A 56,506-nucleotide genomic window follows, 5' to 3' on the forward strand; every position below is an offset into this window, starting at 1 on the left:
CCACGTGCCGCCGGCTCGTGCCGCTGTCGGTGATCGTGATGTCGGCGTCCGAGCCGCGCCCGATGACGGTGCGGCCGCGCTTCAGCGGATAGCGGGTGCCGGCGACCTCGATCACCGGCGTCCAGGACACGTCGCCCTTCGTGGTCGCCGAGTCGACCTGCACCAGGCCGGGCGCGAGGCTGTCGTCCCGGTCGAGCCCGATGCTCACCCCGCCGGCGAACTGATAGCCCTGCGACTGCGCGTGCTGCTGCACGAGCCTGGTCAGCTCGTCGGTGAGGCTCGGTCCCATCGCGCTCATCCTCTCGAAGTCCTCGCCCGACAGGCGGACGGCGAACCGGTTCGGCGCGAGGACGCGGTCGCGGGAGACGACGGCGGCACGGGTGTCGAGCTCTTTCCGCAGGGCGGCCGTGATCTCGATGGGCTGCAGATTGGACTTGAAGGTGCGAGCGAAAGCCCCGTTCACCGCGCGCTCGAGACCTCTCTCGAAGTTGTCGAGTATGCCCACGGGTTCGCGGCCTTCCGGTCGAGCGCGCGCGGAAGCCCGCGCCTTGGCTTATTGAATGGTAGCCCGACGCCCCCGTGGGCCCTGCGAAGGCGCCCCTCGACCCGCGGTGGAGCCGGGAGCACCAGGTGCGCCCTGTGGTAATGTCGACGCTCGGCGCGCGAGCGCCGTGGTGAGCGCGAGTGGCGGAATAGGCAGACGCGCACGGTTCAGGTCCGTGTGCCCGTGAGGGCGTGGGGGTTCAACTCCCCCCTCGCGCACCAGACATGTCGAACGGCCGGGCCCGAGGGTCCGGCCGTTTCGCGTTTCGGCCAGTTCAGCACCAGCTGGGAAGGAATCCGTTGGTCCCGCCCGTGGTGTTCCCGGTCGCGAGATCGAGGAACACGATCGACATCCCGCTGTAGCCGGGGAGGTTCGGGTAGCCGTCCGGCTGCCCCTTGCCGTCGAGCAGCTCGATCGCCAGATGCCGGCCGTTGGGCGAGACGCACATGTCGCGGATGCTCGTGTCGTCGGAGGCGGGGCGGAAGACGGCGCGCGCGCCCGACGGCTCGACGAGCATGAGCCGCGGGTTCATCTGCGTGGGCCGCTTGGTGTAGTCGGGGGAGAAGAGCACCTCCGCGTAGCGCTCCGGCCCGAGGATGACCACCGGCCCGGGCTCGTCCGTCGGAGCCGCCTCGTCCGACGGGAGCTCGAGGGGGGCCTTCTCGGCCGAGCTGACGTCGATGCTCGTCACTCCCGCGGCGTCCGCGACGACGAGCGACGTCGTGCCCGGGATGAACCCGAGGATCACCTGGTGCTCGCCGAGCGGCACCGCCTCTCCGTCGCCCAGCACGTCGACGAGGTACAGCATCAGATCCTGGCTCTGCACGACCACCGACGTGCTGTTGGGCACGAAGGCCCAGTCCTGCACCGTCAGCGGCGTCCCGCCGATGCCCACGATCTCCCTGGCTTCGCTCGACCCGCTGCCGAAGTCGTAGACGAACAGCGTCCGGCTGCTCCGGTCCGCTGCGGTGACGACGAAGCCGACGAGCCCCGAGGATCCGGAGGACGCGAGGTCGGTGACGATCCCGCCGGGCTCTGTCGGGATCGTCGCTTCCGGGCCGCCGTCGAGCGCGGCCGCCACGAGCTCCGTGCTGCCGTCGTCGGTGAGTGTCACGGCGGCGATCGCCGTCCCCGCGACCGCGTACTCCTGGATTCGCGGCGCGCGGAAGACGGCCTCGGCGGATCCCGGGTCGAGGAGCTCACGGCGGAAGACCTCGTCCGAGGTCCCCTGGGCCGAGCCGCGGACGAGCGAGTACACGGTGGCATCGGGCGTCTCGAACCGGTAGGAGAGGGTCGACGCCGCTCCGGTCGCGGCCGTGACGGTGTCCACCTGGACCTCGTACTCGGTTCGGTAGTCGAGCATCTCGTCGAACCGGATCACCACCGCCGAGGGGTCGCTCTCGACGGTGAAGGAGGCGGCCGGCTCGACCCGCACGTCCTCCGTCTCGACGGGTTCCACCGGCTGGCTGGTCCTGAGCGTCAGGGGCTCGGCCGGCCGGGCCACGAGCGCGTGCGGGTTCAGCTCGGCCCCCGACACCCGTGCTCCCTGCACCGCGTTGGCGACGGTGAGGACGGCGACCGTCGCGCCGAGCAGCAGCACGGTCAGGCCGACCAGCCGCCGGTACTGCCGGTGCCGCCGCCGCTCGGCCCGGCTCCCGTCAGTAGACATACGGGTCCTCCGGCTGGTTCACCGGCCGGGACTCGGAGGGCATCAGCACGACCGGGGCGTCCTCCGACGCCAGCGGATTGGACCGGAATCCGCCGACGACGGCGAGCCATTCGTCGGTCTGCAGCTCCTGCCGCCACCCCGGCCAGTGCACCGGGATCCCGACCGGCTGGGCATCGAGGGCGCAGTGCGTGATGTGGAAGCGCGCGAGGTAGAAGACGTCGTCCGCACCGGTGTCCAGGACGAAGCCGGTCACGTCCGCCGTCTTGCCCTGGAAGTAGTCGGCGGGCAGGCCCTGCCGCAGCAGGCCCGCCCAGTCCTTCACGCTGAACGTGGAGCCGTCCGTCTCCGCGAGGTCCGGCGACGTGGCCGAGGTCTCGGTCGCGGCCGCGGAGTTCAGCTCCCGATCGGCGGCGAGGGCCGAGGTGAGCGTCGTCGGGGGCAGGGCGAGGAGCACCACCGCGGCGATCGCCACGAGCAGGACCCGGCCCACGACGGAGAGGACCCGGCGGTGCGCGGGGACCGGGATGTCGTCGACGGCGTGATCGTGCTCGTCCCGCTCACTGCTCGGCAGGAGGAGGAGGGCGGCCAGGGACGTGAGGCCGCCGATCACACCCATCGCGATCGTGAAGGCGTAGTAGCGGGGGTGCACGTAGAGGTCCAGGTTCCCGGTGAGCGCGAGCCAGAGCGTCCCGAGGACCGTGAGGAGCGAGAGCGCGATGCCGGTCCACCGCCCGGTGAGCCGATCAAGCAACGAGGTTCACCCCCAGCCCCACGGCCGCGGAGGCGAGGGCGACCAGTGTCGTCAGGACCGCGAGGGTCCGGGCGGTGAAGGTCGTCCGCAGCAGCGCCAGCATCTTCACGTCGATCATCGGCCCAAAGAGGAGGAACGAGACGATCGATCCGGGGAGGAACGCGGGGCCCAGTGCGAGCACGAAGAACGCGTCGACGTTCGAGCACAGCGACACGACGAAGGCCAGCGCCATGAGCGCGACCACCGACCAGATCGGATCGCTGCCGAGCGCCACCAGGAGGTCACGGGAGACCCCGACCTGGATCAGCCCCGCGATCGAGCAGCCCACGAAGAGGGCCGGCATCATCGCGGCGGTCTCGGAGCGGAACAGGGAGAGGCTCCTCAGGGCACGACCGGAAGCGCTCGAGCCGTGTCCATGCTCCGTCTCGCATGCAGCGGCGAAGCTCGGCGTCAGCATGCTCGAGGGCTGCGGGTGCCGGCTGAAGAGCCACCCGACGAGGTTCGCGATCACGAGCGCGCCGAGGATGCGGGCGACCAGGATGCCGTCGTCCCAGCCGAAGACCTGGTAGGTCGTGATGATGGTCACGGGGTTCAGGATCGGCGCCGCGAGGAGGAAGGTCAGCGCATCCGGGACGCTGAATCCTCGGGCGATCAGTCCCCGGGACAGCGGGACGTTGCCGCACTCGCAGACCGGGAGCAGGATGCCCAGCACCGAGATCGCGAGCCGGCGGAGGGCCGGAGTGCGGGGCAGGACCCGGTGGAGCAGCCGCTGCGGAACCCAGACCTGCACCGCGATCGACAGGAGGATCCCGAGGAACACGAACGGGAGCGACTCGATCAGCACGCTCAGGGTCAGCGTGACGAAGTCGCGGACGGCGTCCGGCAGTGCGTCGCCGCCCTCGGACGGCGCGAGCACCCGGACCGCGACGGCTCCCACCAGGAGTCCGGTCACGACGAGGGTGCTCGCCCGAGTCCGGCTCGGCGCCTGAGTCCCCGCGGTCACCGATCCAGGGTATGCGCGCAGCACCGGGAAGGTGCGGTGAGCGCGCTAGGGAAGGGCAGGCCACGTCGGGTGGAAGATGCGCGTACACGCGGTGGCCGCCGAGGCGCCCCTGTCCCTGGTCCGGGAGGGCCGGTGCTCCAACGGGGTCGCGCTCGTGCCGGCCGCTACACGAGGCCGGCGACCGGGCTGCGGCGCTCGAGCAGCACCGTGTCGCGCCAGCGGCCGGCGAGCGGGCCGTAGGTCATCTTCGCGATCCTCTCGCGCACACCGATTCGGCGGAAGCCGAGCCCCTCGTGCAGGAGCAGACTGGGCTCGTTCTCGGGGAAGACCGAGGCCTGCAGCGTCCAGACGCCGGCCCGCTCGGTCGACTCGATGAGCGACGCGAGCAGCACCCGCCCGACCCCGCGGCCTCGGGCCTCGGCAGCCACGTAGACGGACTCCTCGAGGACGCCCGCGTAGGCGACCCGGGGTGACACCCGCGTCGCGGCGACCCAGCCGACCAGGTGCGCGCTCTCCATCGCGACGAAGCGGTGCTCCGGCAGCCGCGTGGCGAAGAAGTCCTCGGGGCTCGGCGGAGAAGGGTCGAAGGTTGCGTGGCCCGTTGCGATCCCCTCCTGGTAGATGCGCTCGACGGCCCGCCAGTGCTCCCTCGCCAGGGGCTCGACGACCACTCCTGCTCCTCCGGCCACACGACGAGGCTAGGGGAGGGGCGCGCGCGGGACATCGGCGGCGTGCCGTGCTTGGCGGCACGCCGATCGGGGAGAAGGATGCCGCCATGTCGCTCCGCCGATCGCTGACGATGCTGCCCCTCGCGTCCGCCCTCCTGCTCGCAGGCTGCGCGACCCCTACCGGCGGCGGGACGCCGTCGCCCACCGAACCGCCGTCTCCGACCCCTGCTCCGACCGTGACCGTGACCGCACCGCCCGTCGAGCGCGGCCCGGACACCCCCTACGACCTGCTCGACGCCTGGCTCTCCTGCCGCGACCTCACCACCGGCTACTACGACGATCCCGGTCGGGTGGAGTTCGCGACGTTCGAGGAGTCGGACGTCGTGCGGCGCGACGACGACCTCATCTACGTCTACATCGAGACGGTCGACGACTCGGCGGGCGACGCCCGGGAGGTCGCGAGCGAGTGCATCCTGGGCGGCACGCTCGGCGACCCGAACCAGGCGCAGTTCGGCATCCGGACCCGCTCGGACGACCGCGATCCGAACGTGCCGCTGCCGACGGTGTGATCGCGGTCAGGCCGCGCTCTCGGATCCTCTCGCCCGGATGCGTGCGGACGGCTCGTCCTCGCGCTGCTTCTCGCCTGCTGCGGCCTCCTTCTCGGCGCCCGCCGCACCCTTCTCCGCTCCTGCCGCACCCTTCTTCGCGTCCAGCGCGGTGATGCTGACCGCCACGAGCGTGAGCGCGATGCCGACGAACGTGGAGGGCGACAGCGCCGAGGTGCCGGTCGGGACGATGAGCTCGAGCAGGAGCGCGCCGAGCAGCTGGCCGGCCACCATGCCGAGGCCGAGGAGGAGCACGCCGAGCCTCTGGACGAGGATCGCGCCGGCCGCGACACCGACCACGCCGATCGCGCCGCCGACGTAGAGCCACGGCTCGGCGGGGAACTGGAACCCCGAGAAGTCGCCGGGGGCTGTGGCCAGCAGGATCACGACGACGATCGTGAGGCCCAGCATGTGGTTGATCATGCCCGCGGTCATCGCGCTGCCCGCGGCCCCGTGCAGCCGGCCGGTGGCGCCCGACGCCGCGGCGAGACCCAGGCCGGACACGAAGGCCATCGCGATCAGGAGCAGGTCGATGTTCGCGTCCTCGGCCGTGACAGCCCCGAAGGCGACCGCGGCGATGGCGAGGATCGACCCGACGACGCGCAGCAGGGACGGCTTGTGCGGCCGGCCCGCCAGCCCGATCCAGTCGAACACGAGCCCGCCGACGACCTGACCCGCGACCACGGCCATCCCGAAGATCGCGAGACCGAGGACGCCCGCTGCGGTCCCCTGCGTGACGACGAAGAAGATGCCGGCCATGCCGCCGAGCAGGGCCCACCACGGCAGCGTCCGAGCGCGGATGGCGGACGCCACCTGCCCGAAGCCGCGGCGGGCCTTGGCGGAGGCGGCGATCACGACGAGCAGGATCGCCGTGCCCGTGGCCACGGTGACCCAGGCGGCGGCGTACACGTGGGACCGCTCGGCGAGATCGGCGCTCACCCGCGCCTGCACCGAGACGAGCGCGCCGACCACGACGGCGGCCGCCACCGCGACCGGCAGCGGCACCGGTCCTCGCTCGTCGCTCTTCCGGGTCAGGCCTTTCCAGAACCGCACGGGTCCCCCTTCGCTCGAACCGGTCACGCTACCGGCGGGAGAGCGCGACATCAGGGGGGTTTACAGGTCGGGGCCGGGGTGCCAAGGGGGAGCGGCCGGGACGGGAGAGGAATTGAATGGGCGCATGGGCCTCTCCTCCCCGCTTCCGGCCGGCCGCCTCACCACCGATCCCTGGTGGAGGTCGGCCGTGGTCTACCAGGTCTACCCGCGCAGCTTCGCCGACGCCGACGGGGACGGGATCGGGGACCTGCGGGGGATCCTCGATCACCTGGACCACATCGCCGACCTCGGCGTCGACGTCGTGTGGCTGTCTCCGGTCTACCGGTCTCCGCAGGACGACAACGGGTACGACATCAGCGACTACCAGGACATCGACCCGATGTTCGGCACCCTCCGAGACCTCGACGACCTCATCGCCGCGCTGCACGAGCGGGGGATGCGGCTCGTCATGGACCTCGTCGTCAACCACACCTCGGACGAGCATCCGTGGTTCGAGGAGTCCCGGCAGGGTCGCGACACCGCCACCGCGGACTGGTACATCTGGCGGGACCCCCGCCCCGGCTTCGAGGGCGGGACGCCGGGAGCCGAGCCGAACAACTGGGGCTCCTTCTTCTCCGGCTCGGCCTGGCAGTGGGTGCCGGAACGCGGTCAGTACTACCTGCACCTGTTCTCCCGGAAGCAGCCGGACCTGAACTGGGAGAACCCGGAGGTGCGGTCAGCCGTCTTCCGGATGATGGGCTGGTGGCTCGACCGGGGCATCGACGGCTTCCGCATGGACGTCGTCAACTTCCTGTCCAAGGATCCCGAGCTGCCCGACGGTGAGGTCGGCCCGAGCGGATGGGGCGACGGCTTCCCCTACTTCTCCTACGGCCCCCGCATCCACGACCACCTCGCGGAGATGCGGCGGGAGGTCTTCGATCCCCGCCCCGGCACCTACCTCACGGTCGGCGAGATGCCCGGGGTGACACCGGAGCAGGGCCTGCGCTTCACCGACTCCGAGACCGGGCAGCTGGACATGGTGTTCCAGTTCGAGCACGTCTCCCTCGACGGCGAGGGCAGCAAGTGGGTGCACCGGCCCATCACCGTCGTCGACCTGAAGCGATCGCTCGCGCGGTGGCAGGACGCCCTCGGTACCCGGGGCTGGAACAGTCTCTACTGGAACAACCACGACCAGCCGCGCGTGGTGTCCCGGTGGGGAGACGACGGGCGCTTCTGGTACGAGTCGGCGACCGCGCTCGCGACGGTCCTCCACCTCCATCGCGGGACGCCGTACGTCTACCAGGGCGAGGAGCTCGGGATGACGAACGTCGACTTCCAGGACATCCGCGAGTTCCGCGACATCGAGTCGCTCAACTACTACGACGCGGCCGTCAATCAGCTCGGGCTCGACCCCGACACCGTGCTCGCCGCGATGCGCCGCATCAGCCGCGACAACGCGCGCGCCCCGATGCAGTGGACGGACGGGGAGCAGGCGGGCTTCACGAGCGGCAGGCCGTGGATCGACGTGAACCCCAACCACTCATGGCTCAACGCCGCCGCTCAGCGCGACGACCCCACCTCCGTGTATGCCCACTACCGCATGCTCATCGCCCTGCGGCACAGCGATCCGGTCGTCGCGCTCGGGCAATTCCGGCTCCTGCTGCCGGAGCACCCGGCCATCTGGGCGTTCGAGCGGGAGCACGAGGGCGCGCGAGCGGTGGTGGCGGCGAACTTCACGAGCGAGGACGTCGAGCTGGCTCTTCCTGAGACGGAGGGGACCAGGCTCCTCTCCACCAACTACCCGGACGAGGGGACGCCGGGGCTGCTGCGGCCGTGGGAGGCCCGCATCCACCGCACCTAGCCCCCGCGGCGCGCGCCTCGACACGGAGGAGCGTGTCGAGGGCCGGTTCTGGCGGCACGGCCCGAGCCGAGTCAGTCGGTGCCGGTCGCGGGCAGCGCCTCGCCCAGCAGGATCCAGGTGAGGTCACCGGGCTCGTCGGCCACGGCGATCGTGCCCGCCTTCTCGAGGTCCGAGCCGTAGCCCCAGTCCACGAACACGGTGGGCAGACCGTTCGCGGCCGCTCCCTCGACGTCGTGGATGCGGTCGCCGACCATCACCGGGCGGGTCAGGTCCACCCCCATCCGGCGGAGGTTGTGCAGCACGTAGGCGATGACGTCGGCCTTCTCGCTGCGGCTCTCGTCGTCCGAGGCCCCGCCGACGAAGGCGAAGAGGTCGACGAGCCCGTAGTGCTCGAGCATCCGCCGCGCCTGCGACTCCGGCTTGGACGTCGCGAGCGCGATCGGGAGATCCGCCTCCCGGATCGCCCGGAGGGTGTCCTCCATGCCGGGGAAGACTGAGCTGTCGAAGGCGCCCCGCTCGGTGTAGCGCCGGCGGTACAGCGCGAGCGCCGTCTGGCTCTCCTCCTCGTCCAGCCCGAGAGCCGCGAAGCCGTCGAGGATCGGCGGCCCCACGAACTCGAGCAGCTGGGCGGGGGTCGGCACCGGCTTGCCCATCGCCTGAAGGGTGTCCGAGAGGGTCCCGGTGATGCCCGCGGCGGAGTCCGCGATGGTGCCGTCCAGGTCGAACAGCACGCAGCTCCACGAGGGGTACATGCGATCCACCCTAGGTCGGCCGGTCGACCTCCTGCCCTTCCCCGAGCGGGGGACAAGGGGGCGCGGCCCAGTGCGGCCGCGCCCCCTGTCCCGGTTCTCAGCGGGCATCAGATGCCGCCGGAGCCGCCCCGCGCCGGGTTGCCGGGAAGGAATCCGTTGCCCTCGCCGCGGTCGTCGGCGTCGTTGTCCCCGGCGAGGAGGCTGTCGTCGTCGCCTCCACGATCGGCACTGCTCTGCAGCTGGCCGTCCACCGTCCCGTCGGACTCGCCGAGCTGGTCGCCGGCCAGGGAGTTGGTCTGATCGAACCCCTCGCGGACGGCGTCGTCGGAGGGATTGATGCGCTCGTTGTTTTCCATGCCCGCACGGTACGCCCGAAGGGGCGCGGCGGCTACGGCTTGCGCTGAGCGGTTGCTCAGAACAGGCGGGCGTGCACGTCGTCCATCCCGCGCATCGCGTCGTAGTCCAGGACGAGGCACCGGATGCCGCGGTCCTGCGCGAGCGTGCGCGCCTGGGGCTTGATCTCCTGCGCGGCGAACACACCGGAGACCGGCGCGAGGTGCGGATCGCGGTTCATCAGCTCCAGATAGCGCGTGAGCTGCTCGACACCGTCGATCTCGCCCCGGCGCTTGATCTCCACCGCCACCGACCGGCCGTCGCCGTCCCGGGCGAGGATGTCGACGGGGCCGATGGCCGTCATGTACTCCCGGCGGACCAGGGTGTGACCGTCCCCGAGCAGCTCGATCTGCTCCGCCAGCAGCTTCTGCAGGTCCGCCTCGACGCCGTCCTTGACGAGCCCGGGATCGACGCCGAGCTCGTGGGACGAGTCGGAGAGAACCTCGTGCAGCGAGACGACGAGCAGGTCGTTCGTCTTGGCGTGCGTCACGGTCCACAGCTCGGTGACGCCGGCCGCGCGCTGCTCGTCGTCCGGCTCGGCGACCACGAGCGAGCAGGGCGGGCTCATCCAGTTGAGGGGCTTGTAGGAGCCGCCGTCCGAGTGGACGAGCACCGAGCCGTCGGCCTTCACCATGAGCACGCGTGTCGCGAGCGGGAGGTGGGCGCTCAACCGGCCGGCGTAGTCGACGGAGCAGCGGGCGACGACCAGGCGCATCCGTCGATGCTAACCGCGCTCGGCGCCGGGCTTGGCTCCGACAGGCGCCGAACGGCGCTCCCGCGCGGAGCCCGCCACCAGACCCGAGACCGCGACGAGGACGAGCACGGTCGAGAGGGCGAGCAGCAGGCCGACCTGGTCGGCGAGGACACCGATGACGGGCGGTCCGGCGAGGAACGCCAGGTAGGCGATGGTCGCCACCGCGCTGACCCGGGCGGCCGCCTGCCGGGGGTCGTCGCCGGCCGCCGACATGCCGACGGGGAAACCGAGCGCCGCGCCAAGACCCCAGAGGACCGAGCCCGCGACGGCGAGCCAGGGCACCGGGACGAAGACGATGAGCGCGAGACCGGCGACCGCGAGCAGCGCGGACGCGCGCAGGACCGGGACCCGGCCGAAGCGGTCGAGGAGGACGGTGCCGCCCAGCCGCCCGACGGTCATCGACACGAGGAAGACGCCGAGCACGACAGCGCCCGCGGCGTTGTCGAAGCCGTGGCCGTCCACCATGGCGAGCGGCAGCCAGTCGTTCGCCGACCCCTCCGCGAACGCCATGCCGAGGACGAGCACCCCGACCACGAGCGTCCGCGGCTCCAGCCAGACGGCGAGCCGACTCCGCCAGGTCTCGGCGGGTGCGTCGTGAGCGGGCTCCGGCTCGTCGTGGCGCTCCGACTGGTAGAACCGGACCGTGACGGCGATCGCGACCGCGATCAGGATCGCGACGACCGACATGTGCAGGAGGACCGGGACCGCGGCGGCCTCCGCGAGCGCGCCGATCCCGACGCCGAGGACCGTGCCGCCGCTGAACATCGCGTGGAACAGCGGCATGACGGTGCGGCCGAGCGCGCGCTCGTTCGCGGTCCCGGCGACGTTCATGGCGACGTCGCACACGCCGTTCCCCAGCCCGAACACCACGAGCCCGGCGAAGCACAGGAGCGGACTGCCGAGGGCGGCTCCGATGCCGGCCAGCGGGAGGCCGAGCGCGCCGACGGCGAGACTCGCGAGGACCGACCGGGCGGTGCCGATGGCGGCGATGATGTGGCTCGAGGCGGTGAGTCCGGCGATCGACCCCGCCGCGATCCCGAACAGGACGAAGCCGAGCGTCCCGGTGGACACCTGCAACTCGTCGCGGACGGCGGGCACCCGCGACAGCCACGTCGCGACCGCGAGGCCCGAGAGGGCGAACGTGACGAACACGGCGTTGCGCCACGCCGTCACCTGGCCCCGGGTCAGGGGAGAGCTCACCCCTTCACGCTAGTCAGCACCGGGGGATGGCGGAGGCGCCGAATAGGCTGGTGAGCCATGACCGACAACGCTCCCGCCCTGTCCTCCGGCATCGCCCTCGAGGAGCTCGACCCGGCCATCCGACCGCAGGACGACCTGTTCCGGCACGTGAACGGCCGCTGGATCGAGCGCACCGAGATCCCGTCGGACCGGGCGCGGTACGGCTCGTTCTACGTCCTCGCCGAGGAGGCCGAGAAGGCGGTCCGCGAGATCGTCACCGAGGCGCAGCAGGCGGAGCCGGGGACGGAGGAGCGCAAGCTGGGCGACCTCTTCGCGAGCTTCCTCGACGAGGAGCGCGTCGAGCAGCTCGGGACGGCGCCTCTCGAGGACGTCCTCGCCGCGGCACGCGCCGTCGACTCGATCCCGGCGCTGCTCGAGACCGTCGGTCGTCTGGAGCGCCGCGGCGCGCCGGGCTTCGTGCAGCTCTTCGTGGACAACGACCCGGGCAGTCCGGAACGGTACCTCGTCTTCATGGAGCAGGGCGGCCTCGGCCTGCCGGACGAGAGCTACTACCGCGAGGAGAAGTTCGCGGAGATCCGCGAGGCCTATCTGGGGCACGTCGAGCGTCTCCTCGCACTGGCCGGGTTCGACGACGCCGCGGAGCGCGCGCGCTCGGTGCTCGAGCTGGAGACCGCGATCGCCGCCGCGCACTGGGACAACGTCCGGACTCGCGACAGCCAGGCCACCTACAACCTGCGCACCTGGGCGGACGCCGCGGGGCTCGTCTCGACCGGCGGCGGCGCCGACCTCTCGATCTGGCTGACGGGTCTCGGCGCACCCGCGGGGGCCCTCGACGAGGTGGTCGTGCGGGAGCCGAGCTTCCTCGAGGGCCTCGGCGCCCTCCTCGTGGAGGAGCGGCTCGAGGCGTGGCGCAACTGGCTCGCCTGGCAGCTCGTGCACCAGGCCGCTCCCTACCTCCCGTCCGTCTTCGTCGAGGAGAACTTCGACTTCTACGGCCGCACCCTCACCGGCACCCCCGAGCTGCGGGCGCGCTGGAAGCGGGGCGTCTCGCTCGTCGAGGGCTCGATGGGCGAGGCCGTGGGCAAGGTGTACGTGGAGCGGCACTTCCCGCCTGCGGCGAAGGAGGCGATGGACGCCCTCGTCGCGAACCTGGTGGAGGCGTACCGCCGCTCGATCGAGTCCCTCGACTGGATGGGCGAGGACACGCGACGGCGTGCCCTCGACAAGCTCGAGAAGTTCACCCCCAAGATCGGCTACCCCGTGAAGTGGCGGGACTACTCGCCGCTGCAGATCGACGCCGCCGACCTCCTCGGCAACGTGCGCCGCGCCTCCGAGTACGAGTTCGACCGGGAGCTCGGGAAGATCGGCAGGCCGCTCGACCGTGACGAGTGGTTCATGACGCCGCAGACGGTCAACGCGTACTACAACCCCGGGTTCAACGAGATCGTCTTCCCGGCGGCCATCCTGCAGTACCCCTTCTTCACCCCGGACCGGGATCCCGCCGCCAACTACGGCGCCATCGGCGCCGTGATCGGGCACGAGATCGGCCACGGGTTCGACGACCAGGGCTCGCGCTTCGACGGCGACGGCCGCCTCACCGACTGGTGGACACCCGAGGACCGGGCCGCGTTCGAGCAGCGTGCTGCCGTCCTCATCGAGCAGTACAGCCGGCTCGCGCCCAAGCAGGTGCCCGACCACAAGGTCAACGGAGCGCTCACCGTGGGCGAGAACATCGGCGACCTCGGCGGCCTCGGCATCGCCTGGAAGGCCTACGTGCTGTCCCTGGACGGCCAGGAGCCGCCCGTCGTGGACGGGCTCACCGGCGCGGAGCGCTTCTTCCTCTCCTGGGCTCAGGCCTGGCAGATGAAGGCACGCGACGAGGAGGTCATCCGGCTCCTCACGATCGACCCGCACTCGCCGAGCGAGTTCCGCTGCAACCAGATCGTGCGCAACCTCGCGCCGTTCTACGACGCGTTCCGGGTCACACCCGCCGACGCGCTGTGGCTGGACCCTGCGGAGCGTGTCACGATCTGGTGATCACGGACAGCACGCGACGCGGAGGACGAGGCCAGGGGTCGGGCCGGCACCGCGGCTTCGATGCGGCCGAGAACTTCGCCGCCGGCTTCAGCGCTCTGGCGGACGTCGCGCTCGCGGGCGCCAAGGTGTCCGCACGGGCGATCGACCTCCTGAGCGGGCGGGTCCTGCTCTCGGTCGACGACACCGTCGTCCTGCCCACGGCGGACGTGGGGAAGCTGCTGCTCCTGCTCGAGGTCTCGGCCCGGCTCGGCAGCGGACTCGACTCCCGCTACGAGATCCTCGACCGGGAGCCGGAGGACGATTCCGCGACCGCGGGCATCTGGCAGCACCTGTCGGCTCCGTCGTTCCCGCTCGCCGACCTCGCCGCGCTCGTCGGATCGACGAGGGACAGCATGGCGACGAACGCCCTCCTGCGGCGAGTGGGACTCGAGGCCGTGTGGCGGCGGGCGGAGTCGCTCGGCATCCGCAAGACGGCCCTCCTCGACCGGGTGCGCGACCGTCGCGGTCCCGACGACGCCCCGCAGCTCTCGGTGGGGGCGGCCGACGAGCTCACCTGGCTGATGTCCGGGATCGCGCGCGGCGAGATCGTCGACGCCGCCACCAGCTACCGGGTGGCCGACTGGCTCGCCCTCGGCATGGACCTCTCGATGGTCGCCAGCGCCTTCGGGCTGGACCCGCTCGCCCACACCCGGTCGGATCACGGCCTCGCCCTGTTCAACATCACCGGATCGGAGCCGGGCGTGCGGGCGGAGGCGGGCGTGCTCCGCGGGCCGCGCGCGGGAGTGTCGTACGCCGTGACGCTGGTGTTCCCGGATCGTCGTCTCCCGGACCGCCTCGGCGCCCTGGGCGCGATGCGGACCCTCGGCATCGACCTGCTCGAGTACGTCCACTAGCACTCAACAGGCGGAATCGCCGCCAACAGCAGGACACGCCGCCCGCCGGCCTGTTGGAGTCAGAAGTGCCTGTTGAGCGCGAGGGAGAGCGGGGTCAGCCGGCCTCGGAGGCCCGGCCGCGCTCCTCCTCGTCGAGCCCCGTCCCGAGGTCGAACAGCGTGTTGAGGGCGTCGACGACGCGCTCGCCCTGACCGGCGCGCGCCAGATCCTTCGCCCGCTGGGTCGGCTGGTGCACCAGCACGCTCACCAGATGGCGCAGCGCACGCTCGGTCGTCTGGTCCCGCAGCCCGCGCTCGCCGAGGCGCGCGAGCTCGGCCTCGAGGATCCCGAAGACGTGGGTCCGGAACGCGACGACCGCGGACGTGACCTGGTGCTCGCTGCTCTCCGCGGTGAACTGGGCGGCCGCGCGGCCGACCAGGTCCCGCGCCTCGTCCGGCGCGGCCAGCTCGCTCAGCGGGGCGTGCAGGCGGATCGTCTCGAGGTCGAGGAGCTCCACGCCGGGGAGCTCGCCGACGCGCGGGTCGACGTTCCGGGGCAGGCCGAGGTCGATCACGAAGAGGGGACCGGTGGCCTGACGCGCGGCGACCAGCTCCGGGGTGAGCACGTACGTGCTGGCGCCGCTGCAGGTGACCACGACGGTCGCGGTCTCGAGGGCGGACCGCAGATCGCGGATCGGCCGCACTCCCTCCCGGGTGGCGAAGCGCGAGGCGCGGCCCGACGGCGAGTAGACGGCGACCTCTCCGACGCCGCGGTCGCGCAGGGCGGCCAGGCTCGCGCCCGCGTAGGCGCCCGTCCCGACGAGGAGGACGTCCTGGTCGCGCCAGTCGGCGATGCGCGAGGAGGCGAGGTCGAGCGCCAGCCGGACGATCGACCGGCCGGCCCCGCCGAGTCCGGTCGTGTTCTGCACCTCGCGGGACGCGGTGGAGGCGCGCTGGAACAGCCGCTCGAGGTGCGTCGAGGTGGTGCCCTGGGCCCGTGCCCGCTCGAGCGCGCGCCGGACCTGGCCGGCGATCTCGCCCTCGCCGACGACGACCGACTCCAGTCCGCTCGACACGGCGAAGAGGTGCTCGGCGACCGCCGCGTCGGAGTGCACGACGACGGCCTCGCGCAGCCGGTCCCCGTCGACCCCGGTCAGCTCGGCGACGCGGCGGAGGGCCCGCTCGCTCTCGTCGGCGCGAGCGGAGCCGTCGACATCGAGGTAGGCCTCGAACCGGTTGCAGGTAGCGAGGACAACAGCTCCCTCGATGGAGGGGCTCGCCTCCACGAGCTCGGTGCCGAGGTCGGTCGCGCCGACGGACAGCCGCTCCAGGAGGTCGAAGGCCGCGGTGCGATGACTCGCGGAAAGACACAGGAGCACCCCAGAATTCTAGAGCCCCAGGCTGGGCGCCGGTTCCGAGCGGAGGCCGTGCCCCTGCGTGGAACACTGGGAGCCGTGCCTCTGCCCGCCAGCCATCCCCTCGTCGACGGGCGGACCTCCTCGTCGCCGCTCGTGTCCGCCTACCGCGGAACGCGCCAGCCGACCCCGCCGATCTGGTTCATGCGCCAGGCGGGACGCTCGCTCCCCGAGTACCGGGCGGTCCGCGAGGGGATCCCGATGCTCGAGTCCTGCCTGCGGCCGGAGCTCGCGAGCGAGATCACCCTGCAGCCCGTGCGCCGCCACGGCGTCGACGCCGCGGTGTTCTTCAGCGACATCGTGATCCCGCTGCTGCTGGCGGGAGTGAAGGTCGACATCGAGCCCGGGCGCGGACCGGTCATCGAGCAGCCGATCCGCACCGCCGGGGACGTTGCCCGTCTGCGCGACCTCGTCCTCGACCCGGAGGCGCTCGCCCCGGTCGCCGAGGCGGTCCGGCTCACGGTCGATGCGCTCGGCGGCACCCCGCTGATCGGCTTCGCCGGCGCTCCCTTCACTCTCGCGGCCTACCTCGTCGAGGGCGGCCCCTCGAAGGACCACCTGCGCGCACGGACCCTCATGCATGCCGATCCCTACGCCTGGCACGGTCTGCTCGAGTGGGCGGCCGACGCGTCGGGCGCGTTCCTCCGGGCCCAGCTGCTCGCGGGCGCGAGCGCCGGCCAGCTGTTCGACTCCTGGGCGGGCTCCCTCTCCCGCCGCGACTACGTCACCTCGGTGGCGTGGGCCTCCGCCCGTGTGCTCGACGCGGTCCGCGACCTCGGGGCGCCGCTCGTGCACTTCGGCGTCGGGACCGGTGAGATCCTCGGTGACCTGAGGTCGGCCGGCGCGGACGTGATCGGCGTGGACTGGCGCATCCCCCTCGACGAGGCGGCCCGCCGCGTCGGGCCCCTGCCGCTGCAGGGCAACATCGATCCCGCCATGCTCGCCGCGCCGTGGCCGGTCCTCGAGCGCCACGTCCTCGAGGTCGTCGAGCAGGGGAGAGCGGCTCCGGCGCACGTCCTCAACCTCGGCCACGGCGTGCCCCCCGAGGCGGACCCCGACGTGCTCACGCGCCTCGTCTCCTTCGTGCACTCGCTGCCGCCGTCATGACGTCCGTCGTCGTGATCGGGGGTGGCGCGGCCGGCCTGGTCGCGGCGCGCTCCGCGGTGCTCGCGGGCGCCGAGGTCACCCTCCTCGAGGCGACGGACCGGCTCGGCGGCGCCGTGGCGAGCGAGGAGGTCGGCGGCGTCCGGCTGGACACCGGGGCCGAGAGCATCGCGGCCCGCGGCAGGACCGCGCTCGACCTGTTCGCGGCCCTCGGGCTCGAGCCCGTGTCGCCGGCGGCGTCCGGCGCGTGGCTGCAGACCTCGGGCGGCCCGTTCCCGCTGCCCGCGGCCGGCATCCTCGGCATCCCCGGCTCGCCTCTCGCCGACGACGTGCGCGCGGTCCTCGGCGGCCGCGCGGCGCTGCGCGCCTGGCTCGACAGCGTCCTGCCCGTCCTGACCATCGGCAGGGAGACCAACCTGGGCCGGCTGGTGCGCCGGCGCATGGGCTCCGCGGTCCTCGACACGCTCGTGACCCCGGTCGTCCGGAACGTGTACGCGGTCGACCCCGGCGAGGCCGACGTGGAGGCCCTCGCGCCGGGACTCAACGGCGCCCTCACCCGCTCCGGGTCGCTCTCGTCGGCGGTCCTGCAGCTGCGCGCCTCCGCGCCGGCGGGATCGGCGGTGCGGGGCCTCGACGGCGGCATGGCCACCCTGGTGGACGCCCTCGAGCGGGATCTCGACCGCTTCGGCGTGCGGGTCCTCCGATCGACTCCCGCGACGGCCCTCACCCGGGAACCGGGCGGCTGGCGGGTGGAGACCCCGAGCGGGCCGCAGGTCGCTGACCGCGTCATCCTCGCCGGTTCCGGCGCGTCCGCCCGGCGGCTCCTGGCGCCCCTCCTGCCGGGCCTGCTGGAGGACTGGCCGGCGGCCCACCGCACGACGGTCGTGACGCTGGTGGTCGACGCCCCGGTCCTCGACGAGGCGCCGCGGGGATCGGGTGTCCTCGTCGCGGACGGGGTGCCCGGGGTGCGCGCCGGGGCGCTCACCCATGCGTCGGCGAAGTGGCCGTGGCTGGCCGCCCGCCTGCCGGCCGGACGGCACGTCCTCCGGCTGAGCTATCGAGGGGATGCCGCGGAGGGAACCGGGGCGGAGGAGGCGCTCGCGGACGCCGCGCGCCTGCTCGGCCGGGAGCCCTGGGAGCTGACCGTGGTCGGCTCCGCCGTGACGCCCTGGACTCAGGAGAGCCAGCGTGCCCTGATCGGCATGCGTTCCCGGATCGAGGACGTGCGGGCTGCGGTCGCGGAGATCCCCGGGCTCGAGGTCGCCGGAGCCTGGGTCGCGGGCACCGGTCTGGCGTCCGTTCTCGCCGACGGCGACCGCGCCGGCCGGGCCGTTTGACCCCCGGCGCCCGCCCTGTCAACCCGCCCGACGGGCCCTGAGGCGATGCCGCTACTCTGAGGGAACTCGCCTATTTCGTTCGGATCGGAGCGGTCATGAAGAACAAGCTGGTGTTCGTCACAGGAGCTGCGGTCGGGTACGTCCTCGGTGCCCGGGCGGGCCGGAAGCGCTACGAGCAGATCAAGGCCGGCGCCGACAAGTTCTGGAACAGCCCCGCGGTGCAGAAGCGGGTCGAGCAGGTCCAGGGCTTCGTCGACGACCACGCGCCCGACGTGCAGTCCAAGGTGACGGACGCCGGCAAGAAGGTCGTCGACCAGGTCACGAAGCGGACGACGCAGCGCTTCTCGCAGAAGGGCTCCTCGAGCTCGGGCTCCTCGGGCGGCACCGGCGCCACGGGTGCAGCCGGCGGCACCGGAGCCGCAGGCGACGGCGGCATCACCTCGGGCAACACCACCACCGGCACGACCGCGTCCGGCACGACCATCCCCGGCGCCTCGCAGCCGGGGGCGGGCGACCGGCCGCCCTTCGAGTGAGCAGCGGAGCCGTCCCGGTCCAGCCTCGGGGCGACGACACGAAGAGGGGAGCCGTCCCGGCGGCCTCCCGGGGCGACGACACCAAGAAGAAGTCGCTGATCCAACTTCTCGGTGACGTCCCCGGCCTGATCTCGCAGCTGATCCGCGCCGAGATCGAGCAGATCAAGAAGGAGCTCACCGACAAGCTCAAGAAGCTCGGGCTCGGCGCGGGGCTCTTCGCCGGCGCCGCGTTCTTCGGCTTCTTCGCCTTCGCGGTGTTCCTGACGACGGTGATCCTGGTCCTCGCCATCTGGCTGCCGGCCTGGCTCTCCGCCCTGATCGTCCTGGTCGTGCTCTTCGCGATCACGGCGGTGCTCGCGCTCCTCGGAGTGCGCGAGGTGAAGAAGGGCGTCCCGCCCGTGCCGCAGGACTCCCTGGAGAGCGTGAAGAACGACGTCCGAGCGATCAAGGGAATGGGGAAGTATGACCGGTGACGACTCGAACCTGAGCCACAAGGAGCGCCAGCTCGGGGAGCTGCGGTCGGACATCGAGTCGACCCGTGAGAAGCTCGCCGCGACCTTGGACGCCATCGAGGACAAGCTCAACGTGCCGCGCCAGGCCCAGCGCCTGTACGACCGCGGGCGCGAGGTGTTCGACACCACGATGAAGGAGAACCCCGTCGTCGTCTACGCCACGGCCGGAGCCGTGGCGCTCGGCGCGGCGAGCCTCGTCGTGTGGAGGATCGTCCGCCGCTGACCGCCCTCTCGTTTTTGCCCGCCTCCGCGGCGGGTGGAGAATGGAATCCATGACGTCCACCGCTTATGCGCTGTGGGCCGTGTTCCGACGCAATCCCTCGCACCCCGCTCCGGCGGGGGCTGCCGAGGAGATCGAGAACCTCGTCGCCGAGCTCTCCGCCGAGGGCATCACGGTGCGCGGCTTCTACGATGTGTCCTCGCTCCGCGCCGACGCCGACGTGATGGTCTGGATCGTCGGCTCCGCGGCCGAGGACCTGCAGATGGCGCTCCGCCAGCTGCGTCGCACGGCGCTGCTCTCGACCCTCCTGCCGACCTGGAACGCACTCGGGGTGCACCGCGAGGCCGAGTTCAGCGCCTCGCACGTGCCCGGCTTCCTGCGCGGTGAGCGCGCTCGGAACTGGCTGACGGTGTACCCGTTCGTGCGCTCCTACGACTGGTACGTGCTGCCGGAGGACGAGCGCAAGCGGATGCTCGCCGAGCACGGCCGGAAGGGCGCCGCCTACAAGTCGGTCGTCGCCAACACCGTCGCCGCCTTCGCGCTCGGCGACTACGAATGGATCCTGCCGATGGAGTCCGACATCCTCGTCGACCTCGTCGACATGATGCGCGACCTGAGGGCCACCGACGCGCGGATGCACGTCCGCGAGGAGGTGCCCTTCTTCACGGGACGCCTGATCGCGCCGTCCGAGCTCCCCGAGGTGCTCTCATGACCGAGCCGGTCCTCGCGGCGACCGAGGCGGCCGCGGGCGGTCCCGAGCACGTCGAGGTCCCGGTCGCGTACGACGCGATCCTCCTCGCGAGCTTCGGGGGACCCGAGGGTCAGGACGACGTCCTCCCGTTCCTCCGCAACGTCACCCGCGGGCGGGGCATCCCGGACGAGCGCCTGGAGGAGGTGGCTCACCACTACCGGGCGTTCGGCGGTGTCAGCCCGATCAACGACCAGAACCGGGAGCTGAAGGCCGCTCTCGAGCGCGAGCTCGCCCGTCGCGGCATCGACCTCCCGGTGCTGTGGGGGAACCGCAACTGGGCCCCGTACGTCGGTGACGCCCTCCGCGAGGCGGCCGAGGCGGGCCACCGCAAGCTCATCGCGATCGCGACCAGCGCCTACAGCTCCTACTCCAGCTGCCGCCAGTACCGCGAGGACATCGCCCGCGCCCTCGAGGAGACCGGGCTGCTCGGCACGCTGCAGGTCGACAAGGTCCGCCAGTTCTTCGACCACCCGGGCTTCGTCGAGCCGTTCGTCGAGGGTCTCCGCGACGGTCTCGCACGCATCGAGGAGGCGGTGCCCGGCATCGACATCGCCACCGAGGCGCACGTCCTCTTCGCCACGCACTCCATCCCCAGCGAGGATGCGCGGCGCTCGGGCCCGGCCGAGCGCGGCTTCGGGGAGGGCGGCGCCTACGCGGCCCAGCACCTCGCGGTGGCCGAGGTCGTCATGGCGGAGGCGGGACGCGGCGCGCCGTGGGACCTCGTCTACCAGTCGCGCAGCGGCCCGCCGAGCCAGCCCTGGCTGGAGCCGGACATCAACGACCGTCTCGAGGAGCTGGCCGGCACGGGCGTGCGGGCCGTCGTGATCGTGCCGCTCGGCTTCGTCAGCGACCACATGGAAGTGAAGTGGGACCTCGACACCGAGGCGCTCGAGACCGCGCGGGAGCAGGGGCTCGTGGCCGTCCGCGTTCCCACGCCCGGGGTGCACGAGCGGTACGTCTCGGGTCTCGTCGACCTCGTCCTCGAGCGCCGCGACGGCGTCCCGGCCGCGGAGCGTCCGGCTCGGACCGGGCTCGGCCCCTGGTACGACGTGTGCCGTCCCGGCTGCTGTGAGAACGTGCGGCTCGGCTTCAAGCCGGCCGTCGCCGGGCTGGCCCCGTGACGATCCGCGTCGGGACCCGGGGCAGCGCCCTGGCCCTCGCTCAAGCGGGCGGCGTGGCGGACGCACTGCGCCGAGCGAGCGGGTCGGAGGTCGAGCTCGTCCCCCTCGTCAGCGAGGGCGACGTCCGGACCGAGTCGCTGTCGCTCATCGGCGGCCGCGGCGTGTTCGCGGCCACGCTCCGGGTGGCGCTGCTCGAGGACCGTTGCGACGTCGTGGTGCATTCGCTCAAGGACCTGCCGACCGCTCCGGTGGAGGGGCTCGCGCTCGTCGCGGTTCCCGTCCGCGAGGACGCCCGCGACGTGCTGTGCTCGCGCGACGGCCGTGGGCTCGGCGACCTCCCGGAGGGCGCGCGCGTCGGCACCGGCTCGCCGCGGCGGATCGCCCAGCTGCGGGCGGCCCGTGCCGACCTCGACGTCGTGGACCTCCGCGGCAACGTCGACACTCGTCTGCGCCACGTCGAAAGCGGCCGTCTCGACGCGGTCGTCCTCGCCGCCGCCGGGCTCGGCCGCCTCGGGCGCGAGACGGAGATCGCCGAGGTGCTCCCGCTCGAGGAGTGGCCGACCGCTCCCGGTCAGGGCGCGCTCGCACTCGAGGTGCGGGTCGAGGACGCCCTGGGCACCGACCTCGCCCGCGCCGCTCGCGCACTGGCGGATGCGGACGCGGAGAACGGGGCGGCCGCCGAGCGCGAGGTCCTGCGCGGCCTCGGCGCGGGATGCACGGCGCCCGTCGCGGCGTCCAGCCGCATCGAGGACGGTGTCCTCTCCCTCTGGGCGGCCGTCTACCGCCCCGACGGATCCGCTGCGGTCCGCGGCGCCGTGACGCAGCCGCTCGACTCCGGCACCGCCGCCATGGATGCGGGGCTGCGGCTCGTGGAGCAGCTCTTCTCGGCGGGCGCCGCGGAGCTCGCTCCGCTCGGAGCGGGAGCATGAACGGCGGCAAGCCGCTGTCCGGCTGGCGTGTGCTGGTCCCCCGCGGCGGACCATGGGGACACGAGGTGGCCGCCGACCTCCGCGCCAAGGGCGCGTCGCCGATCGTGGCCCCGATGATCAACTTCGCGTCCACCGGGGATGCTCCCGCGCTAGAGGAGGCGCTGCGTCGGCTCTCGGCGGGCGAGTTCGACTGGATGACCGTGACCAGCGCCACGACCGTCGACGTGCTGTCCTCCCACCGAGTGGCGGTGCCGGAGCGCACCCGCATCGCCGCGGTCGGCGAGACGACGGCCGCCGCCCTCGTCGCCACCGGCTACCGCGTCGACTTCGTGCCGAGCGAGGATAACTCCGCCGCCGGGCTCCTCCGTGAGTGGTCGGAGATGCTCGACGGGCCCGGTCGGCAGCGCGTGCTCGCCCTGCGCTCCGACATCGCGAAGCCCGTGCTGACGGACGGACTCCGCGAGCTCGGTCACGACGTGGAGTCGGTGGTCGCCTACCGGACGGTCGGGGTGCCCGTGGACGAGGCCATCCGGAGAGACGTCGCGGAGGGCCGGGTGGACGCCATCCTCGTCACCTCCGGAAGCGTCGCCCACCAGGTGCAGCAGCAGCTCGGCCCGATCCCGGAGAGCACGCTTCTCGCCTGCATCGGGCCCCGCACCGCGGCCGACGCCCGGGCCGCCGGCCTCCGCGTGGACCTCGTGGCGGCGGAGCGCAGCGCCGAGTCCCTCATCCAGTCCCTCGTCGCCGCCGCCCTGGAGCGCCAGCAGTGAATCCCGTCCGTCCCCGCCGGCTCCGGGCGACGCCCGCCTTCCGCCGGCTCGTCGCCGAGACCCGCGTCGCGCCCGCGGAGCTCGTCCTGCCCATGTTCGTGCGCGAGGGCGCGGCCGAGCCGGTGCCGATCCGCTCCATGCCGGGGGTCGTCCAGCACTCGACGGACAGCTTCCGATCCGCGCTCGCCGCCGCGGCCGAGGCCGGGGTCGGCGGGGTCATGCTCTTCGGCGTCCCCGAGCGGCGCGACGCGGTCGGCAGCGGCGCGACCGACCCCGACGGGATCCTCAACGTCGCGACCCGGATCGCGGCCGAGGAGGTCGGGGACGCGCTCGTGGTCCAGACCGACCTCTGCCTGGACGAGTTCACCGACCACGGCCACTGCGGCGTGCTCGCCGACGACGGGTCCGTGGACAACGACGCGACGCTGCTCCGCTATCGCGAGATGGCGCTGGTGCAGGCCGAGAGCGGATCCCAGCTCCTGGGGCTGTCCGGGATGATGGACCACCAGGTCGCCGCGGTCCGCGAGGCGCTCGACGGCCGGGGCTACACCGGCACCGCGATCCTGGCCTACGCAGGGAAGTACGCGTCCGCCTTCTACGGGCCCTTCCGCGAGGCGGTCGACTCGCAGCTCAAGGGCGACCGCCGCACGTACCAGCTCGACCCTGCCAACCGCCGGGAGGGCGTCCGCGAGGCCGCGCTCGACGAGGCCGAGGGCGCCGACATCGTCATGGTGAAGCCGGCGTCCGTCTACCTGGACGTGCTCGCCGACGTGGCGGCCGTGTCGTCCATTCCGGTCTGGGCATATCAGGTGTCCGGTGAGTACGCGATGATCGAGGCCGCGGCCGCCAACGGCTGGATCGACCGTCGCCGGGCCGTCCTCGAGTCCCTCGTCGGGATCCGCCGGGCGGGAGCCGGGGCGGTGCTGACCTACTGGGCCGTCGAAGCGGCCCGCTGGCTCGCGGAGGAGCGATGAACGAGGAGCTCTTCGAGCGCGCTCAGCGCTCGATCCCCGGCGGTGTGAACTCCCCGGTGCGCGCCTTCGGATCGGTCGGCGGCACGCCGCGCTTCCTCGTGCGTGCCGCGGGGCCGTACGTCGTCGACAGCGAGGGCGCGGAGTACGTGGACCTCGTGGCGTCCTGGGGGCCGGCGATCCTCGGCCACGCGCACCCCGAGGTGGTCCGCGCCGTCCAGAGGGCGGCGGAGCAGGGACTGTCCTTCGGCGCGTCCACCCCTGCCGAGACGGAGCTCGCGGAGCTGATCATCGAGCGCGTCGCCGCGGCCGGCACAAGGCCCGTCGAGCGCGTGCGGCTCGTCTCGACCGGCACCGAGGCGACGATGACCGCGATCCGCCTGGCGCGCGGCGCGACCGGCCGCGACCTGCTCGTCAAGTTCTCCGGCCACTACCACGGGCACTCCGACGCCCTGCTCGCCGAGGCCGGCTCCGGTGTCGCGACGCTCGCGCTGCCGGGCTCGGCGGGGGTCCCCGCCGCGGTCGCCGCGAACACCCTGGTGCTGCCGTACAACGACGTCGCCGCTGTCGAGGCCGCGTTCGCCGAGCATGGCGACTCGATCGCCGCCGTCATCCTCGAGGCCGCCGCCGCCAACATGGGCGTGGTCCCCCCGGCCCCCGGGTTCAACGCCGAGGTCCACCGCATCGCGCGCGAGCACGGCGCTCTCGTGATCCTCGACGAGGTGCTCACCGGGTTCCGCGTCGGCGGCGCGGGCTGGTGGGGCCTCGAGAACAGCGACGGGGCGGAGTACACCCCGGACCTGTTCACCTTCGGGAAGGTCGTGGGCGGCGGGATGCCGCTCGCGGCGCTCGGAGGCCGGGCCGAGGTCATGGAGCTCCTCGCGCCCCGCGGACCCGTGTACCAGGCGGGAACGCTGTCCGGGAACCCGGTCGCCGTGGCGGCGGGCCTCACCACGCTGCGCCTCGCCGACGACGCCGTCTACTCGCACCTGGACGCGACGGCGGATCGCATCGCGGACGCCGTCTCGGCCGCCCTGTCGCTCGAGGGTGTCGCCCACGGCATCCAGCGGGCGGGCAGCCTCTTCAGCGTCGTCTTCGGCGACGCGCCCGCGCCCACCGACTACGCGGCCGTGAAGCGGCAGGAGGCGTGGCGGTACCCGCCGTTCTTCCACGCCATGCTGCGGCAGGGAGTCTCGCTGCCGCCGTCGGTGTACGAGGCCTGGTTCGTCACCGCGGCGCACGACGACGCCGCGCTCCAGCGGATCGATGCCGCGCTGCCGCATGCGGCACGTGCGGCGGCCGAGGCGGTCGCCCCCGAGTAGCCGGGAGACCTCGTTCCGCAGCGGGTGGAGCAACAGGGCAGCGTCGCCGCCGGCGTCACTCCCGGACGTCGACCACCACGCGTCCGGGGATCCGCCCGTCGAGCACCTCGCGGGCGACGGCGATGGCCTCCCGCAGACCGACGGTCCGGGACGCGATCGCCGAGATCGTTCCCGAGCGCAGGTGCTCCACGATGAGCTCCCAGGCCGCCGTCCGGGACGCCCGGGCGGCGTCCACCGAGTTGATGCCGACCAGAGTGACCGCGCGCAGGATGAACGGCAGCACCGTCGCGGGGAGGGCCGAGCTGCCGGCGAGCCCGCAGGCCGCGACGATGCCGCCGTACCGCGTCTGCGCCAGGGCGTTCGCCAGCGGGACCCCGCCGACCGAGTCCACGACCGCGGACCAGCGGGCCGACTGGAGCGGCTTGCCGCCCGGGTGGCCGAGCTCCGCGCGGTCCATGACCTCGGCGGCTCCCAGCGCCTCGAGCTCCGGCCCCCGCTCGGGCACCCGCCCGGTGGAGGCCACGACCGAGTGACCGAGCGCGGCGAGGAGCGCGACCGCGTACGAGCCGACTCCGCCGCCCGCGCCGGTGACGAGCACCTCCCCAGCGCCGGGCTCCAGGCCGTGCCGCTGCAGGGCGAGCACGGCCAGAGCCGCCGTGAAGCCGGCGGTCCCGACGGCCGCCGCGTCCCACGCGGAGAAGCTCTCCGGGATCGGGAGCACGGTGTCCGCGGTCGCCAGCACGCGCTCAGCGAGGCCGCCGTCGGTGCGCTCGCCGAGCCCGGCGCCGTTCACGAGCACCGGGGTCCCGGCCGTGAGCGCCTGCGTGTCGGCGGCGAGCACGCCGGCGGCGTCGATCCCTGGCACCATGGGAAGGTGGCGGAGGACGCCCTTGCCGCCCGTGAGCGCCAGCGCATCCTTGTAGTTGACCGAGGAGTGACTGACGTGGATCTCGACCGGATCCGCCGGCGCCGGTGTGCAGGGGCCGTCGATGGTGCGGAGGCGGGGCTCCACGGGGACGCCCTCCTGGACGACGATCGCTCGGTAGGACATGGCGCTCCCCCTCCCCGGCGGCCGTCGCCGTGCCCTCACGCTAGTGGCGGAGCCCCTCACGTACCATGACCGGGTGGGGGCAGCGGGAACGGCGACGGCGGTCTCGCTTCCCGCGGCCGTCGCCTCCACGGTGTGGTCGCCCGCGGATCCCGTCGACCTCCGGCTCGTCCTCTCGCAGCTCGGACGAGGACCGGGAGACCCCACGCTCGTGTGGGATCTCGCCGGGCGGCACGGCGTCCCCGGAGTCTGGCGCACGCTCCGCACGCCGGAGGGTCCCGCCACCCTGCACCTGGCGCAGACCGCCTCCGGTGACGTCCACGCCCGCGCCTGGGGCCCCGGCGCCGAGTGGGCGATCGACGGCGTCCCGGAGCTCCTCGGCGCCGGAGACGACCCCTCGGGCCTCGACCTCTCGGGCGCTCCCGCGCTCGCCGAGGCCGCGCGGCGACTCCCGGGGCTCCGCCTCGCGAGGGTCGGCCTCGTCGTCGAGATGCTGGTGGCGGCCATCCTCGAGCAGAAGGTCACGGTCAAGGAGGCCCACGCCTCCTGGCGCCGCCTCGTCCGGCGGTACGGCGAGCCGGCGCCGGGACCCGCTCCCGAGGGGATGCGCGTCTTCCCGGACCCGCACACGTGGCGGCGTATTCCGTCCTGGGAATGGCATCGGGCGGGGGTCGACCCCCGGCGCTCGCGCACGTGCGTGGAGGCCGCCCGCGTCGCCTCGTCGCTCGAGCGGACGCTCGACCTCGGGCGCGGAGGGCCCGAGGTGCACGCCCGGCTGCGCACCGTGGTCGGCGTCGGCATCTGGACCGCGGCCGAGACCAGCCAGCGCGCCCACGGGGACCCCGACGAGGTCAGCGTCGGCGACTACCACCTGCACGACATCGTGGGGTGGGCGCTCACCGGCGGCCCGGTCGACGACGACGGGATGCTCGAGCTCTTGGAGCCGTGGCGCGGCCACCGCCAGCGGGTCGTCCGCATCATCCTCGCGAGCGGCTTCCGCAAGCCGCGGTTCGGTCCCAAGATGACCATCCAGGACCACCGCGGCCACTGACGTCAGGGGCCGTAGGCGAACATCCGGCCGGGATCCCAGGTGCTCCGGGTTTCCGCCAGGCGGTCGTAAGCGTGACTCGGCCAGGCGCTCGCGAACTGCTGCGTCGATGCGATGTGGCCGAGGAAGTTGATGTTCGTCTCGCTCGCGATCCACGGGAGGATCCCGGCGACGATGTAGTCCGACTTCTGCGGCATCGCCACCGCGAAGAGCTCGGGCACCGGCACCCCGATCATGACGAGGGTGAACGGCGCCGAGCGGCCGCCGACGGCCGTCCCGCCGTGCTGCTCCTGGCCGGCGGCACCGCCGATGTGCCGGATCTCGATGGCGATGAACGGCACGTCGGACCGCGGACCCGCGCGGGCGAGGAACTCCGTGACGAAGTCCTGGTCGATGTCCTTCAGCTGCATCCCGCGGTCCCAGGCGGGCCCGGGGGAGTCGTCGTCGTTGTGGATGGAGCCGATCGCCGACATGGGCATCTCGCCCACGAGGTCCAGGAACGCGGGTGCGGCGCCGCGGATCGGGGCGAGCAGCCGCTCGCCCTCCGTCTCGTCGCCGACGAACGCGTAGCGCAGGTGCAGCACGAACTTGCCCCGCAGCGCCTCGGGCACCTCGTCGATCGGCGGGAAGCGCACGAGCGCCACCGAGGACGTGACGGTGTCGGGGACCGTGTGCACCCAGTCCACCCACGCCCGCATCGCGTCCTCGACGTGCGCCGTGTCGAAGAAGAGGCCGCCGCCGTAGAACGTCCGCAGCGGAACGAGCTCGAGGTCCATCTCGACCACGACGCCGAGACCGCCCTTGCCTCCGCGCAGCGCCCAGAACAGATCCTCGTGCTCCGAGGCGGTCGCACGGACGATCCGGGCGTCGGCGGTGACGACGGTGAAGGCGCGCACCCAGTCCGCTGTGAAGCCGTAGGTGCGCGACAGCGGCCCGAGCCCGCCGCCGAGCGTGTAGCCGACGGCCCCCACGGTGTCGGAGGAGCCCGTGATGGGCGCGAGCCCGTAGCGGGCGGCCGCCTCGACGACGGCCCCCCAGCGCGTGCCCGCGCTGATCGACGCGATCCTCCGCGCCGGGTCGACCGCGACCGAGTCCATCCGGGAGGTCGTGATGAGGAGGCCGTCCGTGATCGGGGCGAACGCGCCGTGACCCGTGGCCTGGACGAAGACGGGGATCGCGTGCGCGCCCGCGAACTGCACGGCGGTGACGACGTCGCCGACGGTCCGTGCCCCGACGACGACGTCCGGGTCGTGCACGATCGCGGTGTTGTAGCAGGCGACCTCGGCGGCCAGGCCCTCATCCCCGCGCGCGTACACGACCCCGGTGACGGCCTCGCGCAGGGCGGCGACCTCGTCCAGGGTGATGGGCGTCGCCATATCGGGAGACTAGCGGCTCCGCAAGGGGCGCTCCTCCGTTCCGTCTGCGTTTCCGTGCGGCTTCCGAGCGCTTCCCACCGCCGCGTCGGCGTGTGCCTATCCTTCGAGCATGACGCAGGTGTCTTCGCGGATGACGCACGTGTCGGCGCTCGAGGAGGAGGCCGTCGCGCTGGTCCGCGCCTGGCTGGAGCGCAGCGCCGGCATCCCCGTCGATCCGTCGGCCGCCCGGCTCGCGGGCGTCCTGCACGACCCCGACGGGCTCCCCTTCACCGTCGGGTTCATCGACGGCGTCGTGCGGCCCGAGGACCTCCGGGTCGCGGCCCGGAACCTTCGCAGGCTCCTGCCCCGCGTGCCCCGCTTCCTGCCTCTGCCGCAGCGGGCGGCCCTCGCCGCGGGGGCCCTCCTCGGGCCGCTGTTCCCCTGGCCCGTCGTACCCGTCGCCCGGTACGTGCTGCGCCGGATGGTCGGGCATCTCGTGCTCGACGCCCGGCCCGCGCGCCTCGGCACGGAGATCGCCCGCCTGAAGGCGACGGGCGCTCGCCTCAACATCAACCTGCTCGGCGAGGCGGTGCTGGGCGAGGACGAGGCCCGCCGGCGCTTGGCGGGCACCCGCGCGCTGCTCGAGCGCGCCGACGTCGACTACGTCTCGGTCAAGGTGTCCGCGGTCGCCGGACAGCTCACGATGTGGGGCTTCGACGAGACGGTGGAGCGCGTCGTGGAGCGTCTCCTGCCCCTCTACCGGTTCGCGGCGACCGCACCCACGCGCAAGTTCATCAACCTCGACATGGAGGAGTACCGCGACCTCGACCTGACCCTCGCGGTGTTCCGCCGGCTGCTCGACCGGCCGGAGCTCCTCCGGCTCGAGGCGGGCATCGTGCTCCAGGCCTACCTTCCCGATGCCCTGCCCGCGCTGCAGGAGCTGACGGGATGGGCGACCGAGCGGCGGGAGCGGGGCGGCGCGCCCGTCAAGGTGAGGGTGGTGAAGGGCGCGAACCTCGCGATGGAGCGGGTCGACGCGCAGATGCACGACTGGCCGCTCGCGACGCTCGGGTCCAAGCAGGCCACCGACACGAACTACAAGAGGGTCCTCGACTGGGCGATGACTCCCGCCCGGACGGACGCCGTGCGCCTCGGGATCGCGGGGCACAACCTCTTCGACATCGCGCACGCCTGGCTGCTCGCGAAGGAGCGGGGCGTCGCCGACCGCGTGGAGGTCGAGATGCTGCTCGGCATGGCCACGGCGCAGGCGGCCGTGGTGGGCGAGGACGTCGGCGGCCTGCTCCTCTACACGCCGGTCGTCCAGCCGCGCGAGTTCGACGTGGCGATCTCCTACCTCGTGCGCCGGCTCGAGGAGAACGCGAGCGAGGAGAACTTCCTCTCGGCCGCGTTCGACCTCGCCTCCGATCCCGCCGCGTTCGAGCGGGAGCGGGCCAGGTTCTCCCGGTCCCTCGCAGCGCTCGCCGACCGGGCGCCGCTCCGCCCGAACCGGACGCAGGATCGCCGGACGGAGCATCCGGTCCCCCGGGAGGGCGCCCCCTTCCGCAACGAGCCCGACACCGATCCGTCCCTGCCCGGCAACCGCGAGTGGGCGCGTGGGGTGCTGGAGCGGGCACGGCACACCTCCCTCGGGTCGGCCGCCCTGCAGGCCGCCCGGGTCGAGGAGGCCGCCGTGCTCGACGCCATCCTGGAGCGCACCGCGCGGGCCGGGGAGGCGTGGGGACGCCGGAGCGGCGCCGAGCGCGCGGTCGTCCTCGATCGGGCCGCGGCGGCGCTGGCGGCCGCGCGCGGAGAGCTGCTCGAGTTCGCGGCGGCGGAGACGGGGAAGACGCTCGGCGAGGGCGACCCCGAGGTGAGCGAAGCGGTCGACTTCGCCGCGTACTACGCGGACCGGGCCCGCGAGCTCGACGACCTGCACGGGGCCGTGTTCGTCCCCTCCCGGCTCACGGTCGTCACGCCGCCGTGGAACTTCCCCCTCTCGATCCCGGCGGGCTCGGTGCTCGCGGCACTCGCCGCCGGAAGCGGCGTCGTCCTCAAGCCGGCGCCGCAGGCACGCCGTGTGGGCGCCGTGCTCGCCGAGATCCTGTGGTCGGCCGGAGTGCCGCGCGATCTCCTCGCACTCGTCGACCTGGAGGAGGGCGCGCTCGGCCGCCGCCTCCTCGAGAACCCGCTCGTCGAGCGCGTGGTGCTCACCGGGTCCTGGGAGACCGCCGCCCTGTTCCGGTCGTGGCGGCCTGACCTGCCGCTGCTCGCGGAGACGAGCGGCAAGAACTCGATCATCGTCACCCCCAGCGCGGACCTCGACCTGGCGGCGGGGGACGTCGTCCGCTCGGCCTTCGGGCACGCGGGCCAGAAGTGCTCCGCCGCGAGCCTCGCCATCCTCGTCGGCTCCGTCGCGCGCTCGCGGCGGTTCCGGACCCAGCTCGCCGATGCCGCGCGGTCCCTCGCCGTAGGCCCGGCCGAGGACCCCGCCACTCAGATGGGGCCCGTGATCGAGCCGCCCACCGGGAAGCTGCTGGAGGCGCTCACCACGCTCGGCGACGGCGAGGAGTGGCTCGTCTCGCCGCAGCGGCTGGGCGACCGGCTCTGGACGCCGGGCATCCGCACGGGGGTCGAGCCCGGATCGCCGTTCCATCTCACCGAGTACTTCGGGCCGGTGCTGGGGCTGATGCGCGCCCGCACGCTCGAGGAGGCGATCGAGCTGCAGAACGCCGTCCCGTTCGGCCTCACGGCGGGCCTGCACTCGCTCGACCCCGCCGAGGCGGACCTGTGGCTCGAGCGTGTCGACGCGGGGAACCTGTATGTGAACCGCGGCATCACGGGCGCCATCGTGCGCCGGCAGCCGTTCGGCGGCTGGAAGCGCTCGTCGGTCGGCCCCGGGGCGAAGGCGGGCGGACCCAACTACCTGTTCGCACTCGGCTCGCTCCGGCCCGAGCCGGTGCAGCCGGGGCGGAGCCTCGGCCTCGAGGGACTCAACCGCCGCGTCGCCCTCCTGCTCGACGCGGCCACCGCCGACCTGTCGTACGAGGGGTTCGAGTTCGCCCGGCACGCCGCGTTCCTCGACCAGGCCGCGTGGGATGCCGAGTTCGGCCTGGTGCGGGACGTGACGGGCATCGCGGTGGAGCGGAACCTGTTCCGCTACCGCCCGGCGGCCGTCACGATCCGGCTTCCCGAGGAGGGCCCCGTGGCGCATCTGGTGCGGCTCCTCGCTGCCGCGCTCCGCGCGAGGTCCGCCGTCGAGGTGAGCACCGGAGTGCCCGTGTCCAAGGCCCTCCGCGACCTGCTCGAGAGCGCGAGCATCCCCCTCCTGGAGGAGAGCGACGCGGCCTTCGCCGAGCGCGTCGTCGACGGCCTCGGCACTTCGCGGCTGCGCATGGCGGCCGGGACCCCGGGGACGATCGGGCGCCTGGTCGGCGGGAACCCCGACCTGACGATCTACGACGGTCCGGTCACCGCCGCGGGCCGCGTCGAGCTGCTCGCCTTCCTGCGCGAGCAGGCCGTCTCGATCACCACCCACCGCTTCGGCGCCCCAGGGCCGCTCAGCGACCTCGTCCCGGAGCACTGAGCACCGGCCGGACGGCGCGGCTCGCGATCACCCGGAGCTCGGCGCTCGCCGCCGTCCCTGACCCGACCGGACCGCCCTCAGCACCAGCAGGCGGTCGAGCGGCAGCAGCGCGAACCAGACGATGGGCGTCCACGGTCCGAGCACGAAGGCCAGCGGGATGCTGAGCACGAAGCCCGCGGCGATGAGCAGCCCGCGCGTCACCTCGAGCCGGAGCGTGGGCTCCGCGTCCGGGGCGCGGAGCAGGCCGCGGCGGCGGACGTGCAGCTGCATCGCCGCCGTCAGCCCGCTCACCGAGCCGAGCACCAGCGCGTACAGCACGTAGGCCAGCGGCTCGTGCGGGTAGTCGCCGAGGACCTGATGCGGCAGCGGGATGAGCGCGACCAGGCCGAGGAGCACGAAGTTGCGGACGAGGAGCCCGGTGTCGATCCGCTGCACCAGGCCGAACAGGCGGCGATGGTCCACCCACGCGCTCGCGGCGATCGCGATGCTCAGGGCGAAGATGGCGATCCGCGGGACGAGGTCCCCGAGGGCGGCGGGGAACTCCCGCGAGGACAGCCCGGGCGGGACCACGATGCTGATGACCAGGAGGGTCATCGCGACGCCGAAGATGGCGTCGCTCAGGCTGAGCACCCGTGCGAACTCCAGAGGGTCGCGATCCCGGTCGATCGACGCGCTCATGTGCCGGCGGCGACTCGCTCAGCGGGCCCTGTCCGGACCGCCCACCGCCTCGAGGGCCGTTCGCGCCAGGGCCAGCGCCTCCTCGGTGCCGAGACCGAGGGCGCGGGCTCGCTCGGCGAAAGCCGCTGCCGCGAGCTGTCCCTGGTGGGAGATGGGATCCGACGAGCCGACCACCGTCGTGCCGTTCCTCGTGTTCGTCTCCACGAGCCCGTCGTGCTCGAGGTCGCGGTAGACCTTGGCGACCGTGCCGGGGGAGATCCCGAGCTGGGCCGCCAGCCCGCGCACCGTCGGCAGCTTGGCCTGTGCGGGCAGGGCCCCCGACTTGATCCGCTGGAGCAGCTGCCGGCGCAGCTGCTCGCCCGCCGGGGTCCGGTCGGCGAGGTCGATCTTGATGTCCATGTCAGTCCGATCCGCGGGAGACGAGTCGCGAGAGCACGATCGCGCTACGAGTGTGGTCCACATTGGGGGCGACGCGCACGCGCTCGAGCGCGAGCTCCAGGCTCGGGATGTCCCGGCTGCGCATGTGCACGATCGCGTCCGCGCTGCCCGTCACCGTTCCTGCGTACACCACCTCGGGCACGGCGGACAGGATCCGGCGCAGCTCGGCGGGGGCGACGGTGCCGCGGCAGAAGAGCTCGACCCACGCCTCCGTGCTCTGGCCCTCCACCTCCGGGTCGATCTGGATGGTGAAGGAGCGGATGACGCCGTCGGCCACCAGGCGGTCCACCCGGCGCTTCACGGCGGACGCGGAGAGCCCTACGACGTTCCCGATGTCGCCGTAGCCCGACCGGGCGTTGAGGCGCAGGAGATCGAGGATCCGACGGTCGATGTTGTCCACGCGGGGAGTCTAGAGAAGGAATATTGCGTCGCCGAGGATCGATACGCCATATCCGTGCGTGAGAACTCGCGAATCGGCGCGAATCGCCCGGCACACTGGGGTCCTGGCGTCCCTTCCGGGGCCTCGGCGCCCCGAGGCCGACTTCGTCCGCCCCCTGTCCAGAGGAGGAGAACGATGACCCTGATCGCACCCGACACCCGCCCGGCGCAGCGCACGGCCGTGAGGCGGACCTACCTGATGTGCCGGCCCGACCACTTCACCGTCGAGTACCGCATCAATCCGTGGATGCATCCGGAGGCGCCCACCGACACGGCGCGCGCTCTCGCCCAGTGGCAGAGCCTGCACGACCTGTACGTGAGCCTCGGCCACACGGTGCTGCTCGTGGACCCGGTGCCGGGGCTGCCCGACATGGTGTACGCGGCCAACGGCGGGTTCACCCTCGACGGTGTCGCCTACGCGCCCCGGTTCGCCCACCCCGAGCGGGCGGGTGAGGCGCCGGCCTACGCCTCGTGGCTCGCGCGCACCGGCTTCCGAGTGGTGGAGCCGCGGGAGACGAACGAGGGGGAGGGCGACTTCCTGCTCGCCGGCGACGTCATCCTCGCCGGCACCGGCTTCCGCAGCTCGGGCCGCAGTCACGAGGAGGTCGGCGAGGTGTTCGGCCGGGAGGTCGTGAGTCTCGAGCTCGTCGACCCGCGCTTCTACCACCTCGACACCGCGCTCGCGGTCCTCGATCCGGTTCCCGGCCCGGAGGGATTGCCCGTCATCGCGTACTTCCCCGGCGCCTTCGACGAGCGGAGCCGGGCGGAGCTGGAGCGCCGGTTCCCGAACGCGATCCTCGTCGGCGAGGACGACGCGGTGTGGCTCGGCCTCAACTGCGTGAGCGACGGACGGAACGTGATCATCGCCGAGCAGGCGACCGGGTTCGAGCGGATGCTGCGCGAGCGCGGCTACACGCCGATCGGGGTGGACCTGTCCGAGCTCCTGCGCGGGGGAGGAGGAGTCAAGTGCTGCACTCTCGAACTCCGTCTCTGAGCGTCGCCCGCACCTACTCGCCCCTGCCCGTGACACTGGCGTCCGGGCAGGGCGCGTGGGTGACCGACGTCGACGGCCGCCGGTACCTCGACTTCCTCGCGGCGTACTCGGCGGTGAACTTCGGGCACTCCCACCCCCGTCTCGTGGCCGCGGCCACCGCGCAGCTGCAGCGGATCACGCTCACCAGCCGCGCCTTCGACAACGACCGGCTCGGTCCCTTCGCCGAGGCGCTCGCGTCGCTCGCCCGCAAGGATCTCGTCCTGCCCATGAACACGGGCGCGGAGGCGGTGGAGTCGGCGATCAAGGTCGCCCGGGCCTGGGGCTACCGGCGCAAGGGCGTCCCGGCCGGCACCGCGACCATCGTCGTGGCGTCCGGCAACTTCCACGGCCGGACGACGACGATCGTGAGCTTCAGCGACGACCCGGGGACGCACGACGACTTCGGTCCCTACACCCCGGGCTTCCGGATCGTGCCGTACGGCGACATCCGGGCGCTGCGGACGGCGGTGGACGACAGCACCGTGGCCGTCCTCCTCGAGCCGATTCAGGGCGAGGCGGGCGTGATCGTGCCGCCGCCGGACTACCTCCCCGCGGTGCGCGCGCTCTGCGACGAGCGGCGCGTGCTCTTCGTGGCCGACGAGGTGCAGTCCGGCCTCGGCAGGACGGGCACCACCTTCGCGTGCGACCTCGTCGGCGTCGTCCCAGACCTGTACGTGCTCGGCAAGGCGCTCGGCGGCGGCATCGTGCCCGTCTCGGCGGTCGTCGGGAACGAGGACGTGCTCGGCGTGCTGCGGCCCGGCGAGCACGGCTCGACCTTCGGGGGCAACCCGCTCGCGGCCGCGGTCGGGCTCGAGGTGGTCCGGATGCTCGCGAGCGGCGAGTTCCAGGCACGGTCGCGGGAACTCGGGGAGCACCTGCACGAGCGCCTGCGGGCGCTGGTCGGGCAGGGCCTGCTGGCGGTCCGCGGCGCCGGGCTGTGGGCGGGCGTCGACGTCGATCCGTCCGTCGGCACGGGCCGCGCGGTCTGCGAGGCCCTGCTGGCCCGCGGCGTCCTCGCGAAGGACACGCACGGCTCGACGATCCGCCTCGCCCCGCCGCTCGTCGTCGAGCGCCACGAGATCGACCGCGCGGTCGACGCCCTGGAGGACGTCCTGACCCGCTGAGGTCGCCTGCGCGGTCCGCCCCCGGTGGGGTCGTGTGCGCGGATCAGGGTCGGCGGTCGTGTGCGCGGATCAGGATCGGCGCCGCTGGGCACGGTGTGTCCTCCTGAACCCCGTGCGTAACGGCCGGAAAGTCCTGATCCGCGCAGGCGAGCCACCGGAACGTCCTGATCCGCGCAGGCGGGGCGCCGGTTGAGCCCGGCCCCCTGCGCTCTGCAGAGGGGCCGGGTCAGTCGTCGAGCGGCAGGGTACGCCCGCCCTCGGCGGCGCTCTGCTCGACCGCGCCGAGCACGCGCTGCACCGCGAGGCCGTCCGCGAACGACGGGTCCGCGGGCACTCCCTCCTCGATCGCCGTGAGGAACTCCGCGAACTGGTGCGTGAACGTGTGCTCCCAGCCGAGGATGTGCCCGGTCGGCCACCAGCTGCCGGCGTAGGGATGCGACGACTCGGTCACGAGGATGCGCCGGAAGCCGTGCAGGCCCTCGGCGTCGTCGGCGTCGTAGAACCAGAGTTCGTTGAGGTTCTCGAGGTCGAACCGCAGGGCGCCCTGCTCGCCGTAGAGCTCGAGGGACATCCCGTTCTTGCGGCCGAGCGCGACGCGGCTGACGTCGAAGCGCGCCACCCCGCCGCCGCTCAGGCCGAGCGTGGCCCACGCCGCGTCGTCGACGGTGACCTTCTCCCGGCCGCTGCCCGAGGGACGCTCCGGCACGAAGGTCTGCAGCCCGCCCGCGACGCTCGTGATGGTCTCGCCGGTGAGGTGCCGGATCAGGTCGGTGACGTGCGAGCCGAGATCGCCGAGGACCCCGCTGCCGGCCTCCTCCTTCCGCAGCCGCCACGTCATGGGCGCCTCCGGGTCGCTCAGCCAGTCCTGCAGGTAGGCGGCGCGGATCTGGCGGATGGGGCCGAGCCGGCCCTCCTCGACCATCGTCCTCGCCAGGGCGAGAGCGGGCACCCGGCGGTAGTTGAAGTTCACGATCGCGGCCTGCCCGGGGCGCGTGCTTGCGAGCCGAGTCAGCCGCTCCGCGTCCTCCACCGTGTTCGCGAGTGGCTTCTCGACGAGGACGTGCTTGCCGGCCTCGAGAGCGGCCGTCGCGATCTCGGCGTGCGAGGCGCCGGGGGTGCAGATGTCGACGATGTCGATGTCCTCGCGCTCGACGACGGGCCGCCAGTCGGAGGCGCTCTCCGCCCAGCCGAGCTGCTGAGCCGCCGCACCGGTGCGCGCCACGTCCCGCCCCACGAGGACGCCGAGCTCGACCGGGGGCACGTCGAAGAACGCGGACACCGAGCGCCACGCCTGCGAGTGCGCGCGCCCCATGAACGCGTGGCCGATCATCGCGATACGGAGGGGCTTCCGCCCCGCCAGGTCTCGGGCCTCCCCGGCCGCGGTCGACGTGTCCTGTCCGATCCCGAGGGCTCCACTGCTTCGTGCGCGCATGCTCCCATCTTGGAGACTCGGCGGAGCGGCCGCGACCCCGCGCGCGTCGGACGTTCTTCGCGGAACCCCTCAGACTCGCACCGCCCGACGGGGAACCGATGCGCGGGGCGTTCCGAGGCCGGCCGCGACGAGAGCGGCGCCACGGGCGGCGAGGTCGCGGTCGGCGAGCGTCACCACCGGATGCGGCACGAGGTCCGCGATCCTGGCGGCGACCCCGGGCGCCGCGGCGCCCCTGCCCGTCAGCACCACCACGTCGGGAGGGGAGATCGCTGCCGCGCGCCGGATGGCGGTGGCGGCGCGCTCGGCGAGAGCCGGGAGTGCATCCCCAAGAAGCGGCTCGGGCGCTCGCCGAGCAGCCAGGGGCGACGGGGTCGAGACCTCGATGGCGCGGGCAGGGCCGTCCGGGAGATCGGCGCCGAGGATCTCGTAGGTGACGTCGGTGGGAAGGACGGCGGCGAGGCCGGACGCGGCGGGAGTGATCGCGACCGTGGTCGTGCCGAGGCAGGCGAGCAGGAGGTGACCGGAGGAGCCGAGCTCGCGACCAGCCGCGAGGAGCGCGCAGGGGAGGTCGCCGGGAGCGGCCACCACCTGCACGCCGGGCGGCAGGCCGAGCTGAGCCGCTGCCGCGGGCGCCAGGGCACCGAGCGGGGCACCGGACGGAGCGAGCGGGGCGAGCTTGCCGGGGTCGAAGCCGAGCCGCCGCAGCAGCCCGGACGAGACGTCACGACCGTCGGCGGTGAGCACGCCGAGGCGCAGGGCCATCGGGGTGCTGAGCCACAGCTCGCCGGTCGCCCTCCAGGCGAGTGCGTCCGGGAGGCTCGTCCACAGCGGCGCCTGATCGCCGTGCAGGAGAAGCTTCGGAAGGCCGGACAGCGGAGAGGCCGGGCATCCCGTCAGCGCTACGGCGGACGCGCCCAGCCTCTCGGCGACAGCCTCGGCGGCCGGGAGGCTCGCCTCCTCGACGTCGGGGTAGACCGCGGTGGTGCGACCGGACAGGGGGTCGACGCCGACCACGGCGCCCCGCAGCCCGGTGAATGCGAGCCTGTCCACCCGAGCGAGGAGATCCGGAGCCACGCGCTGGAACGCGAGGGCGGCGGTCGCCCAGACCTCGGCGAGGCTGCGTCTCGCGGGCGGTGGAGGAGGCGCGTACGGGCGCTCGGCGTTCGCCACGATCCTGCCCGCTTCCAGGAGGACCACGCGCACTCGGGAGGCACCGAGGTCCGCGCCGGCGGCGAGCGCGGGTCTCAGCAGCTCACGGGACACGTGCTCTCCAGGATCGGCGCCGCGTGCAGCGAGGGCGGCGGGTGCGGCGGTGCGCTCGGACATGGTGCCGGCCGGACCCCTGATGGGGCCGGACGTGGGGGCGACTCTATCCGCCGGGCAGTGCCGCTCCGGCGGCCTCGAACTCGTCAGCTGAGGATCGAAAGCCCTGGTCGCCGTACCCTTAGCGACACATGCCGGGAGCGGCACGGGTCGTGTGAAGCTCGTGTTAAATCCTGGTGACCGCCGTGTTGCATCCGCTGCCGAGCGCCCTCCCGGAGGTCTCGGCCGCGTCCGGCACACGTACCATGGCACCGCCTACTGGCATTCCCGTTTGCACCGCGCAATGACGATCCGGGCCGCCTCGCCCCGGGACAGGGAGACGGCTCGACGCCGCCTCGAAGCGGCACGGGAACGGAGCAGAGCATGCAGCAGCGGATGGACGCCGTCGTCGCGAACGCGTCGCACATCTATCTCGACCGGGGGGTCGAGCTGGCCGGCGGCTGGATCGCGGTGAGACACGGCAGGGTCGCGGCCTATGGCGACTCCGGCACCCCCGCCCCACCGGCGGATCGTGTGATCGATGCGGGCGGCAGGGTCGTCACGCCGGGTCTCATCAACACGCATCACCACATCTATCAGAACCTCACCCGCAGCTTCGGGCCCGCGGTCAACGGGACGCTGTTCGGGTGGCTCACCACGCTCTACCCGATGTGGGCGCGGCTCGACCAGGATGGCGCCTACTACTCGGCGTACGTCGGCATCGCGGAGCTCCTGCTCGGCGGCTGCACGACCTCCACCGACCACCTCTACGTGCACCCCCGCCCGGGGCTCATCGACGCCGAGATCCGGGCGGCCCAGGACATCGGCTTCCGCTTCTACCCGACCCGCGGGTCCATGAGCCGATCCGAGGAGGACGGCTACCTGCCGCCCCGCTCCGTCGTGCAGAAGAACGACGTGATCCTCGAGGACTCCGAGCGCCTCATCCGCGCCTACCACGACCCTTCCCCGGGAGCGCTGATCCGCGTCGCCCTCGCACCCTGCTCGCCGTTCAGTGTGGACGACGACCTCATGCGGGCGACGGCCGAGCTGTCCGAGAGGCACGGGGTCCGGATGCACACCCACCTCGCCGAGGACCCGGACGAGGACTCCTTCTGCCTCGGGCACTACGGTCGGACGCCGGTCGAGCACTTCGAGGACGTCGGCTGGGCGAACGACCGCTCCTGGGTGGCGCACTTCGCGTACCCGTCCGACGCGGAGTCGAAGCGGCTCGCGAAGGCGGGGGTCGGCGTCGCGCACTGCCCGAGCTCCAACATGGTGCTCTGCGGCGCGACCGCGAACGTGCCGCGGCTGCGCTCCTACGGCATGCCGGTCGGGCTCGGGTGCGACGGCTCCGCCAGCGCGGACGCCGCCTCGCTGTGGATGGAGGCGCGCGGCGCCCTGATGCTCGCACGGTTCGTGAACGGGGCGGGCGCGTTCACCGCTCGGGACGCGCTCGACGTCGGCACGCGCGGATCCGCCGCCTGCCTGGGGTGGGAGGACGAGATCGGGCACCTCACGGTGGGGGCGCTCGCCGACCTCGTCGTGTGGGACATGGCGTCGGTGTCCCTCGCGGGAGCGCTCGACGACCCGATCGAGGCCCTGCTGCGCTGCGGCCCGGCGACGGCCTGGACGACGATGGTCGGCGGTCGCGTCCTCGTCGACGGCGGGGAGCTCCAGCTCCCCGGACTGCCGGACGCCCTCCGCGAGCACCGGCGGATCGCCGCCGACCTCCAGCGCGCCCTGTAGCGTCCGCACCCGCTCTGCACGGATCCGGAGACTCTGCACGGATCCGGAGACTCCGCACGGATCCGGAGGAAACGGCGAAACGCCGTGTCCGGAGGTGCCCGGTACGGCGTTTCCGCCATCCCTCCGGATCCGTGCCGATTGCGGACGGGGCTAGGCGGTTGCGCGAGGTCGCGGGACCAGGCGCTCCAGCTGGGTCACGTGCGACGGGTTGAGCTCCTCGAGGGACCGTGCGCCGAGCAGCTTCATCGTGCGCACGATCTGGCCGCGCAGGATCTCGATGGCGCGCTCCACGCCCTCCTGCCCGCCCGCCATGAGCCCGTACAGGTAGGCGCGGCCGATGAGGGTGAAGCGGGCGCCGAGGGCGATCGAGGCGACGATGTCCGAGCCGGACATGATGCCGGTGTCCACGTGCACCTCGGTGTCCTTGCCGACCTCGCGGACGACGTCGGGCAGGAGGTGGAACGGGATCGGGGCGCGGTCGAGCTGGCGGCCGCCGTGGTTCGACAGCAGGATCGCGTCAACGCCGAGGTTCGTCAGGCGCTTCGCGTCGTCGACGCTCTGGACGCCCTTGACGACGAGCTTGCCCGGCCACTGCTCCTTGATCCAGGCGAGGTCCTCGAAGGTGACCGTGGGGTCGAACATCGTGTCGAGGAGCTCGCCCACGGTTCCGGACCAGCGGTCGAGCGAGGCGAAGGCGAGGGGCTCGGTCGTGAGGAAGTTGATCCACCACTCGGGACGCGGCAGGGCGTTGATCACGGTCTTCGGCGTGAGGGTCGGCGGGATCGTCATGCCGTTGCGGGAGTCGCGGAGCCGCGCGCCGGCCACCGGCACGTCGACGGTGACGAGGAGGGTGTCGAACCCGGCCTTCGCGGCACGGTCGACGAGCGCCATGGACCGGTCGCGGTCCTTCCACATGTACAGCTGGAACCAGTTGCGGCCGTTCGGTGCCGCGGCGGCCACGTCCTCGATCGAGGTCGTTCCCATGGTCGACAGCGAGAAGGGGATGCCGGCCTTCGCGGCCGCCTTCGCCCCGGCGATCTCGCCCTCGGTGTGCATCATCCGGGTGAAGCCCGTGGGAGCGATGCCGAAGGGCAGCTCCACGCGCTTGCCGAGGACGTCCCACCCGGTGTCGACGTCCGACACGTCACGGAGGATCGCCGGGTGGAACTCCACGTCCTCGAAGGCCTGCCGAGCGCGCTGGATCGAGATCTCCTGCTCCGCCGAGCCGTCCGTATAGTCGAACGGGGCCTGCGGGGTGCGCCGCTTCGCGATCTCGCGGAGGTCGTAGATCGTGTACGCCTCCTGGAGCCGCCGCTTCTTGAAGTTGAGCGTCGGCTTCTTGAACCGCATGAGCGGCGCGAGGTCGCGGACCTTGGGGATGCGGCGCTGAATGTTCGCCATCGAATCGTCCTCTCGGCGTGTGGTCTGACCACAGGATCATAGCCGACCGGTACCGTGGGCGGAATGAGGTCCCACGAGATCGTCCTCGACTGGGTGGAGCGTCAGCTGGCGGGTCGCTCCCTCGCCATCGGCGGCCGGCTCCCCGGGGAGCGTGCGCTCGCGGAGGAGCTCGGGATCTCCCGGGCCGCCGTCCGGGAGGGCCTGCGCGTCCTCGAGGTGCTCGGCGTCCTCCGCTCCGGCGTCGGATCGGGACCCGCCGCCGGCACCGTCATCGTCGCGGAGCCGGCCCTCGCGCTGAGTGCCGCACTGCGCATGCACCTCGCGAGCGAGCACCTGCGGGCCGAGGACATCGTGGAGACGCGTGTCCTCCTCGAGGGCTGGACCGCCCGCAACGCGAAGGTCGGCTCCCGGGATCTCAGCGAGGCGCGGGTGCTGCTCGCGAGCATGGAGGACGAGGACATCGAGCCGCCGGTGTTCCTCGACCGGGACGCCGCCTTCCACGTCGCGATCGCGAGCTCGACCGGCAATCCGCTCGTCGGGGCGATGATGGCGTCGCTCCGGGAGTCCATCCGCGGCTACACCCTCGCCCTCACAGAGAAGCTGCCCGACTGGGACAGGACGGCGACCCGGCTGCGGCGGGAGCACCGCGAGCTGCTGACCGCGATCGAGGAGGGCCGGCGCGACGAGGCGGCCGACCTCATGACCGCCCACATCACCCGGTATTACACCGAAGCGGCCTCCGGCTGAACCCCCCTGGCGCAGGCGGCGCTCGGGCAGGATCGCACGGTAGAACAGAGACGTGGACGAGTCCTCCGAGACCACTTCGACCGAGATCCCCGAGATCACCGAGCACACGACCGAGATCACCTACGACGAGCAGCGGTATCCCGCGCGTCCGCGCCGGCTGCGACCCCGCGATCACTTCCGGGGCGGCAGGCCGCGCCGGTTCACCACGGACCCGCGCACGGCGAACGGCACAAACCCCTCCTACGTCGAGTGGCTCGTGCGCCAGTCGATGCTGAAGGACGCCGACGTCTTGAGCCGCCAGCTCTCCGGGCAGCCGTCGATGTGGCGGAACCCCTACGCGCGCCCGGACGCCCGCCGTGCGATCGGAACCAGCGACGTGTGGTTCACGGCCTATCCCATCTCGCTCATCACGAAGCCCGGACAGTCGTTCCTGCAGGCCCTCGGCGAGAAGGAGCTCTGGGACGCCTTCCAGAGCATCGGCATCAACGGCGTCCACACCGGCCCGGTCAAGCGCGCGGGCGGCATCACGGGTTGGCAGGAGACGCCCAGCGTCGACGGTCACTTCGACAGGATCAGCACGCAGATCGACCCCGCGTTCGGCGACGAGGAGTCATTCCGCCGCATGTGCGACGTCGCGGATTCGCATGGCGGCAGCATCATCGACGACATCGTGCCCGGGCACACCGGCAAGGGCGCCGACTTCCGCCTCGCGGAGATGGCGTACAAGGACTACCCGGGGATCTACCACATGGTCGAGATCCCGCCGGAGGACTGGCACCTGCTCCCGGAGGTCCCGGAGGGGCGGGACGCGGTCAACCTCGACCCCGCGACGGAGCGCCGCCTGAGCGAGCACGGCTACATCATCGGCGAGCTGCAGCGCGTCATCTTCTACACGCCGGGGGTGAAGGAGACGAACTGGAGCGCGACCGCACCGGTCATCGGCCCCGACGGCATCCAGCGCCGCTGGGTCTACCTGCACTACTTCAAGCAGGGCCAGCCGTCGATCAACTGGCTGGACCCGACGTTCGCCGGCATGCGCCTCGTGATCGGCGACGCCCTGCACTCGCTGGGTGACCTGGGCACGAGCGCCCTGCGCCTCGACGCCAACGGCTTCCTCGGGGTCGAGAAGAGCGCCGAGGGGCTGCCGGCCTGGTCCGAGGGCCACCCGCTGTCGCACGCGGCGAACCACATCATCGCGGGCATGGTCCGCAAGGTCGGCGGCTTCACGTTCCAGGAGCTGAACCTGACGATGGAGGACATCCGCGACACCGGCGCCGTCGGCGCCGACCTGTCGTACGACTTCGTGAGCCGCCCGGCCTACCACCACGCGCTCGCCACCGGCCAGACCGAGTTCCTGCGCCTCACCCTCACGACGGCGCTCGAGCTCGGGGTGGAGCCGGTCGGCCTGGTGCACGGGCTGCAGAACCACGACGAGCTCACCTACGAGCTCGTGCACTGGGCGACCACGCACCGCGACGACACCTACTTCTTCCGTCACCGCGAGGTGACGGGCGGCCAGCTCGCGGAGGAGATCCGTGCCGATCTGACCGAGAAGCTGACCGGCTCCGCGGACTACAACATGGTGTTCACGCAGAACGGCATCGCCTGCACGACGGCGTCCACCATCGCCGCCAGCCAGGGCTTCCAGCACCTCGAGGACATCACCGAGGCCGACATCCCGCGCATCCGCGACGCGCACCTGCTGCTCGCGAAGTACAACGCGTGGCAGCCGGGCGTGTTCGCGCTCTCCGGCTGGGACCTCCTCGGGATGCTGACCGTGCCCGCGAAGGAGGTGCGCGAGCTCATCGAGACCGGCGACACCCGGTGGATCTCCCGCGGCGCCCACGACCTGCTCGACTCGTCGCCGGAGGCGACGCGCTCGCCCGCCGGGATGCCGCGCGGCCGGTCGCTGTACGGCTCGCTGCCCGCCCAGCTCGAGCAGCCCGACTCCTTCATCTCCGGGCTCACCGACGTGATCGACATCCGCCGCACCCACTCGATCGCGACGGCGACGCAGCTCGACATCCCGCTCGTCGCGCACCACAGCATGCTCGTCCTGGTCCACCGTCTCGACGACGGCGACCGGACCCGCGAGGACGCGCCGATCCAGGTGACGGTGCTCAACTTCTCCGGCGAATCGGTCGACGGCACCGTGCATTCGGAGGCGCTCGTCCCGCAGTGCGACGTCATCGATGCCTCGACGGGCGAGACCATCGCGCACGTCGACGACCTGCAGAGCTTCTCGGTCCACCTGCCGCCGTACGAGGGCCTCTTCCTCCTGCTCCGGCCGGCGGAGGAGGCATCGGCCGAGCCGGCCGGATGACGCGGCGCCGCACGGGCGAAACAAGCCCGCAACACGCCCCTCGCTAGAGTCGGCACATGGGCGACCTGTTCGACGGCTATGCCGCCCCGCCGGCTCGCCCGCAGCCCGCTCCGCCCCGCCCCGCGTTCGACGAGATGTTCGCCGTGCCGCCCGACGGCACCGGTGACCCGAAGGCGCGCGAGCCCTATCGGGACATCTACGCCGCCCTCGCGAGGATGACGCAGGACGAGCTGCGCGGCCGCACCGAGGCGCTGGCCTCGAGCTACCTCGCGCAGGGGGTCACCTTCGACTTCGCGGGGGAGGAGCGTCCCTTCCCGCTCGACGCCGTCCCCCGGGTCATCGACCAGGGGGAGTGGAGCCGCATCGAGGCGGGCGTGCGGCAGCGCGTGCTGGCGCTCGAGGCGTTCCTCGCCGACGTCTACGGACCGCAGCAGGCGATCCGCGACGGGGTGCTCCCGGCGTCGCTGCTCACGTCGTCGTCGCACTACCACCGGCAGGCCGCCGGGATCGAGCCCGCCAACGGCGTGCGCATCCAGGTCTCGGGCATCGACCTGATCCGCGACGAGGCGGGCGAGTGGCGGGTCCTCGAGGACAACGTCCGTGTGCCGAGCGGCGTCAGCTACGTGATCTCCAACCGGCGCGTCATGGCCCAGACGCTGCCCGAGCTCTTCGTCTCGATGCGCGTCCGCCCGGTCGGCGACTACCCGAACCGGCTGCTGCAGGCGCTCCGCGCGGCCGCTCCGCCGGGCATCGAGGACCCGGTCGTCGTGGTCCTCACGCCGGGCGTCTACAACTCGGCGTACTTCGAGCACACGCTTCTCGCGCGGCTGATGGGCGTCGAGCTCGTCGAGGGCCGTGACCTCTTCTGCTCCGGGGGCCGCGTGTTCATGCGCACGACCGCTGGTCCGACGCGCGTCGACGTCATCTACCGCCGGGTGGACGACGAGTTCCTCGACCCGCTCCAGTTCCGCGCCGACTCGATGCTCGGCTCGCCTGGGCTGATGCTGGCGGCCCGCCTCGGCAACGTCACCATCGCGAACGCGGTCGGCAACGGCGTCGCCGACGACAAGCTCGTCTACACCTACGTCCCCGACCTCATCCGCTACTACCTGTCGGAGGAGCCGATCCTGCCCAACGTGCAGACGTGGCGGCTGGAGGAGCCCGGGGCGCTCGAGGAGGTGCTCGACCGCCTCGCCGAGCTGGTCGTGAAGCCCGTCGACGCGTCCGGCGGCAAGGGGCTCGTGGTCGGGCCGGCCGCGTCCGGGGCCGAGCTCACCGAGCTGCGCGGCCGCCTGCTGAAGGACCCGCGCGGCTGGATCGCGCAGCCCGTCGTGCAGCTGTCCACCATCCCGACGCTCGTCGACGACGGCGTCCGCCCGCGGCATGCCGACCTCCGCCCGTTCGCGGTGCACGACGGGCGCGACGTGTGGGTTCTCCCCGGCGGCCTCACCCGCGTCGCCCTGCCCGAGGGACAGCTCGTCGTGAACTCGAGCCAGGGCGGCGGCTCCAAGGACACCTGGGTCGTCGGCGGCGCGCCGCTCGCCGCACCTGACCGGGGCATCTCGGGTCTCGTCGGCGCCCAGGCGACCTCGACCTCGTCGATCCCCGTGATCCGCGAGCACGCGCCCGACCACTCACCTGAGGACCGGCCGCGCTCCGGCAGCGAGCAGCAGCAGCAACAGCAGCAGCAGGCGCGCGACGTCGCGACTCGGGCCGGTTCGGCGAACCCGGGCCGAAATTCCGGCCCGGATCGTCCGGGACGGCCCGGGTTGGCATCCGGAGGTGCGGGATGCTGAGCCGGATCGCCGAGAGCCTGTTCTGGATCGGGCGGTACATCGAGCGCAGCGACGGCACGGCGCGGATCCTCGACGTCCACCTGCAGCTGCTGCTCGAGGATCCGTGGACGCCGGAGGACCTGGCGTGCCGATCCCTGCTGTCCGTGATGGGCAGCTCGGCGCCGGAGGACCGTCCACTCACGCGGCAGGACGTGCTCGCGCTGCTCGCCGTCGACCGCACCCACCCCGCGTCGATCGCGTACTCCCTCGGCGCCGCGCGCGAGAACGCCCGGCGGGCCCGCGAGATCGTCTCGACCGAGCTGTGGGAGTCGCTCAACACCACCCGCGCTCGTATGCCTCGCCGGGTATCGAGTGAGAAGGTGCACGAGTTCTTCGGCTGGGTCCGGGAGCGCGCGGCGCTCGCGGTCGGCATCGTCGACTCGTCGACGAGCCGCGACGAGGCGTGGCTGTTCTTCACCCTGGGCCGCAGCCTGGAGCGCGCGGACATGACCGCGCGCCTGCTCGCGACCCGCGCGCTGACGGAGGCGAGCGGGCCGAGCTGGACGACGATCCTCCGCTCCTGCGGCGCCTACGAGGCGTACCTCCGCACGTACCGGGGACTGCCGTCCGCCCGGAATGCCGCCGAGTTCCTCCTCCTCGACCGGCTCTTCCCCCGGTCCGTCATCTTCGCGGTCACGCGCGCGGAGGAGTGCCTGCGGCAGCTCGAGCCGCGCAGCGAGCGGGCGGGGGTGTCCGACCAGGCCCAGCGCCTGCTCGGCCGGATCCGCAGCCAGCTGGAGTACCGGCCGATCGTCGAGATCCTCGACGACCTGCCGCACCAGATGGACGCGGTGCAGGAGGTCACCTCGGCGGCATCCGAGGCGATCCGGCGCCGGTACTTCCCCGTCGCTCCCGCGCCGTCGTGGACGGAGGAGGACTGATGAAGCGGATCCGTGTGCGGCACGAGACGGGCTTCCGGTACGGCGGCGAGGTGACGGCCTCGTACAACGAGGCCCGGATGCTGCCCACGAGCGGAGAGGGCCAGTTCGTCCTGCACTCGCATCTCGACGTCTCGCCCATCTCCTCGCAGCACACGTTCGTCGACTACTGGGGGACGCGGGTCAGTGCGTTCGAGATCCTCGCGCCGCACCGCGAGCTGTCCCTCACCGCGACGAGCCTCGTCGAGGTGCGCGACCGTCCGCCCGGCGGCGCCTCGGTGTCCTGGGAGGAGCTCCCCGAGGCGACGGCCCGTGAGGTGCAGTACGTTGAGCAGGCGTCCCAGACGGCGTTCACGGACCCTCCGGAGGAGCTCGTGGCCATCTCGCGGTCGATCGCCGCGGACAGCGACAGCCCGTGCTCGGCGGCGGAGGCGATCTGCCGCGCGGTCGGCGAGAGCGTGGAGTACGTCTACGGCGTCACGAGTGTGAGCTCCACCGCCCAGGAGGCGTGGGCCGAGCGGAAGGGCGTCTGCCAGGACATCACGCATCTCGCGCTCGGCGCCCTGCGCGCCGTGGGCATCCCCGCCCGCTACGTGTCCGGCTATCTCCACCCGAATCCGGACGCCGCGGTCGGTGAGACGGTCGTGGGTGAGTCGCACGCCTGGGTCGAGTGGTTCTGCGGGGACTGGCACGGATTCGACCCCACCAACCTGCTGCCGATCGGCGACCGGCACGTGCTCGTCGGACGCGGACGCGACTACCGGGACGTGCCGCCTGTCCGCGGCGTCTACGCGGGCCCGGGCCGCTCCCAGCTGTTCGTGTCCGTCGAGATCACCCGCGAGGCCTGAGCGCCCGCCGCGGCGGGAACTGGGATCACCGCCCGGGATAGGACTGTCGCGTCGGGCGTCTCCCCGGCGGTGACGTCGGCTCCGCCTCCAGCGAAACCCCGTGCACCGCCCGCCGCTCCGGGTCGATGATGTGGCGCATGGACGACGACGCCGCACTGGACGCCTACTCGCAGGCCGTGGTCGGGGTCGCGCAGCGCGTCCTGCCGAGCGTCGCGAGCCTCCTCGTGCGCAGCGTGCGCGGAGCCGGCTCCGGCAGCGCGAGCGTCCTCACGGAGAGCGGATTCCTGCTCACCAGCGCACACGTGGTCGCCGGAGCGGACACGGCCGACGCGGCGTTCGCGGACGGCACGGAGGTCACCGTCGACGTGGCGGGGCGCGATCCGCTGTCGGACCTCGCGGTGCTCCGGGCCCGCGGCCCGGTGCCGGCTCCGGTCGAGCTCGGCGACGCCGCCGCCCTCCGGGTCGGGCAGCTGGTGGTCGCGCTCGGCAACCCGCTCGGGCTCGCGGGAAGCGTCACCGCGGGCATCGTGTCCGCCCTCGGCCGGTCGCTCCCGACCCCCGCGGGACGCGTCATCGACGAGGTCATCCAGACCGACGCCGCGCTGAATCCGGGCAACAGCGGCGGCGTCCTCGCCGACAGCGCCGGCCGGGCCGTCGGTGTCAACACCGCCGTCGCCGGCATCGGCGTGGGCCTCGCGGTGCCGGTCAACGCGACGACCCGGAAGATCCTCGACTCGCTGATGAGGACGGGACGGGTCCGGCGCGCGTGGCTCGGCATCGCGGGTGCCGAGTTCCCTCTGCCCGAGCCGCTCCGGGCCCGCATCGGCTCGCGGAAGGGGCTCCGCGTGGCGGCGGTGTCGGAGCCCTCACCGGCTGCGACCGCAGGCCTCCGCGTGGGCGACATCATCGTCGAGCTGGACGGCACGACCGTGGTCAGCACGACGGCCGTGCAGCGGCTGATGGTCGAGGACGCGATCGACCGGGAGATCGAGATGACGGTCTGGCGGCAGGGCGCGCTCGTCGACGTCTTCGTGACGCCGAAGGAGCTCGTGACGCGGTAGCCCCCGCGGCGCCTCTCCGGGTCACTGTGGACCAGGAGAGGCAGGATCCGGCGTCGCCGGCGTCTACGCCGCCGCCTCCTCGAGGACGGCGCAGACGTCGAAGTCCACGCCGAGATGCTGACCGCCCATCCACTGGCGCACGATGTCGAAGCCGTCCTGGTAGACGCGATAGGTCGCGCCGATCACGCCGACATCCTTGGCCAGGACGCCGCCTGCGGCCGAGCGCAGGAAGTAGGCCCCCTGCGAGATGATCGTGAACTCGATCGATCCCTCTTCGGGAACGTGCACGTGCACCTGCTTCAGCCCGGCGTGGCTCGTGCCCGTCGCGACGACCGCGCCCGTCTCGTCGACGAACGTCTGGGTGACGACGAACTTCGAGTGCTGTCGTGCCAGGTCCCCTTCGATCCAGAGCCACGACTCCTGTTCGAGCGTCCCGTGCACCTGGTAGGTCTGATCCGGGCAGGGCAGCGCGTCGTCGAAGGTCTCGACGAACGTCTCGCGGATGGGGGCGGCGGCCTGCGCCGGCAGTGCCGGCACGAGGACTGCCAGGGCGACCGCCGCGCCGGCAGCGACCGGCCTCGTCCAACGCATGGTGTTCTCCTGTCTTCAGTGCTGACTCCGATGTCCCCGACGCCGACATGCTCACCGCCGGCGCAGCGGAGGGCTAGGGTCCAACGCCCCGACCCTTCCGAGGCGGGCGGGGTGCCGCGACCCGGCTGCCGCGCGGAATCTCTCGCCTCCAGCCGCGCGATAATCCTTCGGTGCCCGAGTACACCGACGACTACGGCGTCGTCATCAGCTACTACGAGTGGCTCGTCGAGTCGCCGCGCGCGGTGATCCAGCTCCTGCACGGGCTCGGCGAGCACGCGATGCGCTACGAGAGCCTGGTCCGCCAGCTCAACGCCGCGGGGTACTCGGTCGTCGCGGACGACCACCGCGGGCACGGCCGCACGGGACTCGCGCAGTGGAACGGCGACCGGTCGAAGCTCGGCCGGCTCGGCCCGGGCGGGCTGCGGGCGACCATCGAAGCGGTGCACCGGCTGAGCCGGCGCATCCGGGAAGAGCATCCCGGCGTTCCGCTCGTGCTCCTCGGGCACAGCTGGGGCTCCCTCATCGCGCAGATCCTGCTGAACCGCCACCCCCGCGACTACGACGCGGTCGTGCTGACCGGCACGGCCTACCGGGCGGTGGGCTGGATGAACAGCGGGGACCTCAACCGGCGGCACCGGCACCTCGGCACGACGGGCGCCGAGTGGCTGAGCCGCGACACCGCGATCGCGGAGGCGTTCTACGCGGACCCGCTCAACTTCTCGGCGCGGACCGTCAAGCTGTTCGGCGTCCCCGACGCCCTCCGCCTGCTCGGGCGCCCGGCCAGGAACCTGCCTCCCGACCTCCCGCTCCTCATCCTCGTCGGCAGCGACGACCCTCTCGGCGGCGCCCGCAGCGTTGAGCGCCTCGCGACGAGCTACGTGACCCGGTCCGGCCTGCGGGACGTGGAGGCGATCGTGTACGACGAGGCGCGGCACGAGGTGTTCAATGAGACGAACCGGGACGAGGTCGTGGCGGACCTCCTCGCGTGGCTCGACGAGCGCCTCCGCTCCGGGCGTCCCGCCGCCTGAACCCTCCGAAGGAGCAGTCCCGCATGCACGGTGAGTACAAGGTCCCCGGGGGCAAGCTGGTCGTCGTCGACCTCGACGAGGTGGACGGCCGGATCGCGAACTTCCGGCTGGCGGGCGACTTCTTCCTCGAGCCAGACTCGGCCCTGGAGGCGATCGACGCGGCGGTGAACGGGATGTCGATCGACGCCGATCCCTCCCAGCTCGCCGGCGCCATCCGCTCCGCGCTCCCGGCGGACGCCGTGCTGCTGGGCTTCTCGCCGGAGGCGGTCGCCACCGCGATGCGCCGTGCGATCGGCAACGCGCGGAGCTGGCGCGACTACGAGTGGGAGCTCGTCCACGCGCCCGCGGTCGCCCCGGCGACGCACCTCGCGCTGGACCAGGTGCTCACGGAGGAGGTGGGGGAGGGCCGCCGGAAGCCGACCCTGCGCTTCTGGGAGTGGGACCGGTCGGCGGTCGTCATCGGCAGCTTCCAGTCGCTGCGGAACGAGGTGGACCTCGAGAACGCCGAGCGGTTCGGCATCGAGGTGGTCCGGCGGATCAGCGGCGGCGGCGCGATGTTCATGGAGGCCGGGTCGATCGTGACGTACTCGCTGTACGCGCCCGGCGACCTGGTCCGCGGCATGTCGTTCGCGGAGTCGTACGCCTACCTCGACGAGTGGGTGATCGTCGCGCTCCAGTCCCTCGGCATCGACGCGTTCTACCAGCCGCTCAACGACATCACCTCACCGAAGGGCAAGATCGGCGGAGCGGCGCAGAAGCGGCTCGGCGGCGGGGCCGTGCTCCACCACGTGACGATGAGCTACGACATGGACGGCGCCAAGATGACGCAGGTGCTGCGCATCGGGCGCGAGAAGCTCTCGGACAAGGGCACGACGAGCGCGGCCAAGCGCGTGGACCCCCTCCGCAGCCAGACGGGGCTCAGCCGGGCGGCGGTCATCGACCGCCTGAAGCAGACGTTCACCTCGCTCTACGGCGCCGTCCCCGGAGACATAACCCCGGAGGAATACGAGCGCGCCGAGGAGCTCGTCCGCACCAAGTTCTCGACCCGGGAGTGGCTCACGCGGGTCCCCTGACCCCTCGAGATACCAGGTGGTGCGCCCATTCGGCGAGGATGAGCGCACCGAGTGGCATCTCGGCGGGGATCAGCGGCGGCTGAGGAGGTCCTGGTACTCGCGGTGGTCGCCGATCCACCGGTCGACGAAGGGGCAGACGGGCACGATCGCCGCGTCCGTCGTCGCCCGGAGGTCGTCGAGGACCTGCTGCACCATCACGCCGCCCAGGCCCTGTCCGCGGAGGACGGGCTGGATCTCCGTGTGGGTGATCCGGATCTCGCTGTCCGCCTGCCGGTAGCTCGTGAGGCCGATCACCTCGCCGTCGCGCTCCAGCACGTACCGCATGCGCTCGGGCTCGTGCCGCACCGTGTCCGTCATCGCCGTTCCTTCCCGCTGCCCGCCGTGGCGTCGAGCCTATGCCTCCCGCAGACGCCGTGCCGCCCCTGCTCCCTGTCCGATCTGCGCCCTGGAACGCCCCAATCGCCGCCCGGACCCGGAGGCGGGTTGACACCTGGACCGACGCGGGGCGAGGGTGGATGGGAGCGCTCCCAAGGAGGACCGCTCGGTATCGACAGCGACGTCGGTCGACCGTGATCGGCGCTGATTGACGGAGATGGAATGACTCGGAACTCATTGCGGAGGCGGGTTGCGGCGACAGCCGCGGCCGGAGCGCTCTCTTTGCTGGGCCTCGCGACCGCGCAGCCTGCCGCTGCGGCCAACGAGGTGCTCAATCCGGAGACGCCCCTGTGGGTGAACCCGCACAGCACGACCCTCGACGCCGCCAAGAAGCTCAAGGGCCAGGCCAAGGAGGACGCGCAGCTGCTCGGCAGCTACGCCTCCGCGACCTGGTTCACGAGCGGGACGCCGAAGGAGGTGGAGAAGGACGTGTCCAAGGTGGTCAAGGAGGCCGACAAGGACGACGCGGTCCCCGTGCTCGTCGCCTACAACCTGCCCTACCGCGACTGCTCGCAGTACTCCGCGGGCGGCGCCGCGAACACGGCCGAGTACATGGCCTGGATCGACGCCTTCGCCGCCGGCATCGGCGACCGCGAGGCGGCCGTCATCCTCGAGCCGGACGGCCTCGGCATCATCCCCTGGTACACCAACCTCGCGGGCGAGCTCGAGTGGTGTCAGCCCGAGGAGCTGGACCCGGCCACCGCCGCGGCCAGCCGGTTCGAGCAGCTGAACTACGCGGTCGACGCCCTCGGGGCGCTGCCGAACACAGTGGTCTACCTCGACGCGACCCACAACGGGTGGCTCAACGTCGGCGACGCGAGCGACCGGCTGCTGAAGGCGGGGATCGAGGACGCCGACGGGTTCTTCCTCAACGTGTCGAACTACCAGTACACGGCGAACCTCGAGCAGTACGGCACCTGGGTCTCCTCCTGCCTCACGTACGTCACCCAGGTGAACCCGGGCGACTTCGGCAGCTGCGGCAACCAGTACTGGAGCGGCGGACCGGCCAACAACTGGACGGGCGTCACCCTCGACCCGTTCGGCGAGTGGAGCGACACCGCCGAGGACCCGACGCTCAACACCGCCGGCATCAACTCCCGGTACGAGCTGCTCCTCGGCGACGTGGAGCCCGCCGTGCACTTCGTGATCGATACGAGCCGCAACGGCCAGGGCCCGTGGGATGCGAGCGGCACGAGCTACTCCGACCCGGAGGACTGGTGCAACCCGCCCGCCCGGGGCCTCGGCATCGCGCCGACCACGGACACCGGCAACGAGCTCATCGACGCCTATCTCTGGATCAAGGTCCCGGGTGAGTCCGACGGCCAGTGCCTGCGCGGCACCGAGGGGCCGGAGGACCCCGAGCGCGGGATGATCGACCCGCCCGCCGGCCAGTGGTTCCCGGAGCAGGCGCGCGAGCTGATCGAGCTGGCCCAGCCGGCGCTGCAGTCCTGACCGCCCTCACCGAACGGGGGGCCCGGCCGTGTGCCGGGCCCCCCGTCCGCGTTCCGGGGGCTCAGTCCGCCGCGGTTTCCGTGCCCTGGGGTTCCCTCGTGGATCCCCGCACGATCAGCCGCGTCGGCATGATGGTGACGCGATCCGCGGGACGGCCCTGAAGGAGATCGACGAGCACGCGGGCCATGGTCGCTCCGAGCTCGGTCGCCTGCTGCGCGATGCTCGTGAGCGGCGGATTGCTGGTCTCGCTGAAGCTGTCGCCGTCGAAGCCGACGATCGAGACGTCGTGCGGCACGGAGAGGCCCTGCTCGCGGAGCACCGAGAGCGCTCCGACCGCCATCTGGTCGTTGGCCACGAAGAGGCCGTCGAAGGGCACCCCGCGGTCGAGGAGACGTCGGGCCGCCTCCGCGCCGGCGCGCGGGGTGAAGTCACCGAGTTCGACGAGGCCGTCGTCCAGGCCGGCGCTGCGGACGACGCTGCGCCACCCGACGAGCCGGTCGAAGCCGGGCGGCATGTCCTGGGGTCCGGCGATCGTCGCCAGCGACCGGCAGCCGATGTCGAGGAGGTGGCGCGTCGCCGCCTCAGCTCCGGCCACGTTGTCGCTGTCGACGTAGTAGCTGTCCTGCTCGTCGGGGCTCATGGGACGCCCGCCGAAGACGGTGGGCAGCGCGTGGCTCAGCCGGGCGTAGGAGTGGTCGCCGCTGTGGTGGGAGACCACCAGCGCTCCGTCGACGTTGCCGCCGAGCAGGTAGCGCCGCGTCTTCTGCGGGTTCGTCTCCGACGCGATCACCATGTTGAGGGTGTACTCGGTATCGGAGAGGTGGAGGGCGACGCCCTGCACGACGGACGCGAAGAAGGGGTCGGCGAACACCTTCGCCGTGGTCTCCGGCACCACGAGCGCGATGACCTGGGTCTTCCGGCTCGCGAGCGACCGGGCGGCCCGGTTCGGCACGTAGCCGAGCCGCTCGATCGCGTCGAGGACCGCGGTCATCGCCTCGTCGGTGACGTGCGGCGAGTTGTTGACGACGCGGCTCACGGTGGACCGGGAGACCCCGGCCGCCGCTGCGACCTGCTCCAGGGTCGGCGCGCCGGGCGTCAGCTCCTGGGTCATGGTCGCTCCCTCCTCGGTCGCTCCGAAGTCTAGGTCTCCGCCCGGACGCGCCCGATGATCCGCGAGTACTCGAGGGCGCTGTCCTTCGGGGTGCGGACCTGCGTGTCGTAGTCCACCCGAACGATACCGAAGCGCTTGTCGTAGCCCCACGCCCACTCGAAGTTGTCGAGCAGCGACCAGACGAAGTAGCCGCGGACGTCCGCGCCCTCCTCGATCGCCTCCGCGACCGCGGAGAGGTGCGCGCGCAGGTAGGCGACGCGCTCCGCGTCGTGGACCCTGCCGTCCTCGCCGACCTCGTCCTCGTACGCGGATCCGTTCTCCGTCACGTAGAGCGGCGGCATGTTCGGGTACTCGCGGCCCAGGCGGACCAGGAGGGTCCGCAGACCGTCCGGGTTCACCTCCCAGCCCATCGCCGTGACGGGCAGGTCGCGGCGCGGGAAGGTGATGTATTCGGAGCCCACGAACGGCGAGGAGGTGGGGTTCACGTCCGGCCGGACGCCCGGCGGAGTGCCGGGCGGCAGCGGGTGACCGCTCACGTTGTCGTCGTGGTAGTGGTTCACGCCGAGGAAGTCGAGCGGGGCCGCGATCGTCTCGAGGTCGCCCGGCTGCACGAGGGCCTCGAAGTCGTGGGCGCGGACGTCCTCGAGGAAGTCGGCGGGATAGGCGGCGAGCAGGAGCGGCTCGAGGAACGCACGGTTCCAGATCGCGTCCAGGCGTCGGGCCGCCTCCTGATCCACCGGGTCGGCGGGATCGTTCGGCAGGGCGTTGGTGAGGTTGAGCGTGATCCCGATGCGCTGAGCGCCCCGCTCGCGCAGCAGGTCGGCGGCGAGGCCGTGCGCGAGGTGCTGGTGGTGCAGCGCGGCGAGGGCGGCCCGCGGCTCCTGCCGTCCCGGCGCGTGCTCCCCGGCGGCGTAGCCGATGAGCGACGAGCAGAGGGGCTCGTTGAAGGTCGTCCAGTGCGTCACCCGGTCGCCGAGGGCGTCGTAGACCGCGGAAGCGTAGTCGCGGAAGCGGTACGCGGTGTCCCGGTTCGCCCAGCCGTCCCGCTCCTCCAGGGCCTGCGGGAGGTCCCAGTGGTACAGCGTGAGCCAGGGCAGGATGCCCGCCTCGAGCAGCTCGTCGACCAGCCTGGAGTAGAAGTCGAGCCCGGCCTGGTTCACCTCGCGGTCCCCCGGCTTCACCCGGGCCCAGCTGGTCGAGAAGCGGTAGGACGAGAGGCCGAGCTCCTTCATGAGCCGGACGTCGTCGGGCATCCGGTGGTAGTGGTCCACCGCGACCTCCGGCGTGTGGCCCTTCGCGATGGCTCCCGGGACGCGGGCGTACGCGTCCCAGATGGAGTCCTCCTTGCCGTCCTCGTGCGCGGCTCCCTCGAT

52 protein-coding genes and 1 tRNA gene (2 of these 53 only partly in view) are annotated in these 56,506 nt (G+C 72.6%); 30 read left to right on the plus strand and 23 right to left on the minus strand.

The window, feature by feature from the left end:
• Positions 1-505: the 5' portion of a DUF3662 and FHA domain-containing protein gene (locus J3P30_RS05925; RefSeq protein WP_210480021.1), read on the minus strand. It extends 203 nt beyond the left edge of the window; only the first 505 of its 708 coding nucleotides appear in the window; the start codon lies at positions 503-505; its stop codon lies off the left edge, out of view.
• Positions 506-678: 173 nt separating this feature from the next.
• Between J3P30_RS05925 and J3P30_RS05930 the strand changes: the two genes are divergently transcribed.
• Positions 679-765, plus strand: a tRNA-Leu gene (locus tag J3P30_RS05930).
• Positions 766-818: 53 nt separating this feature from the next.
• On the opposite strand, the gene J3P30_RS05935 is transcribed toward J3P30_RS05930, so the two are convergent.
• The 4 genes from J3P30_RS05935 to J3P30_RS05950 all read right to left on the minus strand — a co-directional run bounded on the left by J3P30_RS05935 (position 819) and on the right by J3P30_RS05950 (position 4,656).
• Positions 819-2,213, minus strand: a complete 1,395-nt coding sequence (locus J3P30_RS05935) for a hypothetical protein (RefSeq protein ID WP_210480022.1) — start codon at positions 2,211-2,213, stop codon at positions 819-821.
• Positions 2,203-2,964, minus strand: coding sequence for a TIGR03943 family protein (locus J3P30_RS05940; RefSeq protein ID WP_210480023.1), 762 nt, complete (start codon positions 2,962-2,964; stop codon positions 2,203-2,205). The genes J3P30_RS05935 and J3P30_RS05940 overlap by 11 nt, the downstream gene beginning before the upstream one ends.
• Positions 2,957-3,967, minus strand: coding sequence for a permease (locus J3P30_RS05945; protein ID WP_210480024.1), 1,011 nt, complete (start codon positions 3,965-3,967; stop codon positions 2,957-2,959). The genes J3P30_RS05940 and J3P30_RS05945 overlap by 8 nt, the downstream gene beginning before the upstream one ends.
• 164 nt (positions 3,968-4,131) lie before the next feature.
• Complete coding sequence (locus tag J3P30_RS05950; RefSeq protein ID WP_307807414.1) at positions 4,132-4,656, minus strand: N-acetyltransferase family protein; 525 nt, start codon at positions 4,654-4,656, stop codon at positions 4,132-4,134.
• 86 nt (positions 4,657-4,742) lie between these two features.
• Here J3P30_RS05950 and J3P30_RS05955 point away from each other — a divergent pair, with 86 nt between their 5' ends.
• The gene (locus tag J3P30_RS05955) at positions 4,743-5,204 is read left to right on the plus strand and encodes a hypothetical protein (protein ID WP_210480025.1); all 462 of its coding nucleotides are present in this window, start codon (positions 4,743-4,745) and stop codon (positions 5,202-5,204) included.
• Positions 5,205-5,210: 6 nt separating this feature from the next.
• Here J3P30_RS05955 and J3P30_RS05960 read toward each other — a convergent pair whose 3' ends face one another.
• On the minus strand, positions 5,211-6,293 hold the full coding sequence (locus J3P30_RS05960; RefSeq protein ID WP_210480026.1) for a DMT family transporter: 1,083 nt from the start codon (positions 6,291-6,293) through the stop codon (positions 5,211-5,213).
• A 124-nt stretch (positions 6,294-6,417) separates the two neighbouring features.
• Here J3P30_RS05960 and J3P30_RS05965 point away from each other — a divergent pair, with 124 nt between their 5' ends.
• Positions 6,418-8,133 carry an alpha-glucosidase gene (locus J3P30_RS05965; protein WP_210480027.1) on the plus strand — a complete coding sequence of 572 codons (1,716 nt, stop codon included), beginning with the start codon at positions 6,418-6,420 and terminating at the stop codon, positions 8,131-8,133.
• Positions 8,134-8,204: 71 nt separating this feature from the next.
• Here the strand turns inward: J3P30_RS05965 and J3P30_RS05970 are convergent, their stop codons facing one another.
• From J3P30_RS05970 to J3P30_RS05985, 4 genes are all read right to left on the minus strand, one after another.
• Positions 8,205-8,885 (minus strand): HAD hydrolase-like protein, encoded by a 681-nt coding sequence (locus J3P30_RS05970; RefSeq protein WP_210480028.1) that lies wholly within the window; start codon positions 8,883-8,885, stop codon positions 8,205-8,207.
• Between the two features lie 107 nt (positions 8,886-8,992).
• The gene (locus J3P30_RS05975) at positions 8,993-9,241 is read right to left on the minus strand and encodes a hypothetical protein (protein WP_210480029.1); all 249 of its coding nucleotides are present in this window, start codon (positions 9,239-9,241) and stop codon (positions 8,993-8,995) included.
• A gap of 56 nt (positions 9,242-9,297) precedes the next feature.
• Entirely contained in the window at positions 9,298-9,993 is a 696-nt protein-coding gene (gene nucS / locus J3P30_RS05980; RefSeq protein ID WP_210480030.1) for an endonuclease NucS, read from the minus strand.
• Positions 9,994-10,002: 9 nt separating this feature from the next.
• Positions 10,003-11,232 (minus strand): MFS transporter, encoded by a 1,230-nt coding sequence (locus tag J3P30_RS05985; RefSeq protein ID WP_210480031.1) that lies wholly within the window; start codon positions 11,230-11,232, stop codon positions 10,003-10,005.
• A gap of 57 nt (positions 11,233-11,289) precedes the next feature.
• Here J3P30_RS05985 and J3P30_RS05990 point away from each other — a divergent pair, with 57 nt between their 5' ends.
• Entirely contained in the window at positions 11,290-13,269 is a 1,980-nt protein-coding gene (locus J3P30_RS05990; RefSeq protein ID WP_210480032.1) for a M13 family metallopeptidase, read from the plus strand.
• Complete coding sequence (locus J3P30_RS05995) at positions 13,266-14,162, plus strand: serine hydrolase (RefSeq protein ID WP_307807415.1); 897 nt, start codon at positions 13,266-13,268, stop codon at positions 14,160-14,162. Before J3P30_RS05990 ends, J3P30_RS05995 begins: the two co-directional genes overlap by 4 nt.
• Positions 14,163-14,256: 94 nt before the next feature.
• Here J3P30_RS05995 and J3P30_RS06000 read toward each other — a convergent pair whose 3' ends face one another.
• Positions 14,257-15,519 (minus strand): glutamyl-tRNA reductase, encoded by a 1,263-nt coding sequence (locus tag J3P30_RS06000; RefSeq protein WP_210480033.1) that lies wholly within the window; start codon positions 15,517-15,519, stop codon positions 14,257-14,259.
• Between the two features lie 75 nt (positions 15,520-15,594).
• On the opposite strand from J3P30_RS06000, the gene hemE reads away from it, so the two are divergent.
• The 11 genes from hemE (at position 15,595) to hemL (ending at position 25,125) form a co-directional block, all read left to right on the plus strand.
• Positions 15,595-16,662 carry a uroporphyrinogen decarboxylase gene (hemE, locus tag J3P30_RS06005; RefSeq protein WP_307807416.1) on the plus strand — a complete coding sequence of 356 codons (1,068 nt, stop codon included), beginning with the start codon at positions 15,595-15,597 and terminating at the stop codon, positions 16,660-16,662.
• A complete protein-coding gene (locus J3P30_RS06010) occupies positions 16,659-17,996 on the plus strand; it encodes an NAD(P)/FAD-dependent oxidoreductase (protein WP_210480035.1) in 1,338 nt (445 codons plus the stop codon). Before hemE ends, J3P30_RS06010 begins: the two co-directional genes overlap by 4 nt.
• Before the next feature lie 95 nt (positions 17,997-18,091).
• Positions 18,092-18,529, plus strand: a complete 438-nt coding sequence (locus J3P30_RS06015; RefSeq protein WP_210480036.1) for a YtxH domain-containing protein — start codon at positions 18,092-18,094, stop codon at positions 18,527-18,529.
• Positions 18,526-19,002: a phage holin family protein gene (locus tag J3P30_RS06020; RefSeq protein WP_210480037.1), complete on the plus strand. Its 477-nt coding sequence runs from the start codon at positions 18,526-18,528 to the stop codon at positions 19,000-19,002. Before J3P30_RS06015 ends, J3P30_RS06020 begins: the two co-directional genes overlap by 4 nt.
• Positions 18,992-19,264, plus strand: a complete 273-nt coding sequence (locus J3P30_RS06025; RefSeq protein WP_210480038.1) for a DUF3618 domain-containing protein — start codon at positions 18,992-18,994, stop codon at positions 19,262-19,264. The genes J3P30_RS06020 and J3P30_RS06025 overlap by 11 nt, the downstream gene beginning before the upstream one ends.
• Positions 19,265-19,304: 40 nt before the next feature.
• Positions 19,305-19,973 carry a hydrogen peroxide-dependent heme synthase gene (gene hemQ / locus J3P30_RS06030; RefSeq protein ID WP_210480039.1) on the plus strand — a complete coding sequence of 223 codons (669 nt, stop codon included), beginning with the start codon at positions 19,305-19,307 and terminating at the stop codon, positions 19,971-19,973.
• Entirely contained in the window at positions 19,970-21,133 is a 1,164-nt protein-coding gene (locus tag J3P30_RS06035; RefSeq protein WP_210480040.1) for a ferrochelatase, read from the plus strand. The genes hemQ and J3P30_RS06035 overlap by 4 nt, the downstream gene beginning before the upstream one ends.
• The gene (gene hemC, locus J3P30_RS06040; protein ID WP_210480041.1) at positions 21,130-22,062 is read left to right on the plus strand and encodes a hydroxymethylbilane synthase; all 933 of its coding nucleotides are present in this window, start codon (positions 21,130-21,132) and stop codon (positions 22,060-22,062) included. Before J3P30_RS06035 ends, hemC begins: the two co-directional genes overlap by 4 nt.
• Positions 22,059-22,832 carry a uroporphyrinogen-III synthase gene (locus J3P30_RS06045; protein ID WP_210480042.1) on the plus strand — a complete coding sequence of 258 codons (774 nt, stop codon included), beginning with the start codon at positions 22,059-22,061 and terminating at the stop codon, positions 22,830-22,832. Before hemC ends, J3P30_RS06045 begins: the two co-directional genes overlap by 4 nt.
• Complete coding sequence (gene hemB, locus J3P30_RS06050) at positions 22,829-23,806, plus strand: porphobilinogen synthase (protein WP_210480043.1); 978 nt, start codon at positions 22,829-22,831, stop codon at positions 23,804-23,806. Before J3P30_RS06045 ends, hemB begins: the two co-directional genes overlap by 4 nt.
• Positions 23,803-25,125 carry a glutamate-1-semialdehyde 2,1-aminomutase gene (hemL, locus tag J3P30_RS06055; protein WP_210480044.1) on the plus strand — a complete coding sequence of 441 codons (1,323 nt, stop codon included), beginning with the start codon at positions 23,803-23,805 and terminating at the stop codon, positions 25,123-25,125. Before hemB ends, hemL begins: the two co-directional genes overlap by 4 nt.
• A 55-nt stretch (positions 25,126-25,180) precedes the next feature.
• Here hemL and J3P30_RS06060 read toward each other — a convergent pair whose 3' ends face one another.
• A complete protein-coding gene (locus J3P30_RS06060; protein ID WP_210480045.1) occupies positions 25,181-26,176 on the minus strand; it encodes an acryloyl-CoA reductase in 996 nt (331 codons plus the stop codon).
• A 73-nt stretch (positions 26,177-26,249) separates the two neighbouring features.
• Between J3P30_RS06060 and J3P30_RS06065 the strand changes: the two genes are divergently transcribed.
• Positions 26,250-27,224 carry a DNA-3-methyladenine glycosylase 2 family protein gene (locus tag J3P30_RS06065; protein ID WP_307807417.1) on the plus strand — a complete coding sequence of 325 codons (975 nt, stop codon included), beginning with the start codon at positions 26,250-26,252 and terminating at the stop codon, positions 27,222-27,224.
• Positions 27,225-27,226: 2 nt separating this feature from the next.
• Here J3P30_RS06065 and J3P30_RS06070 read toward each other — a convergent pair whose 3' ends face one another.
• Positions 27,227-28,597, minus strand: coding sequence for an FAD-binding oxidoreductase (locus tag J3P30_RS06070; protein WP_210480047.1), 1,371 nt, complete (start codon positions 28,595-28,597; stop codon positions 27,227-27,229).
• A gap of 109 nt (positions 28,598-28,706) precedes the next feature.
• Here J3P30_RS06070 and J3P30_RS06075 point away from each other — a divergent pair, with 109 nt between their 5' ends.
• On the plus strand, positions 28,707-32,159 hold the full coding sequence (locus J3P30_RS06075; protein ID WP_210480048.1) for a proline dehydrogenase family protein: 3,453 nt from the start codon (positions 28,707-28,709) through the stop codon (positions 32,157-32,159).
• A 27-nt stretch (positions 32,160-32,186) separates the two neighbouring features.
• On the opposite strand, the gene J3P30_RS06080 is transcribed toward J3P30_RS06075, so the two are convergent.
• The 3 genes from J3P30_RS06080 to J3P30_RS06090 are packed head-to-tail and all read right to left on the minus strand — an operon-like array spanning position 32,187 to position 33,675.
• On the minus strand, positions 32,187-32,837 hold the full coding sequence (locus tag J3P30_RS06080; RefSeq protein ID WP_210480049.1) for a TMEM175 family protein: 651 nt from the start codon (positions 32,835-32,837) through the stop codon (positions 32,187-32,189).
• 18 nt (positions 32,838-32,855) lie between these two features.
• Positions 32,856-33,236, minus strand: coding sequence for a GntR family transcriptional regulator (locus J3P30_RS06085; RefSeq protein WP_210480050.1), 381 nt, complete (start codon positions 33,234-33,236; stop codon positions 32,856-32,858).
• A gap of 1 nt (position 33,237) precedes the next feature.
• Positions 33,238-33,675 carry an Lrp/AsnC family transcriptional regulator gene (locus J3P30_RS06090; RefSeq protein WP_210480051.1) on the minus strand — a complete coding sequence of 146 codons (438 nt, stop codon included), beginning with the start codon at positions 33,673-33,675 and terminating at the stop codon, positions 33,238-33,240.
• A gap of 174 nt (positions 33,676-33,849) precedes the next feature.
• Here J3P30_RS06090 and ddaH point away from each other — a divergent pair, with 174 nt between their 5' ends.
• Both ddaH and rocD read left to right on the plus strand, forming a co-directional pair.
• Positions 33,850-34,707 carry a dimethylargininase gene (gene ddaH, locus J3P30_RS06095; protein ID WP_210480052.1) on the plus strand — a complete coding sequence of 286 codons (858 nt, stop codon included), beginning with the start codon at positions 33,850-33,852 and terminating at the stop codon, positions 34,705-34,707.
• The gene (gene rocD, locus J3P30_RS06100; RefSeq protein WP_210480053.1) at positions 34,680-35,870 is read left to right on the plus strand and encodes an ornithine--oxo-acid transaminase; all 1,191 of its coding nucleotides are present in this window, start codon (positions 34,680-34,682) and stop codon (positions 35,868-35,870) included. Before ddaH ends, rocD begins: the two co-directional genes overlap by 28 nt.
• Before the next feature lie 226 nt (positions 35,871-36,096).
• Here rocD and J3P30_RS06105 read toward each other — a convergent pair whose 3' ends face one another.
• Positions 36,097-37,200 carry a Gfo/Idh/MocA family protein gene (locus tag J3P30_RS06105; protein WP_246853070.1) on the minus strand — a complete coding sequence of 368 codons (1,104 nt, stop codon included), beginning with the start codon at positions 37,198-37,200 and terminating at the stop codon, positions 36,097-36,099.
• A gap of 171 nt (positions 37,201-37,371) precedes the next feature.
• Positions 37,372-38,628 (minus strand): hypothetical protein, encoded by a 1,257-nt coding sequence (locus tag J3P30_RS06110; RefSeq protein WP_210480055.1) that lies wholly within the window; start codon positions 38,626-38,628, stop codon positions 37,372-37,374.
• Positions 38,629-38,988: 360 nt separating this feature from the next.
• On the opposite strand from J3P30_RS06110, the gene J3P30_RS06115 reads away from it, so the two are divergent.
• A complete protein-coding gene (locus J3P30_RS06115; protein ID WP_210480056.1) occupies positions 38,989-40,350 on the plus strand; it encodes an 8-oxoguanine deaminase in 1,362 nt (453 codons plus the stop codon).
• Positions 40,351-40,500: 150 nt separating this feature from the next.
• Here the strand turns inward: J3P30_RS06115 and J3P30_RS06120 are convergent, their stop codons facing one another.
• On the minus strand, positions 40,501-41,751 hold the full coding sequence (locus tag J3P30_RS06120; protein ID WP_210480057.1) for an alpha-hydroxy acid oxidase: 1,251 nt from the start codon (positions 41,749-41,751) through the stop codon (positions 40,501-40,503).
• Positions 41,752-41,814: 63 nt separating this feature from the next.
• On the opposite strand from J3P30_RS06120, the gene J3P30_RS06125 reads away from it, so the two are divergent.
• From J3P30_RS06125 to J3P30_RS06150, 6 genes are all read left to right on the plus strand, one after another.
• A complete protein-coding gene (locus J3P30_RS06125) occupies positions 41,815-42,498 on the plus strand; it encodes a FadR/GntR family transcriptional regulator (protein ID WP_210480058.1) in 684 nt (227 codons plus the stop codon).
• A 52-nt stretch (positions 42,499-42,550) separates the two neighbouring features.
• A complete protein-coding gene (gene treS, locus J3P30_RS06130; RefSeq protein ID WP_210480059.1) occupies positions 42,551-44,821 on the plus strand; it encodes a maltose alpha-D-glucosyltransferase in 2,271 nt (756 codons plus the stop codon).
• 56 nt (positions 44,822-44,877) lie between these two features.
• Positions 44,878-46,617 (plus strand): circularly permuted type 2 ATP-grasp protein, encoded by a 1,740-nt coding sequence (locus J3P30_RS06135; protein ID WP_210480060.1) that lies wholly within the window; start codon positions 44,878-44,880, stop codon positions 46,615-46,617.
• On the plus strand, positions 46,611-47,537 hold the full coding sequence (locus tag J3P30_RS06140; protein WP_210480061.1) for an alpha-E domain-containing protein: 927 nt from the start codon (positions 46,611-46,613) through the stop codon (positions 47,535-47,537). The genes J3P30_RS06135 and J3P30_RS06140 overlap by 7 nt, the downstream gene beginning before the upstream one ends.
• Positions 47,537-48,382 carry a transglutaminase family protein gene (locus tag J3P30_RS06145; protein WP_210480062.1) on the plus strand — a complete coding sequence of 282 codons (846 nt, stop codon included), beginning with the start codon at positions 47,537-47,539 and terminating at the stop codon, positions 48,380-48,382. Before J3P30_RS06140 ends, J3P30_RS06145 begins: the two co-directional genes overlap by 1 nt.
• Before the next feature lie 137 nt (positions 48,383-48,519).
• The gene (locus tag J3P30_RS06150; protein WP_246852721.1) at positions 48,520-49,443 is read left to right on the plus strand and encodes a S1C family serine protease; all 924 of its coding nucleotides are present in this window, start codon (positions 48,520-48,522) and stop codon (positions 49,441-49,443) included.
• Positions 49,444-49,506: 63 nt separating this feature from the next.
• Here J3P30_RS06150 and J3P30_RS06155 read toward each other — a convergent pair whose 3' ends face one another.
• A complete protein-coding gene (locus J3P30_RS06155) occupies positions 49,507-50,034 on the minus strand; it encodes a hypothetical protein (protein ID WP_210480063.1) in 528 nt (175 codons plus the stop codon).
• 170 nt (positions 50,035-50,204) lie between these two features.
• Here J3P30_RS06155 and J3P30_RS06160 point away from each other — a divergent pair, with 170 nt between their 5' ends.
• Positions 50,205-51,062: an alpha/beta hydrolase gene (locus J3P30_RS06160; protein ID WP_210480064.1), complete on the plus strand. Its 858-nt coding sequence runs from the start codon at positions 50,205-50,207 to the stop codon at positions 51,060-51,062.
• A 23-nt stretch (positions 51,063-51,085) separates the two neighbouring features.
• Positions 51,086-52,135 carry a biotin/lipoate A/B protein ligase family protein gene (locus J3P30_RS06165; RefSeq protein WP_210480065.1) on the plus strand — a complete coding sequence of 350 codons (1,050 nt, stop codon included), beginning with the start codon at positions 51,086-51,088 and terminating at the stop codon, positions 52,133-52,135.
• A 69-nt stretch (positions 52,136-52,204) separates the two neighbouring features.
• On the opposite strand, the gene J3P30_RS06170 is transcribed toward J3P30_RS06165, so the two are convergent.
• Complete coding sequence (locus J3P30_RS06170) at positions 52,205-52,492, minus strand: GNAT family N-acetyltransferase (RefSeq protein WP_210480066.1); 288 nt, start codon at positions 52,490-52,492, stop codon at positions 52,205-52,207.
• Positions 52,493-52,792: 300 nt separating this feature from the next.
• Here J3P30_RS06170 and J3P30_RS06175 point away from each other — a divergent pair, with 300 nt between their 5' ends.
• Positions 52,793-54,022: a glycoside hydrolase family 6 protein gene (locus J3P30_RS06175; RefSeq protein ID WP_246852722.1), complete on the plus strand. Its 1,230-nt coding sequence runs from the start codon at positions 52,793-52,795 to the stop codon at positions 54,020-54,022.
• A gap of 61 nt (positions 54,023-54,083) precedes the next feature.
• Here the strand turns inward: J3P30_RS06175 and J3P30_RS06180 are convergent, their stop codons facing one another.
• Together J3P30_RS06180 and J3P30_RS06185 are read right to left on the minus strand one after the other, a co-directional pair.
• Positions 54,084-55,133 carry a LacI family DNA-binding transcriptional regulator gene (locus J3P30_RS06180; protein ID WP_210480068.1) on the minus strand — a complete coding sequence of 350 codons (1,050 nt, stop codon included), beginning with the start codon at positions 55,131-55,133 and terminating at the stop codon, positions 54,084-54,086.
• A gap of 29 nt (positions 55,134-55,162) precedes the next feature.
• On the minus strand, positions 55,163-56,506 hold the 3' portion of the coding sequence (locus J3P30_RS06185) for a GH1 family beta-glucosidase (RefSeq protein WP_210480069.1). The gene runs 75 nt beyond the window's last position; 1,344 of the gene's 1,419 nt are visible here — the last part of the coding sequence; its start codon lies beyond the right edge, outside the window — the gene reads right to left on this strand; the stop codon is at positions 55,163-55,165.

The sequence above is a fragment of the Naasia sp. SYSU D00948 genome (assembly GCF_017916515.1).
Classification (GTDB): domain Bacteria; phylum Actinomycetota; class Actinomycetes; order Actinomycetales; family Microbacteriaceae; genus Naasia.

Bases quoted from the DNA above. Each gene is read 5' to 3' on its own strand.
- J3P30_RS06110 (WP_210480055.1), bottom strand. From the start codon at position 38,628: ATGTCCGAGCGCACCGCCGCACCCGCCGCCCTCGCTGCACGCGGCGCC.
- hemL (WP_210480044.1), top strand. From the start codon at position 23,803: ATGAACGAGGAGCTCTTCGAGCGCGCTCAGCGCTCGATCCCCGGCGGT.
- J3P30_RS06125 (WP_210480058.1), top strand. From the start codon at position 41,815: ATGAGGTCCCACGAGATCGTCCTCGACTGGGTGGAGCGTCAGCTGGCG.
- J3P30_RS05970 (WP_210480028.1), bottom strand. From the start codon at position 8,885: ATGTACCCCTCGTGGAGCTGCGTGCTGTTCGACCTGGACGGCACCATC.
- J3P30_RS06045 (WP_210480042.1), top strand. From the start codon at position 22,059: ATGAACGGCGGCAAGCCGCTGTCCGGCTGGCGTGTGCTGGTCCCCCGC.
- ddaH (WP_210480052.1), top strand. From the start codon at position 33,850: ATGACCCTGATCGCACCCGACACCCGCCCGGCGCAGCGCACGGCCGTG.
- J3P30_RS06010 (WP_210480035.1), top strand. From the start codon at position 16,659: ATGACGTCCGTCGTCGTGATCGGGGGTGGCGCGGCCGGCCTGGTCGCG.
- J3P30_RS06135 (WP_210480060.1), top strand. From the start codon at position 44,878: ATGGGCGACCTGTTCGACGGCTATGCCGCCCCGCCGGCTCGCCCGCAG.
- J3P30_RS05935 (WP_210480022.1), bottom strand. From the start codon at position 2,213: ATGTCTACTGACGGGAGCCGGGCCGAGCGGCGGCGGCACCGGCAGTAC.
- J3P30_RS06015 (WP_210480036.1), top strand. From the start codon at position 18,092: ATGAAGAACAAGCTGGTGTTCGTCACAGGAGCTGCGGTCGGGTACGTC.
- hemQ (WP_210480039.1), top strand. From the start codon at position 19,305: ATGGAATCCATGACGTCCACCGCTTATGCGCTGTGGGCCGTGTTCCGA.
- J3P30_RS05965 (WP_210480027.1), top strand. From the start codon at position 6,418: ATGGGCCTCTCCTCCCCGCTTCCGGCCGGCCGCCTCACCACCGATCCC.
- J3P30_RS06070 (WP_210480047.1), bottom strand. From the start codon at position 28,597: ATGGCGACGCCCATCACCCTGGACGAGGTCGCCGCCCTGCGCGAGGCC.
- J3P30_RS06085 (WP_210480050.1), bottom strand. From the start codon at position 33,236: ATGGACATCAAGATCGACCTCGCCGACCGGACCCCGGCGGGCGAGCAG.
- J3P30_RS06150 (WP_246852721.1), top strand. From the start codon at position 48,520: ATGGACGACGACGCCGCACTGGACGCCTACTCGCAGGCCGTGGTCGGG.
- J3P30_RS05955 (WP_210480025.1), top strand. From the start codon at position 4,743: ATGTCGCTCCGCCGATCGCTGACGATGCTGCCCCTCGCGTCCGCCCTC.
- J3P30_RS06075 (WP_210480048.1), top strand. From the start codon at position 28,707: ATGACGCAGGTGTCTTCGCGGATGACGCACGTGTCGGCGCTCGAGGAG.
- J3P30_RS06060 (WP_210480045.1), bottom strand. From the start codon at position 26,176: ATGTCCTACCGAGCGATCGTCGTCCAGGAGGGCGTCCCCGTGGAGCCC.
- J3P30_RS06120 (WP_210480057.1), bottom strand. From the start codon at position 41,751: ATGGCGAACATTCAGCGCCGCATCCCCAAGGTCCGCGACCTCGCGCCG.
- J3P30_RS06115 (WP_210480056.1), top strand. From the start codon at position 38,989: ATGCAGCAGCGGATGGACGCCGTCGTCGCGAACGCGTCGCACATCTAT.
- J3P30_RS06140 (WP_210480061.1), top strand. From the start codon at position 46,611: ATGCTGAGCCGGATCGCCGAGAGCCTGTTCTGGATCGGGCGGTACATC.
- nucS (WP_210480030.1), bottom strand. From the start codon at position 9,993: ATGCGCCTGGTCGTCGCCCGCTGCTCCGTCGACTACGCCGGCCGGTTG.
- J3P30_RS06145 (WP_210480062.1), top strand. From the start codon at position 47,537: ATGAAGCGGATCCGTGTGCGGCACGAGACGGGCTTCCGGTACGGCGGC.
- J3P30_RS05990 (WP_210480032.1), top strand. From the start codon at position 11,290: ATGACCGACAACGCTCCCGCCCTGTCCTCCGGCATCGCCCTCGAGGAG.
- J3P30_RS06025 (WP_210480038.1), top strand. From the start codon at position 18,992: ATGACCGGTGACGACTCGAACCTGAGCCACAAGGAGCGCCAGCTCGGG.
- J3P30_RS06105 (WP_246853070.1), bottom strand. From the start codon at position 37,200: ATGATCGGCCACGCGTTCATGGGGCGCGCGCACTCGCAGGCGTGGCGC.
- J3P30_RS06170 (WP_210480066.1), bottom strand. From the start codon at position 52,492: ATGACGGACACGGTGCGGCACGAGCCCGAGCGCATGCGGTACGTGCTG.
- J3P30_RS06080 (WP_210480049.1), bottom strand. From the start codon at position 32,837: ATGAGCGCGTCGATCGACCGGGATCGCGACCCTCTGGAGTTCGCACGG.
- J3P30_RS06155 (WP_210480063.1), bottom strand. From the start codon at position 50,034: ATGCGTTGGACGAGGCCGGTCGCTGCCGGCGCGGCGGTCGCCCTGGCA.
- J3P30_RS06180 (WP_210480068.1), bottom strand. From the start codon at position 55,133: ATGACCCAGGAGCTGACGCCCGGCGCGCCGACCCTGGAGCAGGTCGCA.
- J3P30_RS06165 (WP_210480065.1), top strand. From the start codon at position 51,086: ATGCACGGTGAGTACAAGGTCCCCGGGGGCAAGCTGGTCGTCGTCGAC.
- J3P30_RS05975 (WP_210480029.1), bottom strand. From the start codon at position 9,241: ATGGAAAACAACGAGCGCATCAATCCCTCCGACGACGCCGTCCGCGAG.
- J3P30_RS06035 (WP_210480040.1), top strand. From the start codon at position 19,970: ATGACCGAGCCGGTCCTCGCGGCGACCGAGGCGGCCGCGGGCGGTCCC.